The 49,094-nt window shown below is 39.9% G+C and carries 68 protein-coding genes (1 of these 68 only partly in view); 15 read left to right on the forward strand and 53 right to left on the reverse strand.

Features of this window, described 5'->3' with window-relative positions; translation table 11 throughout:
* The 30 genes from ACFSY7_RS03085 to ACFSY7_RS03230 form a co-directional block, all read right to left on the reverse strand.
* Window positions 1-12 carry the start of a hypothetical protein gene (locus ACFSY7_RS03085; RefSeq protein WP_380146775.1) on the reverse strand. It extends 237 nt beyond the left edge of the window, so the window shows 12 of its 249 coding nt (coding positions 1-12); its start codon is at window positions 10-12; the stop codon falls past the left edge of the window.
* Window positions 13-55: 43 nt separating this feature from the next.
* Window positions 56-439 carry a hypothetical protein gene (locus ACFSY7_RS03090; protein WP_380146776.1) on the reverse strand — a complete coding sequence of 128 codons (384 nt, stop codon included), beginning with the start codon at window positions 437-439 and terminating at the stop codon, window positions 56-58.
* A gap of 138 nt (window positions 440-577) precedes the next feature.
* A complete protein-coding gene (locus ACFSY7_RS03095; RefSeq protein ID WP_380146777.1) occupies window positions 578-1,360 on the reverse strand; it encodes a phage minor head protein in 783 nt (260 codons plus the stop codon).
* Window positions 1,361-1,476: 116 nt separating this feature from the next.
* Window positions 1,477-1,644 (reverse strand): hypothetical protein, encoded by a 168-nt coding sequence (locus tag ACFSY7_RS03100; protein ID WP_380146778.1) that lies wholly within the window; start codon window positions 1,642-1,644, stop codon window positions 1,477-1,479.
* Window positions 1,604-3,061 carry a phage portal protein gene (locus ACFSY7_RS03105; RefSeq protein ID WP_380146779.1) on the reverse strand — a complete coding sequence of 486 codons (1,458 nt, stop codon included), beginning with the start codon at window positions 3,059-3,061 and terminating at the stop codon, window positions 1,604-1,606. The genes ACFSY7_RS03100 and ACFSY7_RS03105 overlap by 41 nt, the downstream gene beginning before the upstream one ends.
* Before the next feature lie 11 nt (window positions 3,062-3,072).
* Window positions 3,073-4,341 (reverse strand): PBSX family phage terminase large subunit, encoded by a 1,269-nt coding sequence (locus ACFSY7_RS03110; protein ID WP_380146780.1) that lies wholly within the window; start codon window positions 4,339-4,341, stop codon window positions 3,073-3,075.
* The gene (locus tag ACFSY7_RS03115) at window positions 4,331-5,218 is read right to left on the reverse strand and encodes a terminase small subunit (RefSeq protein WP_380146781.1); all 888 of its coding nucleotides are present in this window, start codon (window positions 5,216-5,218) and stop codon (window positions 4,331-4,333) included. Before ACFSY7_RS03115 ends, ACFSY7_RS03110 begins: the two co-directional genes overlap by 11 nt.
* A gap of 89 nt (window positions 5,219-5,307) precedes the next feature.
* Entirely contained in the window at window positions 5,308-5,721 is a 414-nt protein-coding gene (locus tag ACFSY7_RS03120; RefSeq protein WP_380146782.1) for a RusA family crossover junction endodeoxyribonuclease, read from the reverse strand.
* A complete protein-coding gene (locus ACFSY7_RS03125; protein WP_380146783.1) occupies window positions 5,708-5,872 on the reverse strand; it encodes a hypothetical protein in 165 nt (54 codons plus the stop codon). Before ACFSY7_RS03125 ends, ACFSY7_RS03120 begins: the two co-directional genes overlap by 14 nt.
* A 214-nt stretch (window positions 5,873-6,086) precedes the next feature.
* Window positions 6,087-6,758 carry a sigma factor-like helix-turn-helix DNA-binding protein gene (locus ACFSY7_RS03130; RefSeq protein ID WP_380146784.1) on the reverse strand — a complete coding sequence of 224 codons (672 nt, stop codon included), beginning with the start codon at window positions 6,756-6,758 and terminating at the stop codon, window positions 6,087-6,089.
* A gap of 15 nt (window positions 6,759-6,773) precedes the next feature.
* On the reverse strand, window positions 6,774-6,977 hold the full coding sequence (locus ACFSY7_RS03135) for a hypothetical protein (protein WP_380146785.1): 204 nt from the start codon (window positions 6,975-6,977) through the stop codon (window positions 6,774-6,776).
* 145 nt (window positions 6,978-7,122) lie between these two features.
* Window positions 7,123-7,299 (reverse strand): DUF3954 domain-containing protein, encoded by a 177-nt coding sequence (locus ACFSY7_RS03140; RefSeq protein ID WP_186439534.1) that lies wholly within the window; start codon window positions 7,297-7,299, stop codon window positions 7,123-7,125.
* Between the two features lie 106 nt (window positions 7,300-7,405).
* Window positions 7,406-7,594 carry a DUF6877 family protein gene (locus ACFSY7_RS03145; protein ID WP_380146786.1) on the reverse strand — a complete coding sequence of 63 codons (189 nt, stop codon included), beginning with the start codon at window positions 7,592-7,594 and terminating at the stop codon, window positions 7,406-7,408.
* Window positions 7,563-7,994 carry a hypothetical protein gene (locus ACFSY7_RS03150; RefSeq protein ID WP_380146787.1) on the reverse strand — a complete coding sequence of 144 codons (432 nt, stop codon included), beginning with the start codon at window positions 7,992-7,994 and terminating at the stop codon, window positions 7,563-7,565. The genes ACFSY7_RS03145 and ACFSY7_RS03150 overlap by 32 nt, the downstream gene beginning before the upstream one ends.
* A complete protein-coding gene (locus ACFSY7_RS03155; RefSeq protein WP_380146788.1) occupies window positions 7,991-8,440 on the reverse strand; it encodes a hypothetical protein in 450 nt (149 codons plus the stop codon). Before ACFSY7_RS03155 ends, ACFSY7_RS03150 begins: the two co-directional genes overlap by 4 nt.
* Window positions 8,441-8,459: 19 nt before the next feature.
* Entirely contained in the window at window positions 8,460-8,852 is a 393-nt protein-coding gene (locus ACFSY7_RS03160; RefSeq protein WP_380146789.1) for a hypothetical protein, read from the reverse strand.
* Window positions 8,852-9,238: a YopX family protein gene (locus ACFSY7_RS03165; protein WP_380146790.1), complete on the reverse strand. Its 387-nt coding sequence runs from the start codon at window positions 9,236-9,238 to the stop codon at window positions 8,852-8,854. Before ACFSY7_RS03165 ends, ACFSY7_RS03160 begins: the two co-directional genes overlap by 1 nt.
* Window positions 9,231-9,629 carry a hypothetical protein gene (locus tag ACFSY7_RS03170; protein ID WP_380146791.1) on the reverse strand — a complete coding sequence of 133 codons (399 nt, stop codon included), beginning with the start codon at window positions 9,627-9,629 and terminating at the stop codon, window positions 9,231-9,233. The genes ACFSY7_RS03165 and ACFSY7_RS03170 overlap by 8 nt, the downstream gene beginning before the upstream one ends.
* Window positions 9,630-9,700: 71 nt before the next feature.
* Window positions 9,701-10,036: a hypothetical protein gene (locus tag ACFSY7_RS03175; protein WP_380146792.1), complete on the reverse strand. Its 336-nt coding sequence runs from the start codon at window positions 10,034-10,036 to the stop codon at window positions 9,701-9,703.
* Window positions 10,037-10,312 carry a hypothetical protein gene (locus ACFSY7_RS03180; RefSeq protein WP_380146793.1) on the reverse strand — a complete coding sequence of 92 codons (276 nt, stop codon included), beginning with the start codon at window positions 10,310-10,312 and terminating at the stop codon, window positions 10,037-10,039.
* On the reverse strand, window positions 10,266-10,580 hold the full coding sequence (locus tag ACFSY7_RS03185; RefSeq protein ID WP_139992864.1) for a hypothetical protein: 315 nt from the start codon (window positions 10,578-10,580) through the stop codon (window positions 10,266-10,268). The genes ACFSY7_RS03180 and ACFSY7_RS03185 overlap by 47 nt, the downstream gene beginning before the upstream one ends.
* A 1-nt stretch (window position 10,581) precedes the next feature.
* On the reverse strand, window positions 10,582-11,097 hold the full coding sequence (locus tag ACFSY7_RS03190; protein ID WP_380146794.1) for a hypothetical protein: 516 nt from the start codon (window positions 11,095-11,097) through the stop codon (window positions 10,582-10,584).
* Between the two features lie 13 nt (window positions 11,098-11,110).
* Window positions 11,111-12,151, reverse strand: a complete 1,041-nt coding sequence (locus ACFSY7_RS03195) for an ATP-binding protein (RefSeq protein ID WP_380146795.1) — start codon at window positions 12,149-12,151, stop codon at window positions 11,111-11,113.
* A complete protein-coding gene (locus ACFSY7_RS03200) occupies window positions 12,033-12,935 on the reverse strand; it encodes a DnaD domain-containing protein (RefSeq protein ID WP_380146797.1) in 903 nt (300 codons plus the stop codon). Before ACFSY7_RS03200 ends, ACFSY7_RS03195 begins: the two co-directional genes overlap by 119 nt.
* A gap of 4 nt (window positions 12,936-12,939) precedes the next feature.
* Window positions 12,940-13,152: a hypothetical protein gene (locus tag ACFSY7_RS03205; protein WP_380146798.1), complete on the reverse strand. Its 213-nt coding sequence runs from the start codon at window positions 13,150-13,152 to the stop codon at window positions 12,940-12,942.
* Between the two features lie 128 nt (window positions 13,153-13,280).
* The gene (locus ACFSY7_RS03210) at window positions 13,281-14,081 is read right to left on the reverse strand and encodes an ERF family protein (protein ID WP_380146799.1); all 801 of its coding nucleotides are present in this window, start codon (window positions 14,079-14,081) and stop codon (window positions 13,281-13,283) included.
* Between the two features lie 105 nt (window positions 14,082-14,186).
* Window positions 14,187-14,633 carry a hypothetical protein gene (locus ACFSY7_RS03215; RefSeq protein ID WP_380146800.1) on the reverse strand — a complete coding sequence of 149 codons (447 nt, stop codon included), beginning with the start codon at window positions 14,631-14,633 and terminating at the stop codon, window positions 14,187-14,189.
* Window positions 14,634-14,832: 199 nt separating this feature from the next.
* Window positions 14,833-15,123, reverse strand: a complete 291-nt coding sequence (locus ACFSY7_RS03220; protein ID WP_380146801.1) for a hypothetical protein — start codon at window positions 15,121-15,123, stop codon at window positions 14,833-14,835.
* A complete protein-coding gene (locus ACFSY7_RS03225; RefSeq protein ID WP_380146802.1) occupies window positions 15,123-15,845 on the reverse strand; it encodes a Rha family transcriptional regulator in 723 nt (240 codons plus the stop codon). The genes ACFSY7_RS03220 and ACFSY7_RS03225 overlap by 1 nt, the downstream gene beginning before the upstream one ends.
* A gap of 63 nt (window positions 15,846-15,908) precedes the next feature.
* Window positions 15,909-16,139: a helix-turn-helix transcriptional regulator gene (locus ACFSY7_RS03230; protein WP_380146803.1), complete on the reverse strand. Its 231-nt coding sequence runs from the start codon at window positions 16,137-16,139 to the stop codon at window positions 15,909-15,911.
* A gap of 182 nt (window positions 16,140-16,321) precedes the next feature.
* On the opposite strand from ACFSY7_RS03230, the gene ACFSY7_RS03235 reads away from it, so the two are divergent.
* The 4 genes from ACFSY7_RS03235 (at window position 16,322) to ACFSY7_RS03250 (ending at window position 20,076) form a co-directional block, all read left to right on the forward strand.
* Window positions 16,322-16,744 carry a helix-turn-helix domain-containing protein gene (locus tag ACFSY7_RS03235; RefSeq protein WP_380146804.1) on the forward strand — a complete coding sequence of 141 codons (423 nt, stop codon included), beginning with the start codon at window positions 16,322-16,324 and terminating at the stop codon, window positions 16,742-16,744.
* Window positions 16,745-17,239: 495 nt separating this feature from the next.
* Window positions 17,240-18,397, forward strand: coding sequence for a tyrosine-type recombinase/integrase (locus ACFSY7_RS03240; RefSeq protein ID WP_380146805.1), 1,158 nt, complete (start codon window positions 17,240-17,242; stop codon window positions 18,395-18,397).
* A gap of 305 nt (window positions 18,398-18,702) precedes the next feature.
* Window positions 18,703-19,383 (forward strand): MIP family channel protein, encoded by a 681-nt coding sequence (locus ACFSY7_RS03245; RefSeq protein ID WP_380146806.1) that lies wholly within the window; start codon window positions 18,703-18,705, stop codon window positions 19,381-19,383.
* 288 nt (window positions 19,384-19,671) lie between these two features.
* Window positions 19,672-20,076 (forward strand): hypothetical protein, encoded by a 405-nt coding sequence (locus tag ACFSY7_RS03250; RefSeq protein WP_126991816.1) that lies wholly within the window; start codon window positions 19,672-19,674, stop codon window positions 20,074-20,076.
* A gap of 37 nt (window positions 20,077-20,113) precedes the next feature.
* On the opposite strand, the gene ACFSY7_RS03255 is transcribed toward ACFSY7_RS03250, so the two are convergent.
* A complete protein-coding gene (locus ACFSY7_RS03255) occupies window positions 20,114-20,497 on the reverse strand; it encodes an SET domain-containing protein (RefSeq protein ID WP_126991815.1) in 384 nt (127 codons plus the stop codon).
* A 62-nt stretch (window positions 20,498-20,559) separates the two neighbouring features.
* The gene (locus tag ACFSY7_RS03260) at window positions 20,560-20,871 is read right to left on the reverse strand and encodes a DUF3784 domain-containing protein (protein ID WP_380146807.1); all 312 of its coding nucleotides are present in this window, start codon (window positions 20,869-20,871) and stop codon (window positions 20,560-20,562) included.
* 231 nt (window positions 20,872-21,102) lie between these two features.
* Here ACFSY7_RS03260 and ACFSY7_RS03265 point away from each other — a divergent pair, with 231 nt between their 5' ends.
* A complete protein-coding gene (locus tag ACFSY7_RS03265) occupies window positions 21,103-21,480 on the forward strand; it encodes a nucleotide excision repair endonuclease (protein ID WP_139992892.1) in 378 nt (125 codons plus the stop codon).
* 190 nt (window positions 21,481-21,670) lie between these two features.
* The gene (locus ACFSY7_RS03270) at window positions 21,671-22,585 is read left to right on the forward strand and encodes a tyrosine-type recombinase/integrase (protein WP_380146808.1); all 915 of its coding nucleotides are present in this window, start codon (window positions 21,671-21,673) and stop codon (window positions 22,583-22,585) included.
* 104 nt (window positions 22,586-22,689) lie between these two features.
* On the opposite strand, the gene ACFSY7_RS03275 is transcribed toward ACFSY7_RS03270, so the two are convergent.
* Window positions 22,690-23,058 (reverse strand): OsmC family protein, encoded by a 369-nt coding sequence (locus tag ACFSY7_RS03275; protein WP_380146809.1) that lies wholly within the window; start codon window positions 23,056-23,058, stop codon window positions 22,690-22,692.
* Window positions 23,059-23,186: 128 nt separating this feature from the next.
* Between ACFSY7_RS03275 and ACFSY7_RS03280 the strand changes: the two genes are divergently transcribed.
* The 4 genes from ACFSY7_RS03280 (at window position 23,187) to ACFSY7_RS03295 (ending at window position 26,444) form a co-directional block, all read left to right on the forward strand.
* Window positions 23,187-23,714, forward strand: coding sequence for a DUF308 domain-containing protein (locus tag ACFSY7_RS03280; RefSeq protein WP_380146810.1), 528 nt, complete (start codon window positions 23,187-23,189; stop codon window positions 23,712-23,714).
* A 57-nt stretch (window positions 23,715-23,771) separates the two neighbouring features.
* A complete protein-coding gene (locus ACFSY7_RS03285; protein WP_380146812.1) occupies window positions 23,772-24,434 on the forward strand; it encodes a glyoxalase in 663 nt (220 codons plus the stop codon).
* Window positions 24,435-24,473: 39 nt separating this feature from the next.
* Window positions 24,474-25,310 carry an AraC family transcriptional regulator gene (locus ACFSY7_RS03290; RefSeq protein WP_380146813.1) on the forward strand — a complete coding sequence of 279 codons (837 nt, stop codon included), beginning with the start codon at window positions 24,474-24,476 and terminating at the stop codon, window positions 25,308-25,310.
* A 399-nt stretch (window positions 25,311-25,709) separates the two neighbouring features.
* Window positions 25,710-26,444 (forward strand): hypothetical protein, encoded by a 735-nt coding sequence (locus tag ACFSY7_RS03295; RefSeq protein ID WP_139992900.1) that lies wholly within the window; start codon window positions 25,710-25,712, stop codon window positions 26,442-26,444.
* Window positions 26,445-26,592: 148 nt separating this feature from the next.
* Here ACFSY7_RS03295 and ACFSY7_RS03300 read toward each other — a convergent pair whose 3' ends face one another.
* Window positions 26,593-26,928, reverse strand: coding sequence for an NINE protein (locus ACFSY7_RS03300; RefSeq protein ID WP_126991806.1), 336 nt, complete (start codon window positions 26,926-26,928; stop codon window positions 26,593-26,595).
* Between the two features lie 286 nt (window positions 26,929-27,214).
* On the opposite strand from ACFSY7_RS03300, the gene ACFSY7_RS03305 reads away from it, so the two are divergent.
* The gene (locus ACFSY7_RS03305; protein ID WP_380146814.1) at window positions 27,215-27,640 is read left to right on the forward strand and encodes a hypothetical protein; all 426 of its coding nucleotides are present in this window, start codon (window positions 27,215-27,217) and stop codon (window positions 27,638-27,640) included.
* Window positions 27,641-27,696: 56 nt separating this feature from the next.
* Here ACFSY7_RS03305 and ACFSY7_RS03310 read toward each other — a convergent pair whose 3' ends face one another.
* Window positions 27,697-28,341, reverse strand: coding sequence for a VC0807 family protein (locus ACFSY7_RS03310; protein ID WP_380146815.1), 645 nt, complete (start codon window positions 28,339-28,341; stop codon window positions 27,697-27,699).
* A 351-nt stretch (window positions 28,342-28,692) separates the two neighbouring features.
* Between ACFSY7_RS03310 and ACFSY7_RS03315 the strand changes: the two genes are divergently transcribed.
* Window positions 28,693-29,094, forward strand: coding sequence for a PaaI family thioesterase (locus tag ACFSY7_RS03315; RefSeq protein ID WP_139992906.1), 402 nt, complete (start codon window positions 28,693-28,695; stop codon window positions 29,092-29,094).
* Between the two features lie 69 nt (window positions 29,095-29,163).
* On the opposite strand, the gene ACFSY7_RS03320 is transcribed toward ACFSY7_RS03315, so the two are convergent.
* The 5 genes from ACFSY7_RS03320 to ACFSY7_RS03340 form a co-directional block, all read right to left on the reverse strand.
* On the reverse strand, window positions 29,164-30,990 hold the full coding sequence (locus ACFSY7_RS03320; protein ID WP_380146816.1) for an endonuclease/exonuclease/phosphatase family protein: 1,827 nt from the start codon (window positions 30,988-30,990) through the stop codon (window positions 29,164-29,166).
* A 272-nt stretch (window positions 30,991-31,262) separates the two neighbouring features.
* Window positions 31,263-31,757, reverse strand: coding sequence for a hypothetical protein (locus ACFSY7_RS03325; RefSeq protein ID WP_380146817.1), 495 nt, complete (start codon window positions 31,755-31,757; stop codon window positions 31,263-31,265).
* A gap of 60 nt (window positions 31,758-31,817) precedes the next feature.
* A complete protein-coding gene (locus tag ACFSY7_RS03330) occupies window positions 31,818-32,291 on the reverse strand; it encodes a hypothetical protein (RefSeq protein WP_380146818.1) in 474 nt (157 codons plus the stop codon).
* Window positions 32,284-33,753: an FAD-binding oxidoreductase gene (locus tag ACFSY7_RS03335; protein ID WP_380146819.1), complete on the reverse strand. Its 1,470-nt coding sequence runs from the start codon at window positions 33,751-33,753 to the stop codon at window positions 32,284-32,286. The genes ACFSY7_RS03330 and ACFSY7_RS03335 overlap by 8 nt, the downstream gene beginning before the upstream one ends.
* Window positions 33,754-33,847: 94 nt before the next feature.
* A complete protein-coding gene (locus tag ACFSY7_RS03340; protein WP_380146820.1) occupies window positions 33,848-34,690 on the reverse strand; it encodes a methyl-accepting chemotaxis protein in 843 nt (280 codons plus the stop codon).
* A 164-nt stretch (window positions 34,691-34,854) separates the two neighbouring features.
* Between ACFSY7_RS03340 and ACFSY7_RS03345 the strand changes: the two genes are divergently transcribed.
* Window positions 34,855-35,304 (forward strand): VanZ family protein, encoded by a 450-nt coding sequence (locus ACFSY7_RS03345; protein WP_380146821.1) that lies wholly within the window; start codon window positions 34,855-34,857, stop codon window positions 35,302-35,304.
* A gap of 34 nt (window positions 35,305-35,338) precedes the next feature.
* Here ACFSY7_RS03345 and ACFSY7_RS03350 read toward each other — a convergent pair whose 3' ends face one another.
* From ACFSY7_RS03350 to ACFSY7_RS03385, 8 genes are all read right to left on the reverse strand, one after another.
* Entirely contained in the window at window positions 35,339-35,980 is a 642-nt protein-coding gene (locus tag ACFSY7_RS03350; RefSeq protein ID WP_380146823.1) for a hypothetical protein, read from the reverse strand.
* Window positions 35,977-36,633: a hypothetical protein gene (locus ACFSY7_RS03355; RefSeq protein ID WP_380146824.1), complete on the reverse strand. Its 657-nt coding sequence runs from the start codon at window positions 36,631-36,633 to the stop codon at window positions 35,977-35,979. Before ACFSY7_RS03355 ends, ACFSY7_RS03350 begins: the two co-directional genes overlap by 4 nt.
* Window positions 36,623-37,285, reverse strand: coding sequence for a hypothetical protein (locus tag ACFSY7_RS03360; protein WP_380146825.1), 663 nt, complete (start codon window positions 37,283-37,285; stop codon window positions 36,623-36,625). Before ACFSY7_RS03360 ends, ACFSY7_RS03355 begins: the two co-directional genes overlap by 11 nt.
* Window positions 37,282-37,938, reverse strand: coding sequence for a hypothetical protein (locus ACFSY7_RS03365; protein WP_380146826.1), 657 nt, complete (start codon window positions 37,936-37,938; stop codon window positions 37,282-37,284). Before ACFSY7_RS03365 ends, ACFSY7_RS03360 begins: the two co-directional genes overlap by 4 nt.
* Complete coding sequence (locus tag ACFSY7_RS03370; RefSeq protein ID WP_380146827.1) at window positions 37,913-38,782, reverse strand: ATP-binding cassette domain-containing protein; 870 nt, start codon at window positions 38,780-38,782, stop codon at window positions 37,913-37,915. The genes ACFSY7_RS03365 and ACFSY7_RS03370 overlap by 26 nt, the downstream gene beginning before the upstream one ends.
* On the reverse strand, window positions 38,779-39,156 hold the full coding sequence (locus ACFSY7_RS03375) for a GntR family transcriptional regulator (RefSeq protein WP_380146828.1): 378 nt from the start codon (window positions 39,154-39,156) through the stop codon (window positions 38,779-38,781). The genes ACFSY7_RS03370 and ACFSY7_RS03375 overlap by 4 nt, the downstream gene beginning before the upstream one ends.
* A gap of 129 nt (window positions 39,157-39,285) precedes the next feature.
* A complete protein-coding gene (locus tag ACFSY7_RS03380; protein ID WP_126991789.1) occupies window positions 39,286-40,908 on the reverse strand; it encodes a long-chain fatty acid--CoA ligase in 1,623 nt (540 codons plus the stop codon).
* A gap of 19 nt (window positions 40,909-40,927) precedes the next feature.
* Window positions 40,928-42,049, reverse strand: a complete 1,122-nt coding sequence (locus ACFSY7_RS03385; RefSeq protein ID WP_380146829.1) for a thiolase family protein — start codon at window positions 42,047-42,049, stop codon at window positions 40,928-40,930.
* A 118-nt stretch (window positions 42,050-42,167) separates the two neighbouring features.
* Between ACFSY7_RS03385 and ACFSY7_RS03390 the strand changes: the two genes are divergently transcribed.
* Entirely contained in the window at window positions 42,168-42,944 is a 777-nt protein-coding gene (locus ACFSY7_RS03390; protein WP_380146830.1) for an ABC transporter substrate-binding protein, read from the forward strand.
* A 54-nt stretch (window positions 42,945-42,998) separates the two neighbouring features.
* On the opposite strand, the gene ACFSY7_RS03395 is transcribed toward ACFSY7_RS03390, so the two are convergent.
* The 4 genes from ACFSY7_RS03395 to grpE all read right to left on the reverse strand — a co-directional run bounded on the left by ACFSY7_RS03395 (window position 42,999) and on the right by grpE (window position 47,057).
* Window positions 42,999-43,865, reverse strand: coding sequence for a carbohydrate kinase family protein (locus tag ACFSY7_RS03395; protein ID WP_380146831.1), 867 nt, complete (start codon window positions 43,863-43,865; stop codon window positions 42,999-43,001).
* A gap of 44 nt (window positions 43,866-43,909) precedes the next feature.
* On the reverse strand, window positions 43,910-44,299 hold the full coding sequence (locus tag ACFSY7_RS03400; protein WP_380146832.1) for a DoxX family protein: 390 nt from the start codon (window positions 44,297-44,299) through the stop codon (window positions 43,910-43,912).
* 240 nt (window positions 44,300-44,539) lie between these two features.
* A complete protein-coding gene (locus tag ACFSY7_RS03405) occupies window positions 44,540-46,288 on the reverse strand; it encodes an Hsp70 family protein (RefSeq protein ID WP_380146833.1) in 1,749 nt (582 codons plus the stop codon).
* A 13-nt stretch (window positions 46,289-46,301) separates the two neighbouring features.
* Complete coding sequence (gene grpE, locus ACFSY7_RS03410; protein WP_380146835.1) at window positions 46,302-47,057, reverse strand: nucleotide exchange factor GrpE; 756 nt, start codon at window positions 47,055-47,057, stop codon at window positions 46,302-46,304.
* 194 nt (window positions 47,058-47,251) lie between these two features.
* On the opposite strand from grpE, the gene ACFSY7_RS03415 reads away from it, so the two are divergent.
* Window positions 47,252-47,728, forward strand: coding sequence for a DinB family protein (locus tag ACFSY7_RS03415; RefSeq protein WP_380146836.1), 477 nt, complete (start codon window positions 47,252-47,254; stop codon window positions 47,726-47,728).
* Between the two features lie 43 nt (window positions 47,729-47,771).
* Here ACFSY7_RS03415 and ACFSY7_RS03420 read toward each other — a convergent pair whose 3' ends face one another.
* Window positions 47,772-48,941: a YbfB/YjiJ family MFS transporter gene (locus tag ACFSY7_RS03420; protein WP_380146837.1), complete on the reverse strand. Its 1,170-nt coding sequence runs from the start codon at window positions 48,939-48,941 to the stop codon at window positions 47,772-47,774.
* Window positions 48,942-49,094: the final 153 nt, after the last annotated feature.

Raw genomic sequence — 49,094 nt, forward strand, 5'->3', positions numbered from 1 at the left:
GTAGTTTCTCATTCTCTCACCACCTTTCGAGCAAAATAAAAACCGCTAGAAGCGGTTAACTAAAATTTTTAGCGCACTTTTCGCAAAAAGGACCCTTATTACTAGCTCCACTCTTCTTGCAACTCATACAAATCGGAGCCAATGTGAATACATTATCGCTATGCTCCGATTGAAGATATCCTTCTTCTGTCGTGCGATAAGTTATTTCAGATTCTTCATTATCATCCTTATTGGAGTGGGCTTCTCTACAACGCAGGCATACGATTTCAACGCCATTGCCGGTATTCCATGCAACATGGTCGTATAATCCTGTGTGATTGCACTCCGCTTTTAACATAGCTTTGATTTCTTCTGGTGTGCCCTCGTATTCATTAATCGCATCACCTTTAATTTGTCTGTAAATCATTTTCATCACTCCGAAATCATTATTTTGATACACCTACGTATAAAACACTTCTACAAAACGCCCTTCAATGAACATGGCGTGTAGATTATATTTAGTTGAAACTGTTTCGATGTGTATGTCTATATTTAAGTCACGTAATGCCATATACCCCGCTCCAATCTCACAATCTCATTATTCTGCTTTATGCTCCCGATACTGCTCAAACGTCCGCTTCGCAAGCTCTTCATCTGTCTGAGCGCGTATAGATGCAACCTTATAGCCAATCATGCAACGACAGTTGATGTCCAATGAAGGTACGCCAAAACCACTCGGAGCGGCAGCAGTGTGACCTTGAAACTCGAACAAGCCACCTTTGACCGGCACTTGTTGGCCATCTAGCACAACATGCGAATCACGTACACGCTCGTCATGCATAGACATCCACTCTTTAACCATCACAACGCCACCTTCATCCGCTCGCTCAGCTACATCTAACATGCCTTGCTCACGTACCCTATGCGTCTCATTTCGTGCGGTGCGCACTGCTTTCTGATAATCACCGTCTAGTGTGTCGGTTAATTCATCAGCCATCTGCTCGTATGTGTAGCTTTCTTTGATACCCTTATCAACCGTTTGGTTGACCTTTTGCACGATTGTCTTGCGGTGCCGCTCCAATGTCTCTGGCAACTTCAAGTCAGCGACTTTATTTTCCTGTGCCCGCTTTGAGATTTCTTCTTTACCGATTACATGCGGAAATTCGACCATCGTTTCCTTTTGAATCGCCCATGCCATCCAGTCATAGCTGTACTCGTATGACTCCTCTAATTGCTTGCGTAAGACGTCTTGTTTCGCTTTGGACATTGTATTAATGTGTAGCAGTAAATTACGCTTGAGTGCATCGATACGCTTGTATTTGAGCATGTCAGCACGTTTCAGCTTGCCATTCTTCTCGAATCGCTTATAAATGCCGCCCATTTCCTTGAGAATGCCATTAATCATTGTTTCGTATATCTTTTTAATAGCCGACTCATAGTATTTCGACCGCTTCATCAGAAACTTATCCAACATAGCAGCATATTTCTTTAGGTTAATCATATTTCGATATGACCATGAACTTCTACAAACACTGGTTTAGGGAAAATAAACGTTTCTTCTCCAATTGTCATTTTGACAAGTTTAGCATCGTAAATACGCGGTTTTTTCAAATCTGCTACTTGCTTAGCTAAAGCTTTCTTCATCGCCATTTCCATCGTTTTCATTGCTATTCTTCCTTTCGATGTCAATTTGAAGCGGTTCAATATCATCCCGCTCCTGCTCAATCCGCTTCATTTCCGCTTCAGCATCTTTCACCCACGGATGATTTTCCACAATCGTCTCACGCGAGATAATGCCCTCGGACTGCACAGCCATATCTATGACCTCTTGCTCGGTTGTGAGCAGCACTTTGTTGAACGTCATGGTCACATCACGGTAATCCAGTGTGCCACGTCCTTGTAGTTCGCAGTATTCCTGCACAAACCACAATAACTCACGAATAGATAGCTCAAAGCCTTGCTCAAGCATGGAAGCTTTAAAGTCTAGCAGTGAATATAGAAATTCTAAGGAGCGGCCGCTCGGTGCGTCTCCAATCACGTCTGGCGATGGATCTACACCTTGACCGCTCGTAATAATGTTCTTTCGTAGCATTTCCGCTTGTGCTATATAGGCATCTGTCGGAATAGCAGCAGTTAATGTATCAATACCGCCATCGTCCTCATCCACCTTTACAGCTTTATAGCGGCGTAAATTCTCCTGGAACTCAGATAATGAGGAACCATCGTAACCTTTAAGTACGTATATAAGCTCTTGCACATCAAAGATAGTATTCTGGCCTTTCGATAGCAGTTGCTCGTACTCGTCAATAGCCACCTTGTTAAAGTGCAAGTCAGATAGTTCCCATGAATTGTTTTGGAAGCGGATGAATGGCACTTTGCCCCACGACTTACCAACCGCTCCTTCTGCATCTGTAAAATGCGGCGCTGGATTGACCTCACGTGTCACATCAAGTGTGATATCGCCACCAATGATTTCGTAGTATGTCACGATTTCATCGGTCCACAGCTCCAATTTAATGTGGTCATCAGCATAGTAATAGAAGCGGATGCCAGCAACTAACTTATCCGGATAGCGTGTATCATAAATTGGGATAAACTGCTCACCGCCTACGAGCATGTACTTAAACTCGCCATCCTCGTCAATGTATGGGTGCAACCACTCAACGCCTTTATTGCTTGCATTGATAATCAGCTCGACGAGCGTCTTTTTCCACCGCTCCCCAATGATTTCGGTAAGTAGCGCTGTTTGCTCGTTGTTGCCTGTGTTGGAACCAAATGACATCGGCTCTCCTGCTAGATACCCAACCTTTTGGTCAACGAGTATCTTATGCATACCAGATGGAATACGTCTGTTTGTGGCGTCTGTATCAACTACTTTTACGCCATTTACATATGAGTAAATCTTGTGTTGCAAGATATCGCTCTCATTGCGATAATAGCGCTCACCTTGCAGCATGTTGCTGTTGTCGAAGCTATCATATAGCTTTTTGACATTATCACTTTGAAGCGGCGCATTTTGCTCAATCATACGAACAAGCTCGTCTGTATACGTGCCCGCTCCGAAGTTATACATGTTAAACATCATTACACCTCCTACGTTAAGAAATTAGATTTAAGGTCCGTCACATCATATTTGTCTAGCCCGTACCATGCTGCTGAAAATGTGTGCGGATCTATGTTGAATTCATCGTCGATTTGTTTACCTTGCTTGTCTTTTGCATACGTGAGCGTTTTCCACTCTCGTACTGTGTTTTTGCACGAAGCGGAGCATATGATGCGCTTAAACCGCTTCATTTTCTTCGTATTCGATAACCGCGAACCTTGAAACTTCTTGGCTGGCTTCATGTTGAATCCCATCTTTTTGAAATACCGAATGGTTTTCGGCTCTGCTGAGTCAGCAATAATCCGCTCCCTGGTCTGAATAAACTCTTTTAAGTCCTCTACGGTTTCATCATCTGTCTGCTTATTTTTGTAGTACTCCCAGTAAATGAATAGCCAACGTTTTTCTACATCCACGGCCATTCGTATTACGGCATTGTAGGACTCCTCGAAACCAAAGTCCATTCCCACAAAGTTCTGCTGCACGTTAATCTCGTCCATCATCGCAAGCACCTTGTCGTGCGGTAATACCTCAAATTGCGGCAAAACACGTGTGCCGTTAATACCAAAGCGCCCTCGGCGTGCAATGCGATACAAGTCATAGTCGTACTCTTTCATTTCCTCCAACTGTTCCACATAGGACTCTGGGAGGAATTTGTTATCGTCTGCTGTTGAGTGATGATAGTACGTGTTATTCGTAACGATTGTCCGCTTCTCATACAGTTCTTCATCATCCAAAACAAAGCGCTCTTTTTCTTCGTCCTTGAAGAAATGCGTGTAGGACCAGTTATCTTTGCTCACTGGATTGGTTGATAAAATCATATGAAGCGGCAATGTTGGATGACGTAGACGACCTAACAGCTCCTTGAAGCCCTCATACTTAATTTCTGAGCATTCTTCTAACCAAATAAGCGATACATTGTTAATTGATTTGAGTTTTGCAGGCTTATCCATCCCTTTGAAGATGATTTTGCTCCCATTTGGGAATCGTACTTGCATAGGCGAAGCGGTCACTTGTATAACGTGTGCTAGGCCCATATCTTCAACAAGTTCACTGATTAGAGAGAATGTTGAATCACGATGCGTATCGTAGACCTCACGTACAACAAGCGCAGTACGCCGCTCCTTTGTCAATTTGAGTATGATTTTTAATGCAACATGATACGACTTACTGCTACCGTAGCCGCCCACTAAAAATTGAAACTTTGTTCTCCAAAAGCCCAAAAAGGCTTTGAAATGCGGATTGACGCGTTTAATCGTCATCTTCACCAACTCCTAAAATTTCAATTTGAATTGGTGCGATGTCGTCTTTTGTCATGTCGGAGCGGGTTTTTTCAATATTTACGCGCTCACGTTCCACTTTAAGCTGCTTCAACTCCGCTTCTTCCAGTAGATCCATATACTTTGTAAGGAAATCGAGTGCTTTCATCTTGTCAGCAAGCTTAACGGTCACGCCGTCTTTGCCCTCTTTGATTTCTGTCACGATAGATGTGTCTATATTCGAAGCGGATTTCAAATGAACGTAGTTCACATCAATTTCCTTGTCCTTGAATACTTTTTTATCGTTTGCATCTCGCCCAACATATACGTCTGGAATCAAACGTTTCTCAGTGCCCCATGCCACGTAGTCTGATATATCTGCAAATGCGATATCAATCCACTTCTGCAGCACTGCGCGTGACTCAATCATGATGCCATCTGCAATGTCTTGTTTGATTGCACTAATTTCCGCGCGTATCTTATCATTCCTCAGCAAGCGACTGCCGTTGGACATAGCCTGCATATAGTCGCAGTCATAAACCTTTTGATAGGCTTTTGTGGCATTCCAATACTTTGTGTAGTAACGACAAAAAAGCCACTGTTTATCGGTTAAATCACTGTTTTCATTACTCAGTGATTCTTCTGCGATAGACAGCCGCTCCCTAGTCGATTCTTCTGTATGTGTCTGCTTCTTTTTTGTGTGCACACCTTTTTCTTTTGTGTGCACACTTTTTTTATCCGCTTCCTCATTGGTTTTATTCCATTTGCGTGTTTTCCACGACTTCACTGTATTGATTGTGACATCGTATTTTTTAGCGATATCTTTGTACTTCATGCCATTGTCATAATCGACTTTAGCAAGTTCATATTTTTCAGCCACTCATGTTTCACCACCTCTTTCCTTCCTAGCGCCAGTAGTCAGCTTATCTTTACCAGCGCTCTTTTTAAATCTATATAGACTAACTAGTTCTAATATTTAATCGTAACTACTGCGTATGGCTCGACTGCATAGTATTTATGCATAATTAAATCGACTACTTGCGCATCATCTACCCACATCATGCCTGTCAAAGCGTCCTTAATGCCTTTTGCAAGGTTGTCCAAATCTGGTTTAACCGTCGGGCGTACACGATGCGCTAGCTTATCCGCCTTTAGTTGTTTACTGCCGCTCTGTTGCAACTTGTGAAACACATCGATATGCAACTCAATCGCTGAGTCAATGAGTTGCTCAGGCGCATAACGTGCAGCGCATTTTTGTACGTGCGCTTTATAAGTACGAGACTTTTTATCGTCATATGTGCGTACATGACCGTTTTGACGTGAAAAGCGTGGACGTTGTTGTGCTTGTACTGGTCCGACAATCGCGAATTTAATTTCTTTCATGTGCTTTATCCCTCCAATGCAATACGAAATGCAGAACCATGAGCATCATTGATAATGTGATGAACCAATGTGAAATTTCTCGTTGTTGCATCATCAAAATTAAATTAATCACCGCACTACCGACAAACATCACAAATATGAAATCTTTCATCTGACCCGCTCCTTTCTGTTTTTTAGGCATAATAAAAAGCACCTTTTTTATAGATGCCATTTGAATATCTTTTAAATCATTATGTATACCGCTCCTGGACAAGAAGCGGCTTGAGAGGTGCAGTCATGGGTAACCGCAGTATAGCGCCTGCTTATGCATACTGTTTATTTGATGGCGCTAGTATATGTATGTGCCGCACGTGGCGGCTTGATGATTAGTCGCTTAACATGTTTGCCCTGAACAGCAATTGTGAGTAGTGCACAGGTAACTCTCCTTGTCGAAGCGGCCATAAATGATTGCGTGCTTGCTCACGCATGAGAAAATNGCCCTCTTTGACTTTTGAGCGAGCACGTTGAATATATGATTGAACAGTACCTTTGCTTACTTTTAATTCATCTGCGATTTGTTGAAAACTTTTTTGTTCAACCGTATGAGCAATGTAACAAAGTCTCTCACGATGACTCCACATGCTATAAATTTTCGCCAGCTGTTTCTTTTCAGCGCTCGTCATGTGCAGCTCTTTTGTATTAATATCATACACTTGCTCTGCAATGTCTGGAATCACATCAAGTGACTCAAAAAATTGTCGCTGGTACACAGCATGTTTATCCGCTCCACGTTTTAAATCAGGGTTACGGCCACTCTCCATCCAATCCATCGCGAATACCATTGAGTTCTCCATGCTGTTGAGCACCGTTTTTTTATCAAGGAGCGGCTTATAAAAAACAGGCTCGTCACTATCTTTTAATCGTTTATCTTGTGCGGCAGCTATTTTTTGTTGAGTGCGTAAATCATTTAAACTCTGATCGTACTCCTCTAACAACTTGTCTGCCCAGTTTTCTAATTCTTTACTTGTATATTCACGTTCTTCCATCATCGTCATCATTACCACAGCACCTCTTTATTTTTGTTTGATTACACCTTTTTGTTTTGTATAGCGCGGGCGTCTGATACCCATGAGTTCCTCAATATCACGCTTTGATAAGTTTTCGTTACGCTTTTGCGGATTTTTGTTACAGTTTTCTGATTTTAGATAACGCTTTTCTGTGTTTGTATTACGTCGTAAAAGGTTGTGGCGTTTAATTTCGTCTTGTAGCGTACGCATTCGTTTCACTCCTTTTTCTGGCAAATAAAAAAGGGAGCACCAAACAAACGTATAGCCAAAAGTGACTACTGCTTGTTTGATGCTCCCTGGTTTTTCCTGGTAAGCTTCTTATTCAATTCAATTAAATTACTTATTTCACATCTTACTACAATTTTTGTGTAAAATAAACGTTATTTTGCACTATTTTGCTGTTCTGCCATACAATTTCTTGTTTACCGAACCCTGTCGAAGGGGAATCTAATCTTGTAAGGCGGCCATCGATTACAGCATATACAGCGTTTTCCTCGACTGTTTCAGTAATTGTGTGTTGTTCATTATTCAATATATGTAACTCCCCTTTTTCGTGGTATAATTGATTCGTCTAAAATCGTATATACCTCGTAAGAGGAGTCAGGCGTTTGTAGTTGCTGCTACAGACGCTTTTTTATTTATTTACTAGCATGTTGTGCATGTCGCACATGTTTCATATAACGAAGCTGTTGCTCAACGTATGGATCATCTTCTTTACCGCCACTTGATGCCCAATCTGTTAAACGCTGCTGTACATCTTTTAAGACCGGAAGCGGCATTTCAGAAATTAATTCCTCAATCTGCTGCATAACTGTAGTTGTTGCCATTATCATCACCCCCTAATGCCGTTGTGCCCTCTAACGCATCTTCAACGATTCGGTAAATCTCTTGCGACGTTAAAATGCCTATGTCGTCATAAATCTTTTCTAATGCAAGTTGGAAAGCGTCTGCTTTTTCGCCTTCTGATTCGAGCGCTTTTGACGAAACTTTCAAGTGAAATTTGAGTGCGTTACGTTGTTCTTTCAACTCTTTATTCTTAGCATCTAATTCAGCGTACTCAGCGTATGAAACATCACGTACATTCATGAGTTTTTCGACTGTTTCGATAAGTGCTGGCACATCTTCCGTTGTGATACATTCAGCAAATTCATTTTTGTCCGCTTGGTTTTCAGCTTCTAGCCACCACTGATAACCTTTTTTAATCGTTTCTAGCTGTTCTTTATTCATCTTAAAACCTCCATTTTTTGTAATGCATTAAATGTACCGCTCATATAAATCTCAGCTGCTCCAAGTGCAACAACTACCCAATACGGCCCATCAAGCATTTGTTCATACGCTCGTAAGTTGCTTTGCTCCACTCCCAAACGATACGAGAGCGCTACGCCAAGCAATGCATTAAATGTATCGCTTTGTCCTGCAGCAAACTGCTCGTCCAGTAGCCAACTATCATATGCTGAAAGTGCCCCGGACACTTTTTCGTATACATCCGGTACCGCTGTGATGTATGCAACGATTAAATCTGAGTCTGTTGCAATATCAAACTTGTATTGCTCTATGATAGCCGCAAAGTTTTGTTCATGATCTGCATTTAAAAACATTAGACGCCCGCTTCCTGCATCCACCTCTTCCATTTCTTGTTCCATGTATGCGTCGTACATTTCATCTTCGTTCATCGTTAGCCCTCCATCTTATTTAGCTGTATTGTTTTGCGTCCAAATAGCCAATTTTCACGGCAAAGTCACGTACCTGCTGCATTGAATCGTCATCATATCCCCAATGCGGACAAAATAGACCACCATAACCATTTTTGCCATTTGTGTAATCTCCTGTACGAATCCACTCCGCAAAATCCATTACAAGCGCCTGCAACGTGCCCCCACCGCTGAAACCGTAACTTTTGTACATCGCTTTTGTTCCTTTAAGTTCTTGCTTCGTGTAGTAATCGCGATAGTAAACGTGGTTATTCGCTTTAATAACGAATTTTGATACCTCACCGTCTTTCTGATTGAGTAAGAATTTACGGCCATTCGATGCAATAACAACGAGTAATTCGTTTATTTTTTCTAAACGTTCTTGCTTAGTCATTATTTTTCCTCCAATAAGTTTTTATTTTCGTAAACGTTGTCGATAACTTCGATTCTATCTTGCCAATAACTTAAACCCACATAACTGCTACTACCATTTTGCTTACCGTCAAGTCCTGTATCGTGCCAAACAACGGTATAAGTGATTCGAGGGTCGCCCATATGATAAATATCCCCTTCAAAAATCTCACGACCGTTTTTATCTTTTAACCCTGTGTATTGTCCAACCGATTCTTTATCAACGAATATCGGCCCATTCAGTGTTTCCCAATAAGGTAGAATGTAGGCTTTATCGCAAGTGCGATTAAACTCTCGGGTTTCTGTAATTAAATCACCGTAATACCAATCGCCATCGATTTTCTTACCTCTAAACTTAATCTCACGCATTTTTCACGCCTCCTATTTCATATTCTGGATCATCGATAAAATCGAAAATCGTCATTTGATTTCGTTCCCATTCTTCTTTAAGGAACTTTTTGTAGCAACGGCGACCATAACCAATCGGCGTCCACTTCGTATCTTTTAACTTTCTGCCACATCGCTGGCATACAATCCCTTTAGCGAGCTGTATATCACGAAAGCGCTCATAAAATGTATGTGTGATGAAAATCTTGTACTCAGCATCCTCATATACATCAAATAGCTTCATTTCGCTATCCCATCGCAAATATTTGATTGCACCATTTTTTAACGATTCATCATTTAATAAAAAGTGCGTTAAATCTTGTTGCACTTTTGCGACGTAATGCTCGTGATGTACTAATTCATTTTTACGCATAGTGCCGCTCCTTACTCCATCCCACCCACCCGTTTTAATTCAACAATTCATTTTCGGTCCATGAATGTCGCTCAAAACAAACTTAACTGTTCTGCTTTGACTATATTTTCGTCATTTTTTTCTTTTTCGACTATTGCTGGAAAACGAAAATGATTAAATGGCGCAATAACTATGTCCGTCACGACTTCCCAATTACTACGAACTTCTTTAATAATGGTCTTTTGCCATTTACGGCCATTGAGATGTTCCACTTCGTCACCGACTTTAAATGGATTTTCCAGTTGATTAAACAAAGCGATAACTTCATGTCGAAATTGATTAGATGCTTCGTAGTCTCTCGCTAAAATCATTTGACTGAATTTGCGACTGGCTACTTCATATGCCGCTAATAATTCCGCTTGTTCCATTTACAACCACTCCCGCCACTTATCCATCACACGATATCCGTCTAGTTGGAGGCTCATTACATCTACATCACGCTCAGATACTTCTAGGATTTCACGGCCTTTACGCACCTTGTAAAATACAACCGGCACTTTCGGACGTGCTGCAGGACGTTGTACTTGTTTATCCATATCCTTGCGCTGTTTAGTAGTCGTGCGACAAATATTGCGGCGGTTATAGCGGCGTTTGCAGCTATGCTGTGTAACTGCAATTCCATGCTTGTTTGAATCGTTTCGCATATTCTTTCTCCTTTTCATCTTTTTTATCTTGTGCAATTAAGGCTAATTGTTCTGAAATTTCAGATTTTATTTGTTGCAATTCTTGCTGTACACGCGCAACACTTCTGCAAGTATCTTTAAAAATACCTTCTTGTGCATTGTATTGATCCATCCAGAAATCAATCTCCGATGTGTCGTAGCAAACTTTGCGGAACTGTGAGCCATCAAAGCGAGTAAACTGTAATTCTACGCATGGCGTGTCTGCATTGAAGCCAATGAAATCAACCATGTTAAGCACCTCCTGTTAAAGTCATGAATAACTCTTCATCACGCGCATCAAGTGCTGCATTAATCGCATGTTGTCTTGCGATGTCTTCTGCCGCTTCGAGTGCCGCTGTAAAAGCGAGCGCATTTTCCACTTCAGCGTCCTCCTGAGCGATTGTTTGGCCTTTGATAACCGTTTTACTAGCGCTGTCTAAATAAGCGTTTAAATTAGCCCTTGCGACCTCTGTCATGCTCGCTACAGTACCTCCACATGTTTTAGTGCGTTGTAACGTGCGATAGCGTATAAACTCTCGTAAACAGCCTTTTACAGCAAGCGCAACCTCATGCCCTGGTCCAACGATTATTTTGCCGCTATTGCCCATAAAGCAAATCTCAAACGTGTACGCATTTGCTCGTACTGCAAAACCTTGATACGACATTTCTTTTTTAAGCGTCACAATATACGTGCGGTCTGCTGAGACATGGAAAACAATTTCATTTGCTGCAGCTGTTTCTGAACCGCCATAAATTTTTAAGTTCATCTTCTTTTAGCTCCTATTCGAATCCGAAAATTAGATTTTCAAAATTATTTGATTTAAACTCCGCTTCACGTTCACGCACCGCTTCTTCTGGCGCATGAATCTCATAGCACATCAATTTCAAACGACTACCAATGCGGCTTTCTCCTGCGGCGTCTGTGTAACTCGCCACTTGGCCATCGCGCACATAACTTTGTAGCGCAAATTCCTCGATTGTTAAGTTACTTGTGATGATCGTGAGCAAATTATTTTCTGTTCGAGCATTAAAAATTTTGTATAGCTGTTCTTCGATGAACGCACTCGGTTTCTCCGCTGCTAAATCATCAATGACTAGGAGCGGCACCGTTTTAAACGCATGAAGAACTGCCGCTTCATCAACATCGCTGTTTTGTTTGTACGTTTTACGAATTTCAAGTGAAATATCTGTAGCGTTTATAAAGAGCGCATCGACACCGCGAGCAATAAGCTCATTTGCAATCGTTACAGCTGCCTTTGTTTTGCCGGAGCCTTTTGTATTGCTGTAAATGTATAGCCCTTGCGCATCTTTTTTTCCTTCTGGCGATGTAAAGTACTCGTAGTTATTGACGAAACCTCGCATTACTTGCAAAAGAACCTCTGCGTCTGCATGAGCTGTTTCATCTTTGTATACGCCTAAAGAGTAGTTATTAAGAGCAGCTGTTTTGAAAGACTCTGGAATTTTAGCATTAGCCATGAGCGCATTTCGTTTAGCTTCGCGTTGGCGCTTAATTAAACATGCACATTCTTCCTGCCATTCGATCGGCACTTCGTATTCGCGATGTGTTTTAATGTCGCAAGCGTAGACGGGTTTGTACCCTTCTCGTGCCTGTTCAATCGCTCGGTGCATGTCTTTATACCAAATACGACCACTACCATTGCATGCATTTGCGCCAAGTGTTTCGTATAAACCACAGTTTTCACTAGGCTTGTCCTGTCTGACGCGCCTTTGACCGGCGAAGCTTTTCTCTAAGTCGCGCATCCTTTTCTGCTGTTGCTTGCTTTCCTGCCACTGCTGTAGACTGCTGCTGATGTGTTCCATTTCCAATGCCTCCTTGAACTTGACGCCCACGCATACCCTCGTGCGCCTGTACGTCTGATAATGTTTTTAAGTTGTGTTTTAACCAGCTCATAACGATCGAATCGACATAACCTAACGAGCGCTTATTATAATAAGCAGCACGATTTATCGCTTCGACAACTAATTCTTCGCCAACGTCTTTAATCATTGCGTCAATACGATCAATCACGCTCGGTGAAATAACTCCGATTTCTTGTTCGTATTTTTTAAAAGCATTGATTGTTTCTGTATTTAAAGAATTGTCGTCGTATGGTTCTTGCTCTGGTTCTTGCTGTTCAGTATTACTATTACTATTATTTTTAGTATTACTAGATATATTAGTATTACTAAAAGACTTAGTATTACTAGTGTCGGATTTTCCTACGTAGGGATTTCCTACATAGGGTTTTCCTACATTGGATTTTCCTACGTAGGATTTTCCGTCATAGGAATCATATAAATATGGTTCAATCGTGTATTGATAACCACCAAGATTCCCTTTGTTATTGCGAATCCTTTCTCCGCGAATTAAATAACCAGATTCTAACAGTTCGGCAATAATAGCACGCACACTATCTCTGCCATTCTTTGCACGCTTGATTAAATCAGTTTCATAGAACGTCCAACCATCTGGCTTGCTTAACAAGTAAGCTAACATTCCTTTTGCTTGCCAAGTTAAAGCGCTGTTATTGATGATTTCATTATCAATTTGAGTGAATGGTCGTTGCCTTTTGCTGCGGCGCAATTCATTTTGTTGATCCGTCATGTTGCTAGTCCTCCTCTTGCTGTAAAGAAAAAATGATAGTTGCGACAAAGAGTAGCGATAGCATACTCACGCATGCGATTATAATTTTCGCCGATGCTGTAAGCGAGAGTACATAAAGCCCTACTCCGCTCATAGCAAGTAAATAAACCGTAAAGCTAATGTCCTCTACGACATTCCCTGTCGCGAACATGTTGTGCATTGCTTTTAAGACTTTCATGCTTCAACACCCTTTCAACCTCGATGTTTAATTCCGCTAAACGAGCAATAATTTCGTCGAGATTTTTTTTAGTTTTTTGTGCATTTTTAAGTGATGTTTCCAAATCCTGTGCTATATTTTGAGCCACATTAAGCACCACCTTGTTGCTGGCGTTGCTTAACAAGACCACCAAAGTACATCAAAATACCACTAGCTTGCGTAAAAATAAGCGAATTAGTCGCGGTGCCCTCCGGAATGTTACATGCGTAGCAAGCTGACTCATACGCAACTTGTTGGTCCTCTGCTTTCGGTCCAGCAACGATTTTTAATGCATTTTTAAGTTTTTGTTTTTGCTCCGCCGTAATCATTTTTTCGCCATCTGCATTCGCTATCTGCTTTTGCGTTTGCTGTTGATACTGCGGCTGTTGCTGTTGCTGCGGCTGTTGTTGATTTCTATATTGTCGTTGCGGCTGTTGTTGATAATTTTGCTGATTATAGTCTGGATCTTCGTTGTCAGTTGGTAAGTTAAATGACTTTATCAAAAAGTAACGCTCCGCATACGTCAATGCGCTCCCTATTGCTTTTGCGACATCTTCATTTATAGCGCCGTACATAAACGGAACTTCCAATGTTTCCGTTGGATTGTCTGCGTTAATCCACGTATAAGTCATCTTTCCGTACACTCTAAATTGTGTCGACGTCTTTCCTTTACCAGTAGTAACTTCTTCTTTTTCTACATTCTGCGTGTCAACTCGAGGGAAAAGAAGTATGCCTAAATTGTTCATAGAATCTTGAATTCCTGCTAAAATCTGCGAACCAGTTACATATGAGTACTTGTAGCCGTTGCCATCCTTTCGTAACGTCGGGATATGTTTACGCACCTCTACAAGCTTTTGAAAAAGATTAAGCGGACCAGCTGTTTGAACTTGCTCCACATTGTTAACATCCATCATGTTTGCCCCCATTCATTCTGTGGTATAATTTAGTAGTTGTATTACATAAGCAGGCGATTTATTCGCCAGTTGCTTAGACCGCTCTCGTAAAGCGGTCTTTTTTTATTCGTTACAACCGAGAAACATGTCGACTGAAACGATGAAGTGACCGTTGATAACCGTTAAAAACCCTTCTAGTTGAAAGATTTCGATGATATCCGTTGCAGGCCAGCGATCTAGCATGGCGCGAAGTTCTTTGTCGCCGAGTTCTTCCATAATTGCATCTTTTAACACGTGCTCTGGAACATCTGATGTAAAATGCTTGTAATACATGTTGTAATGTTCGAGTATCTGTTCCTCACTCCAGTTGAGCCGCATATCTTGCTCTGTTTGCCACCCTTCACGCTCTTTGACAGCAGCTAAGCGTAAGTCCATGTACGTTTTGATTTGAGTCATCGCATGTGCTGATGTATCGTTTGAAACGTGATTCACGATGCGCTCTGGCACAAGCGGTGTGTAATTTGCGAATGATACTTCGCGTTCGACTTGTAGACATTTGATGTTTTCCATTTTTTAAAACCACCTTTGCTTTATTTGATGCTTTTAATGCATCGCCCAAAATCCGATATTCAGACTCTCAGCGATGGATTAAACCATCTATTCAGTTATCAAGGAACACTTTGTAGCGAATTTGTTATAGCGGTCCGGATAAGTCGGGCAGCTAATGACAAGCGCGCTACGCCTGTCTGTCACTTTGCCGGTGAGTTTTTTAGTACATTACTTTAAAATCATTCATTACTTCTTCGTAAGCTTCTTCGAAACCGCGCGCATTCCAGTGTCGCGGCCCACCTTCACCGAGCCGAAATTGATGTTGTAAAATCCGCGGATCTGAAAGGATTTTCTGCAGCGTGATATTTGAATTAATTCCTGTGATACGCTTGATATCTTTAATGTCGAGTGATAGCACGCGTGGCACCGCAAGCTCTTGCAACTTATCATGCACAAGCTGAGTAACTAAGCTGTTTATATGATGTTCATCTAGTTGTATTTGAACGTTCATTAATTTCGAACCTCCCAACCACTATCTGTTGCACCTGCGGGCTGTGTATTATATGCTGCTATTTCGAATTTCATTGAAGCGCTTGGCTCCCAAAATCCTAGCAGTTGAATACCTTCATCAAATTTTGTTGCTGGCAACTCTTTATAAGTTGAAATGCCAAAGTGGTTTTTAAAGTCACGCCATGCTGATTTAAAAGCTTTATTAGCAAGCATTTCGTAAGCTGTACTTTTGTATCCACCTAATGAAGCCATTACCTTTCGCTTAACGATATCTTGTAGTTGTTTTTCTTGATATGTGTTGATACGCATGTTGTCTTTTAAGAAATCAACATCTTCTTTGATTTCAGCAACCTCTTTGCGTGTTTCAAGTGCGGCTGTTAATGCTAACTCCAGCGGATCAGTGGGTAGATTCTGTTGGATGACTTGTTCCATTTGATTGAAGCGTTCGATGTATGCTACCGCGAATATTGTGCCTTTTGTGCCAGTCATGCGAGTAGAGTAAAGTTCACAGCCTTTTTTAGTAAGCAGAAACATCGGATATAGTTGACCATTTTGTTCATGCTCATACTTTGTTTCTAGGAAATAAGGGGTATGCGCAATTTTGCGCTCACCTAGTTGTGATACTATATTGCGAATATCTCGCATTACATCTCTGTGATTGCGCTCCACCATTTCCGCAACCTCTAGCGAATTAATTGTGTGAGTGTTTAATTGAATGTTCATAAAATCATTCCTCCTATTATTAAATCATTTTAAATGATTTTAAGTTTAAAAAAATAAATCATTTTAAATGATTTTAATTTCATTAAAAAAAATATCTTCAATACTTTTTCCGAAAATGCTGGCAATTTTGTAAGCAAGTTCTAGGCTCGGCGTATTTTCTCCTGACTCGATCATCGAAAGAGTTGAAGGTGAAACACCTAACTTTCTAGCTAAATCCTTTTGTGTAACGTTATGTTTAGCTCTAAGAACCTTTAAATTTGTTCTTTTAGTTTTGTTTGGCTCTAACGTTATCATCTAAACACCACCTTTTAAAAATCATTTCAAATGACTTGCTATGTCTATACTATAAATCATTTCAAATGACTTTGCAACATTTTAAATGAATTTTATTCGTTTTTTTAAAAATTTGTACTATAATTTAGGTTGCCTGATAATCCATAAAGGGTACAACCTATAATAAGAAGGAAGTGTATAAAATGAAGAAAACATTGCCAGAAGATGAGAGAAAAAGAATTTTCGGAAAGAACTTAGAATACTTAAGAAATAAACGCGGAATCATGCAGAAAGACTTAGCTGCGGAGCTAGATTTGAAACCTAATTCGATTTCGAATTACGAAAACGGAAAATCATTCCCTAGTGTACCTGCTCTATTGAAAATCTCCGATTATTTTAACGTCAGTACAGAAGAACTTTTATACGATTTAAATAAAGATGAATCTATGGAAGTAGTTAAACAACATGAGTTATTTTTAAAAGATGTCCTTGATAACATGAGCGAAGATGAGCTGCTGGATAAGTATGATTTTGGTGATTTATTTAATGAATTACCTCTTGAGCAAAAGAAAAAAGTACTCAACTCTATAGAGGTTGAATACTTTAAGATGAATAGAAATAGATAATTATTGTTTAAAGGAAGCTGCATTGATTTTTTTTAAAGCGTTTAATAACTGTAAGACATCTACCTTCTTTTTGACTTTCGGTATTTTTTCGGTGTTTGTATGTTTTTTGCTTGTCAAATCTTTACATCTCCCTTTTTGTGTGTAAAAACTAATCGATTTATTCCAATTTTCATACTTTTTAATATAATAATAAAGTTTGCTGCCTGTTTTATCAATGAAATATCTTGTTTTTATAGTAGGACTTTAGTCTAATTATAAGTATTATATACTTATAATTTTTGCTGTGTATTTGTAAATTTTGTTTTTCAAAAATAGGAACATAAGTTCTATGCAAGTTAATTATACTACTATTTTAAGTATGTTGGAACCATTTTTATTACATTATTGTGTAAATTTATCCACAACTTTGCTTCTATTACATAGAAATCAATATAAGGAGGTGGTAAGTACCCGCTTCGCCTTGTCACTTGCCGGTGAATGAGAGGATTGGACAGAATGGGTAAACCAAATTTAACGAAAACTAGAGAAAAAAATGTATATAGTTATCTAGATACGAATGTAAATAAAAAACGATTTGCATATCGCTATCGATATACTCGTACAGATGGCAAGAAAACTGATTTATATAAACAAGGGTTCGATACCTTAAAGGAAGCCTCATTAGCTTTAATAAATGTGAAAGCTGACCTGCTAAAAGGCAATTATAATAAGCAAGAACATGGCACTATGACAATGAACGAATTATTTGAGATGTACATTAAACATCAAAAAAATAGTTTGAAAGTGACAACAATACGACTTTTCCATTTCACCAGAAAAAAAATGGAACCGCTTATAGGGAATGTACGAATATGTGATTTAGATAAATATATTTATACAACACGTTTTATCGAAGTTGCAAAACATAGTGTTGCAGATATTACTTTAGCGAAGTATCACGATAAAATTTGCGCAGTACTAAATTTTGCTGTAGAAAATGAATTCATTGAAAAAAATAAAATTTCTAGAATTAAAATTGAATATACTTTAAATCATAAAATAATCGAGCAAGCAGCGATGAAACAAATTTTCACTTACACAGCAAGCCGTGCGAACTACATGATGGAAATGATTGAATTCCTTTCAGCTACAGGTGTACGTTGTGGCGAAGCGTTGGGGTTGAAGTGGAGTGAAGTGGATCTGGAAGAAAGTACAGTCACAATCAATTGTACTCGTGACGCTTATGGTGAGCGTTCTCCTAAGACGAAAAGAAGTTATAGAGTAATACCGTTGACTTCTCATGTCTGCGAAGTACTGAAAAAGTATCAATCAAGGCAAAAAGAAGAATTGCTCAAAAAAGGCATTCGCATAGCAGAAGATAAATTTCAAAAACGCTATGTATTCCGGAACTTCAAAGGCGACACGTTATCATACAGTTCGATTGATTTGTACTTTCGGAAAATGAGTATACGTCTAGGAGTTGAGAAAATCTCTCCACATATGTTTAGACACACTTATGCGAGTTTGCTTATTGCAGAAGGTGTAGATATTGCAACTGTCGCAAGTTTGCTCGGGGATACTATTGGCACTGTACAAAAAACATATGTACATTCAATAGAAGAAAAACGAAAAACAGCAGTAAACGTGATAGGCAAAATCATGAAAAGTATGTAGGTGTTTTATTATTTTATCTAAAAGTGGGAACTAATACGGGAACCACCTTGCAAGAATGCTTTTATAGCAAGCTTTAAAGGGCTATATTGAATTTCAGTAAAAGAAATTCAATCTCAATTAAACAAATAAATTCCCCTGCTATTAAAAACTATTTAACGTATCACCTCATGTAAATGATATAAGAGGCCCTACTAAATTTTCGCCGATTTAGTAGGGTCTCTATTTTGTATGTAAAAAATAAGTTTACACTAATAAAGTAAAAGTATCGTATAACGTTATCTAAAATTTATATGGAGGTGTTTATTATGAACAAATTAGTTGCAGAAGCAATCGGCACATTTGTACTTGTTCTATTCGGTACAGGGACAGCTGTTCTTGGCGGCGGTATTGAAGGCATTGCCATGGCATTTGGTCTATCCATTATCGCAATGGCTTATTCAATTGGTACAATCTCAGGTTGTCACGTCAATCCAGCTGTTTCAATTGCGATGTTCGTAAATAAACGTATTAACGCAACAGAGTTAGTTTATTATCTTGTAGGGCAAGTTATTGGTGGTATCTTAGGCTCACTGGTCTTATTTACATTCTTAAATTTATCAAATTTATCTACTACCAACATGGGGCAAAATGGTTTTGGCGATCTAGGCGCAGGTGGTGCACTATTAGTTGAGTTTATCTTAACATTTGTCTTTGTACTTGTTATCATGGTTGTTACAGGTCGTAAAGGCAATGCGAACTTAGCGGGCCTAGTTATTGGTTTTACATTAGTATTAATTCACTTACTAGGTATTCCATTAACAGGTACATCTGTAAACCCTGCTCGTAGCTTAGGGCCAGCTGTTTTTGCTGGCGGTGAAGCATTATCACAATTATGGGTGTTTATCGTTGCGCCAATTCTTGGTGGTATTGTAGCAGCTATAGTTGGAAAAATGTTCTTCCAAACAGAGCAAGGTAATGAATCAATTGCTAATAAAAAAATCGATTAATTCATATAGCTTTTAATCTAACAAGTGGCTTTAACATACGTGTAAAAGCAACTGCCCCTATAAGCATAGAAAACCGGAATCGCGCTGTAGTGCGGTTCCGGTTTTTCGTTGCGAACGCTAAAAAAAGGAAATGACATATTTTGTTCCATTCACGTTTTTACGAGCATTTAAAGCTATTAAAAGAGAAGATTTTACATAAATTTGCAATAAATTTTATAAAAAACATAAAAAGTTAAAAGATTTATGTATCTTATTCTCTGTATAATAAATAAGAAGCGAGGTGGGTAAATGAATTTTGAAGTATTTGATTTAGCTTTTGAACAATTATTTCATGCAACACAGCAAGCAGGAGAAGATTTTAAACGCATAATGGAATATGAAAGCTTTTGCATTTTAGAGAAGTATAAACAAATGATTTGGCAATGCCGTGAAGTTTTCTCTTTTAATTATGACCTATACTTAATGCATTGTACCTTACACGATGAACACACGCAGAAAATGTTAACGGTTGCAATGGACGTGCGACTAGCGCAGTTTATTCAATTAGCGAACGATATGCATGATGCTGTCGCACAATGGGGCCAATATGTTCGTTTCAATAATATTACATTGTTGATGAATGAAATGCTTGATACCATCGATCATTCCATTGTTTTTTTAAGTGATTGTTTCCAAGAAAAAGGAACGATATAAAAAGAAGGTCCTCCAAATTGGAAGACCTTCTTTGTCTTTATTTCACTTCTTGTTCTTGCTCTTCATTGAACCATAATGGATCCATATCATCGATATCGCCATTATAATTAATAAATACTTCTTCGCCCGCTTTAATATCTTTAAAAGCAGAGAAATCAAATGTTTCATTATCAAAATTAATATCATACGTTGCATTTGGTTCATATGAATGGTTGAATAGCATACCATAACCTAATAAGATTGCTGAGCGTCCAATACCATATTCAAATGCGTAATCCGCAAATACTGTTTTTTCAATATATTGATGTTCTTCATTTGGATAAGCCAGAACAGGTGCTTGGTGGAAAAGTGTGCCTGCTTTAATATCTACGGTCGCAAATACGCCACGACCACTTACTTCTGAGTTTTTAATTTCAATCATTGTTATGTTGGTTCTCCTAGTCAGGTAAATTATGTTTCGCTATTAACTGTAACATGAATTGCCTATGAACGCTTGATTTTTTTACTCGTATTCATATAAATCAGTCCTGCTATTATAATAACAATCATTAAAATTGTCGCAACAATACCAAAACTTTGATTGTTTGTTTTAATACTAGGTATAATTAATAGAAGACACCCTGTAATACCTAGCATCATTACACCCATCGTACGACAAAGAGCTACTTCATCATACTTCTCCTTTTCTAATGCTGCCATCGTATTATACCCGGCAATTAAAATTGCACCTTTCCCCATAAGTAGGATAATACTTAAAATTAAAAATAAAATAATAACTACCCCTAATATAATCATACGCCACCTCCTGAATCTATTTTACAATATTTAACACTTCTAAATCTATTATTGATACAAAATTCTTACTTGTGGTGCTACCTACTATATGTGCTGAAGCAGCAAAAATTGAAAATTTTTTCTCAAAAGTGGGAACCAAAGTGGGAACCGTTTAAAAACGTTGCACTATATCTTTTCTGTAAAGCGTGATATAATAGGCTTTCAAGACATTTAAAAAGGACTGAAATTCACTTGATTAATATTGAAATGCCAAAACCAACCGTTGTTATTCAACAACGTGAACAACAACTAAAAGAAGGCGAAGCGCCAATTACGCCATTCCATGGTTTTATTGATTTACACAAAATCACTCGTGAAAAAGGCGGTATCTTCTTATTTTATAATGAAGCAAACGAAGTACTATTCGTTGGTAAAGCACGTAAAATCCGTCAACGTGTGAAAAAACACTTTGAAGATAACGTATCTCCAGTAAAAGATCACCGTAACGAAATTTTCAAAATTGAAGTATATGAAATTGAAGATCCAATGGAACGTGAAATTTATGAAACATACGCTATCAATGCTTTCGAAGCAAAATACAATGTAGATAAAGTATTCTTCGACAAATAAAATAACGTAAAAAACAGGAGGCGATTTTTTTAATCTACCTCTTGTTTTTTTATGTTTTAAAATAAAAAATTTCACAAAGAAAACTATATCTATCTATGTTTGTACTCTTTTTCTAGTGCTTGAATGACCGATTCTAAAGCGACTTTCACCCCAAATTATGCTACAATTTACTAGATGAATGTACGAAAGGATGAGCAACGTGAGCGAACAAAAAATCGTCGGCATTGAGGAATTTGAAACACGTCGTCGGCATGCACTACGCGACGCGGAGCGTAATGCCTTCGAGAGTCATATACCTGTATCCTACAAACATGACATTAAAAATTACCGCGCTTATGTAGATCATACCCGTCAAGCACCTACTGCAGAGAGTATGTATGATTATTTGTACTATTCGATTACAGAGGAAAAAGTGAAAAAGACGACATTTGAAAAACGATTAGCAGCCATTAAAAAGTTATTAAAAGTAGAGTATGGCATTACATTTTTAAATAATGAAACGTATTTAAAAGAGACGGCCTACTTGCGAAGTTTATTTAATAAGGAAGAGTTTGCACGCCAAAAGCAAATTAAAGGGAAAAAACCTGTAGATTCTGCGCAATTGAAAGAGGCCTTATCGTTACTAGATGTTCGTGGACGTGCGATTTGTCTCGTTAATTTAATTACTGGCAATCGTCCAAATGAAATGGTCGCCTTACAAATGCGCGACTTTGATTTAACAAGCCATACCGTTGATGTGTATTTGAAAAAGCAAAAGACATTTAAAACGAAGCGTTTAACGGATGAAGCAATTCAGGCCATAAAGCTCTACATTCAGGAATATGACTTAAAAACGGATGATTACTTTGTTGGGCAAATCATTGCCAATCAATACGGCAAAAAGTACCGTAGTAAGCATGTTACTGAACGTAGTTATTTAAATGATTTGAATAAGTGGACAGGCTTATCCGGCTATAATTTCCGAAAAACTCTCGTAACAGATATGCATGAAAAAGGAGCAGACCTTGCGACAATCGCTGAACAAACTGGTCACCGCTCACTTGATACGATATCTAAGCATTACTTATCTGTATCAGATAAAACAATTGATAAATTTTTACCTTAAAAAAAGAGGCTGGGACAAAATATGTCATTTTCCCTTTTTTAGCGTTTGCAACGAAAAACCGGAACCGCACTACAGCGCGATTCCGGTTTTTCTTTTTCATTTATTTAGTGTTTTGTAAATTCAACTGTTGCTTCATTTTTCAATGTATTACCGATAATACAACCACGTTCAACCGTGATTAAGAATTTATCCTCATCATATTCAGATGGGAATGGTGGATAAATAAGTTTTAGATGGAAATGGGTAAAGCGTTTTACACCTGATTCAGAAAGTGTACCCTCTACCTCTGCTGCTAAATCCGCTTCATTATAGTCAATGCCATCGCGCTCTAGTACTTCACGCATTGTTTTTACAGCACATGAGGCAAGCGTTGCTTCCACTAAAATTTTAGGATCTGCACCTGGCAAATCGTATGTTTTATCACCTGAATTAATTGTAATAACGTCGTTTATCTTTTGAATTTTTGTAGCCATTCTATCGCCTCCTACTGTCATTTTTCCCTGCATCTTTTAAACTAAACGTAAAATCATTTAAGTTTTTCTACAAAGTAGTAAATTTTCCATAAAATTTATGATACGCTTTAATAAAGGGAGGCGCTTTTATGAAAAAATTAAATCGATTCACGCTCGTATTTGCATTATTGAGCTTTGTGCTATCATTATTTTTATTTATTAAGCCCATCAGTACATTAAAAGTAATTGTTATTACATGTGCTGTTATTGCCATCATAAAAGGGGTATTTGATTTATGGAGATACTTCCAAATCAAAAAGAAAACGGGTAGTGGCCCAACATTTCGCTTAATTACAGGCATCACGATTGGGGCATTAGGTCTGTATTTATGTATTTATCCAACAAGTGGCGTAACGATTATTGGCATTATTTTTGCGATTTGGTTCTTAATTGAAATCATTGGCAATTTAATCGAAATACAAGTAATGCGCGCGCAAAAATCATGGTATCTCGTTGCGATGATTTTTAATCTATTATGCTTAGTCGTAGCCGTGCTATTACTTATTCGTCCTAGTTATGCGGCGGTTAGTTTAACATTAATGTTTGCATTTTATTTCTTATTCCAAAGTATTGCCCTATTTGTCGGCTATTTTGGTCTAAAGAAATTAACACATTAAAAAAATAGGGCATCCACTTCAGTGGGGCCCTCTTTTCATATCGTTAGGAGGAAAAACATGGACATTCAAGAAGTGATTTGTCAGATTGCTAATATCGATGACACAGTGGCATTTTATGAAGCAATGGGCTTTAAGGTGAGCAAGCAGGCTGCAAGTGCTAGCGTGGAAATTGGCACGAGTAAGCTAACATTTATTAATGGCCCGGATGCTTATACGTATCATATCGCCTTTAATATCCCGCGAAATGCTTTTCCCGATGCGAAGGAATGGCTGCAGCAATTTGTAGAATTAATTGCTGAAGATGGCGAAGATGAAGTGTATTTTGAACGAATTGATGCCTACTCTGTCTATTTTTATGATCCAGCCGGTAATATTATGGAGCTTATCGCGCGCCGCCAAGAGGTTGAGGACGCGGAATATGAGACCTTTTCATCTGACACTATTTTAGCGATTGGTGAGGTGGGCTTTGTGATGCCACATATTGAGCAGGCACTGCATGTCATGGAAGATTTTCATATTCCTGTACGCGCCGGAAGCACCCCTTCTACGACAATGATTACATTTTACGGAGAAAATGGCTGCTACATTATTACCGCTCCTGCAGGGCGGAAATGGCTCTTTTCGTCACTTGTCGCCACGCCTTCTCCGATTACGATTCACACGTCGTATGGCACGATTATGTATCCGACAAATCTTGCCAAAAATCATCGAGAGACGTAATGCACTTTCTCCTATACTAATTGTAACGAGGTGAACGAAATGAATTTACAAAGGTTTAATGACGTTTTGCATTATATTGAGGCGCATATTACAGAAACGATTGCAATAGATGACCTTGCGCGCTGTGCGATGCTCTCACCGTACAATTTGCAAAAGCTTTTTACGGTGCTAACAGGTATCCCACTTGGTGAATATATTCGCCGCCGCAAGCTTTCTCGCTCATTATTTGAGCTACTTGAGACTAAGCAATCCATCCTTGATATTGCCCTACAATACGGCTATGCTGGACCAGATAATTATACGAAGGCCTGCAAAAAGTACTTTGGCTGTACCCCATCTGATATTCGCGCTAAACGTCAAACCGTTTCCGCATTTTCGAAGCTCTCGATTCATGTTCAAATTAAAGGAGGAAGTTCAATGAATTATCGTGTCGAACAATTAGATGCCTTTCAAGTAGTCGGTGTAAAGGAAAGCTATGCGTCGATGGATGAAGGAGTAAAAAAAATCCCAGCCTTTTGGCAGCAGTTCTCTGGTACAGATAAAGAGCAACAGTTATTAAAGGAAGCCTCAGATGACGCGATGCTAGGGCTGTGTATCCCCACAGAGGATACTGCCTATGATTATGTCATTGGCGTAAAAACCGATAATATCCGATTATCATTTGAATCCTGGACAATTCCCGCTTCTAAATGGCTTGTCTTCGAAGCGGTTGGACCGGTCCCAACCGCCATCCAGCAAACCACACGTGAAATTTTTGAAAGCTTTTTGCCAAGCTCTCAATATGAATTTACACAAGCACCTGACTTTGAACGCTATCCTAACGGGGATGTGACCGCACAGGATTATGTGACAGAGATTTGGATTCCTGTAAAATAAAACATTTTAGCTATTAAAAACTGCCCCCATATGATTAAGGAGGGCAGTTTTTAATAGAACGTAAACCAAATTCCGATAACTAAAGAAACGAGCACAAATACCACATATAATGATGGGATATCAAACAATAATCCCACTAAGAATCTGAAAAGAGATTTGACCATTTCTCCTTTCCCTTCCGTTTTAGCTTCTTTTATGTATTCATTTATTAAAAAAATAATGTTAATTAAGAAAAAGAGAATTAACATCAACCCGATTATTTTCACAGTCTCAAACGCTCCTAGCATTTATTGCTTATACTAATATAACATTTAATATAGAAACATTGAAATTATCGCCTAACACCTTCTTAACTTCCGGTGAATTTAGCCGTTATAGTAATTAGAAGGACGTGAAGCTATGAACCGACGATTTCAGATAATGATGACCCTTGCGTTAGCAAGTGCTCTTACTTTTTCAACACTTACAGTAGATGCCGCAAGCTATAAGCTTAGCAGCAATAAACTCGTAAATGCACAAACCGGGAAAACAGCAAAAGGCTATATTACGTATAATAAAAAGCTCTATAAAAATGGAAAGATTTTTAGTGGTATTTATAGCGATAAGCTATACAAAAACGGCAAAGTCGATAAGAAAAATTATTATGTCACCGGTAGCACACTCTATAAAAATGGGCGCATTGTGTATTCACTCGTTTTATACAATGGTGTGCTCTATAACAGCTCGATGCGTGCTGTCGGTAAAATCGTTTATGATAATAAACTGTATGTAAATGGAAAAATAAAAGAAGGCATTGTATTATCCTCTAATAAACAATTATATGAAAATGGTGTATTGAAAAAAGGTTTTGCGATTTATAAGGACCGTATTTATTTTGATGGTTTACTTTATGGAGATACGGTTGTCTTTAATAGCCAGCTTTTTATCGAGGGTGATTTAGCAGAAGGTTTGAAGGTATACGATGACCATTTATTTTTAGATGGCAAGCTCGCACCTGGTTATATGTTGTATAACCCAACAGGTGATCCTGAAAATTTTGAAGCAGAGGTGTTGTATTATAAAGGCTTTATTGTGAAGGGTGAATTCGTTTACGAGGGCATGACGTATATCGATGGAAAAATTGTATTACCGTAATTAAAAAGAGGCTTGGACATACGTATAAAAACACCCGTTCATATGAGCATAAGAAAAACCGGAATCGCACTGTAGCGCGGTTCCGGTTTTTCGTTGCGAACGCTAAAAAAGGAAAATGACGTGTTTTGTCCCAGCCTCTTTTATATGTTTAGTTATGAATGCGACGTTCTGCTTCTTCTTCATAATATTCGCGTTGGACAACATTTGCTTGCTCAACTAATGTTGGTAGACGGAAAAAGTCAACAATCCACCAAATAATTGCAATTCCTAATGCGACAACGCCGATATCAATTAAGAATGCAAAAAAGAATACCAGTGTTAGCGTTAAAATCGCTAAGCCGCTTCCCATATGGTTTAAATAAAATTTATGAACGCCAAAAAGGCCAAAAATCCAACGTTTACGCGCTGTTTTTAAATCACGATAGCCGTCTTCTTTTAATTTTTCTTCAACGTATGCCGCACGTTTTTCTTCTACTGTGCTCATGTAAAATCCTCCTACATAGTGCTCGTTTTATGTCACTTTCTATTATAGAAGAAAATACGTTTAAAAATCGTTAAATTTGAAAGTTTCTTTTACATTTTTATGTACTAGACAAAAAAACATCGCTCTAAGCACATAAATTATCCATAATTACAGATTTTTTCTTTTTATATAGACTAGCGAGTAATAATTTTATATAATTTAAATGCTTTATAAATCTTTTTATTGCGTATTTTGTCGAATGATGTCATAATATGAACGCGTGAATCATTTAAAGGAGGTCGATTTCATGCGCATTACCATCTTTGAACAAGATTATAGCGATATTAATACGATCCATAACTCAATTGAACGATTAGCAAAATTTAAAGAATATACAATTTATCAAGTGTTAACAACACGTAAAGTACAATCCATTTTAGATTACCTAGAAAGCTACGTGGCAGACAGTTACTTTATTTCTATTCGCCCCGATCAGCCCGAAACATTTGATCTAGCAAAACACGTTCGTCAACAGAATCCATCAACCCAAATTGTTTTGATTATAGAAGAGCAAACTGCTGAAATACAAGCACTTGCGACGCAAATCGACGCATCCCATGTTATTGAGAAAAATACAAAAGCGACACTACAACGTTATGTTGAGGAAGCTTTTGAGACAAATTACCAACAATACATGATTGATTCAGCTATTCTTAAAAAATCAATTTCTTAAATAAATCAAAAACAGGAGCCGCGTCGATGCAGCTCCTGTTTTTTCAATTAATCATTCTAGCTTCCAAAGAACTTCTCGCGTTCTTCTTCTGACATATGCTTGCCTGCCTCTTTCATAATAAGCATAACTAAGATAAAGGTAATGACCATAAAAGCGATATTCATACCCTGCTTCAGTAAAATCCCCTTGTCATAGGCATTCACACCGTATTGTGTAATTAAATAGCCTTGTAATAACGCAGATAAAATTTCTTTCATAACAATGGATAGCGTGAAAACAACAAATAGTAATTTTACTTTCTTCGTATGGAAAATGGGTAGTATGCGTGCGCGGCGTTCTGGGTCAATCGCAAATAAATCAAGTGCCATATAAAGCATTAATGGCTTTTTAATTAAAATGGAAACAAAGTATACGCCTGCTAGTACATATGTATAGTAAACATTATTCCATAATAGATTCATTGCCGAGCCAGAGAACACCGTAATGAGCATCGTAATAATTAAATCGGCTAAAATAAAGGTCCCGAACACATTCAACTTCTTCTGCTTGCTGAACATATATAGGCCATAAACAATACCGATGCCGGCAGAGATGACCATGGCCATATAATCCGTTAAGCCAATTTTGTCGCGCATATGCCAGATAACTAGTGGGATGGCTACATAAAACACCAAATCCCATAGTGTGGAATTTTTTTTCATATGTATATCGCCCTTCTATTCTATTTTATGTACATACAATACCATACTCATTACAAAAAGAGACAAAAAACCTCTAGAATAATCGAGATTACTGCATTTTAAAGAGGATAATGCCATGTTCAATGAATGAACTGACTAGGATTTAAAACTTATAAGCTAACTAAAAATAAATGCCATTCGAACTAATGGTACGTTGCCATTTTATACAACAGCCTAAGTTTACTATACATAATCCTCGCCTATTCTAATGAGTTTTGCGTAAATTCATGCAGTTTCTCGAAAACAATCGCATTTTTTTACAAGGTTCATTATCCTTATAATTAGGATAATTAATTAAAGGGAGTTTTATTTTTGACAACTCAGATGACGGTTCAACAAGCGTTTGAACATACCGAACTTTGGAATACAATTGGTTTTGAATTTATAAAAGGGGAAAACGGCGAAGCAGAGACAGCTCTTGATTTCCGCCCGGACCTTACAAATGTTGCCGGCACACTACATGGCGGCATGATGATGACAATGCTTGATAATACAATGGGCATTGCCGCATACACATTAGGATTTGATGTCGTGATGACGATTCAAATGGAGACACGATTTATTCGTCCTGTACAAGCTGGTCGCCTACGTGCAACAGCCGTAACGATTGACCGCACGCGTACAACTGCGATTTTAGAAGGTCGTATTTACAATGAAGATAATGAATTAATCGCCCTTTGTACGTCTACGTTCAAAGGCGTCAATCATAAATAGGATAGAACCTATCTCGAAATAAGAAGAAGGAATCGCGCCAAAGCGGATTCCTTCTTTTTTTAAGCCTCTTTATTTTAATTTCACTTGTGCAACTAATGGATCGTGGTCAGATGCACGTCCTGCTTGCTCTGTGAAGTCTGCATTGACGTGAACAATGTCAATTTTCGCGCCATTCTTTAAGCTTTTTGAAACGAAAATATGATCAAGCACTTGTGAGTTTCCTTGGTACACATATGTGTAGCGCTCATTCGTCGGTACTTTATGAATTAAATTTGCCATGCCAGCCTTTTCAAATGTTTGAAGCGGCTTGCTGAACTGGAAGTCATTATAATCGCCGACAGACACGATATTCGCTTTTGGATTTTTCGCTAATACATCGCTCACAAAGCCACTGACGACGTTTGCGATTTTTTGGCGTTGTACTTCACTCGCTAAGTTAACGGGCTGTACCTGGCCAAATAACGGTGTATCGCCCCCTTTTGAGTTCCAGTGATTGGCAATAACGATTAAATCTTTGCCATCTGCTGTAAATTCCGCAGCTAACGGCTTACGGCTATCCTCGAATGCTTCATGTGTCGGGTCAATTCGCCCTGGATTTACTGTTAAGCCTGTTTTTTTGTTGTAGCCAACTGCTGTTGTCGCATCCCCTGCTGGTGCACCTGATTTTAATGATACACGCTCTGGGTTGTATAAGAAGCCGACACGAATATTCGCATTCGGTGCGCCACCGTCCTGATTGTTTTCAGGGTCGATATTGACGTATTGATACGTTGGACCGCCCGCTTCCTCGATTGCTTTAATTAAGCGCTCATATGATTCATTTGCCTTGCTGTCGCCTGCTTTTGCGCCGTTATTGTCCTGCACTTCTGTGACACCAACAATATCTGGGCTGCCAAGGCTATTGGCAATTGAATGAGCTAATTTTTCAGCCTTCGCATTCGATGTTTCGGCTGTGTTATTTGAGAAGTTTTCTAAGTTAAATGAGCCGACTGTCACTTTTTTCTTAGATGCTTTTAGTTTCGTTGTTTCCTGTGTTGCCTTGCCTTGTTTATAGGTTTTTTGCATATTCTCTATGTTCGTGAAAATTTTATAGTTGGAATAACCGTAGCCAACAACGCCTTCGATTGTACCATTAAATTCATCGCCCGTATTGACGTTGTAGTCACGTACATTGTCACCAAAGAGCTTGAATTGTACGCGGTCTGCATTAGCATCGTTCGCTTCAAATAGTACGCCGCCATTTTTCGTATCTGTATGGCGTGATTTTAACACCGTAATGACATCGCCATATTCCTGCGGTGCTACAGCCTTAACATCCTTCACAGCTACGCGCATGCTTTCTAGGCTTTCCCAGTAATCAATCGCATCCTCATTTGGATCAAATTTCGTAAATTGATCATTGTCGATAACTGATTTCGGTAAATTTTGCTTTGTAATTTGTACTGCTTTTGGTAACGTCACATTTTCCGCTTTAATCGCTACTTGCCCGCCCTGATCGTCACGCGCATTAATTTGCGTCACCGGTAAATCCATCGTGCGCTTGTCGCTATAGCCCTCGATATAATACTCATCCACCTTACCTGTTACAGAAACAAGGTCGCCTACTTTGACATCTTGGCTATATTTCCCTGTATAAACGGTAATGGCTTCCGATGTACGGCTATCCTTATCTGCTTTTGCATCGGGTGTTTGCATATGGAAGTAATACGCGCCATTTAATTTATACGTAAATGTTACGACGCCTTCTACTTGCTGCACAGTTTTCCCCACATAGCTGGATTGATGTGTAGCACCTTGAATATCATGAATTTCGGTTGTATCTGCTGATGCCTGCCCGCTTACTGCCGTTAAAATACCTACTGATAAAAGTGATGCTGTTAACCATTTTGCTTTCACTAGAAAGTCCTCCTCATAAAAAAAGATACAAAGCTTGTTAGTATTTTACAAAAATTTATACATAAATGTAAGTAGCTATAGACCGTATTATTTGTAAAGCTTTGTAGGCAGAATAGTCTAACTATTCTTTACAAAAGTTAAAAATAGATCCCTTACTACTGTGACCTTCTTAAAGGAGCAGCCCGTTATTATTAAAAAAAGGATTAAAAAAAGCACATACCACGCTTTTTTCGCGGAATGTGCTTTACGTTACTCTCGACCATCCATTATATTTACAGCTCTATCTCCATTTGGTCTTCCCATTCGCCTGTTACTAGGTTTAGTGCATCTTCTTCGTCTAATATTCTAAAATAAATAGGTACATTCAAAGTGATTTTAGCTTCATCAAAACATTTTTTGACCCAATGCCCATATTCTTTTATAGTAATTCCTTCTAAACCATTGTCACTATAAAATTCACTAAACATTTCTTCTTCTTTTTCATTAAAGTTTTTTGAATCTTCATCATAGAGAGCAAAATTAGTAAGTAATTTTACACTAGAGGTATCATCACTATCATCTTCGACCGGATCAACCGAATTAAACATATCTTCATTAACTGCTAAATAAAAACCAGTATTATAGGAAAAAGATGTATCGATAACCAAGACACACGCATCTTCTGGGAATTTCAGATTTTCTACGTTTTTAAATGCATTTATTAATAGTTCTGCTTGTTTCTCTAAATTCCCCCGAACTTCTTCTACATAGCTTTCTACACTAAACACTTTAAAACCCTCCTATTGTAAAAAACACATCCAACATTTTCTTGCTGGATGTGCTTGTTTTTATTTTTTCTTACACTTTTTAAGCGCCATTACTATGGCACAAATGACGAGCATAAAACCATAGATGGCGACAAAAATCTGTGGCACTACAATGGTCACAGTTGATAACGCCACCATCGCTAAGCCGACAATGACATAGTGCCATACAACTTGTAGCTTATAGGTTTCCTGTCCGACATGCCATGCACGAAAATAGCCTTGTAAAAAGCCGAGTATTACTTGCATCACACTAATGATATAGAGGCTCTCTACATCTAATGTCAGTATATAAATCATACCGAGTAGCGCAATCGGCAACGCAATTGGCATCGTCCATTTTTGCTGGAGATGATAGCCAAGTGCTGCACCAAAGGAAAACAGCGCAAAAATAAGCGCAAATAATGAAAAGGTTAATGTACTATTTTTTAGCCAAAATAAATAATACGGAAAAATAATTACTTGTCCGACTGTGATGAATAGCGGCCACTTAGTCATTGGCATGCTTCACATAATTATCATAGAAATAATTGCGGAAAATAATATCTGGGTCCTGCTGCTGTTTTTCGTCATACACACTAGCGGCATTTGGATACGCCTTTTTAAACTGGTCGGTCGTCTGGTATGGATAATACGGTAAATAATACGTTCCTTGATGCTTTAATGTCACATCTGTCCATTGACGAATCAAGGTCTTGGCCTCCTCAATCGACTGCTCGGATGTACCATGTTGCAGCAGTACAACGAAACCCATCATGTCATCCGTCGCATAGTTCAGCGCCGTTGCGTCATCTTTTGCAACATAGCGCAGTGTAATATTATGTACTTTCACATCATTCTTTTTATCATCATGCGGCAGCACTTGCTGAAGCTCGTTCACATAGGCCTCAAACTCATCTAGTGGTACGAAAAATTCCTGAAGTACCTCTACACGCCCCGGTTTTGTATATTCCATAAAGGTAGACTCAGAGCGCATCGCATCATTACGATTAATTTCTTTATCATCAATTAACTTCATATAGCCGCGCTGCAATTGCCAGAAACCATTTTCAAGCGCACCGCCTTGACGTCCTAAATCAAGCCCGAGTTTACTCAACCGCTCAGAGCTTTCACCTTTCAACGGTGAGGTGTGATCAATCGCATCCATTTTTTCATAATCAATCGTATACACATCCTCTAAAAAGCTATTCGGTGCCACACTAATACGCGCATAATGCATGGCAATGCGGTCATCTTTTAAAATACTACGCATATGCGGTGCATAATCCGCCATCTTCATTTCAGTCGTATGCATCGTATACACCGTATTGTCTGTCACATCGAGCGTCACATCAACAATAACGCCAAATAAACCATAGCCACCTAAAATATACTGTAGGCGCTCGTCATCTCGACCTCGTTTTAACGTTTCAAATTCGCCCTGTGCATTCACAATTGTCAGCTCACGTACCGTACTGGCCATCGAGCCATAGCGAATATCTCGTCCGTGCGCATTGACGCTGAGCGAGCCACCTATTGTAAAAATCGATTGCGACTGTGTCACTCGTAATGCCAAGCCTTTTTTCGCTAGTGCCTCTTGCACATCCATCCAGCTAGCACCCGCTTCGACCTTCACGGTTTTTTGCTGTTCATTCACCGATAGCACACGATTAAATGCGCGCATATCGATAACAATTCCGTCTTTATAGTATGTATGTCCACCTTGTGAGTGTTGAAGCCCCGCGATGCTAATGGTGCGCTTCGCCTTTTGCGCCTCTTTTACGATTGCAACAAGCTCTTCTCGCTTCTTCACCTCATTAATTTGTGCGACCTTTTCCGGCATTAGACCGGTATAGTCTGTCGTCATTGCCGTTTGTGATAAGCCATATGTTCTTTTTTCAATTGGAATTTGCCACCACACAACGCCTGTCATGACGCCGACAAGCCCTACTAACAGGCCTGTCTTTGTAGAACGTTTCATACAATCACCTCTTCTCTATCATAACAAAAAACTAGATAGGGAAACGCAAAAAAAGGCACAACCCGTCTAAGAGCCGTCCCTTTTTATGTTTGAACTATACTTTTTTCGCTAATTCATTTACTTCTTCTGAGACATTCGTTAATTGCTCTAATGAATCGGCAATCGCTGTAATTGCAATGCCCTGCTGTGTTGAAATTTCGACAGTATCTTTTAGTGTTTTTGAAATATCAATTACTTGCTGACGTAGATTTTCCATCACATCGTTAATTTCTGTCACCGAATCTGCTGATTGATTGGCTAGCTTCGTAATTTCACTTGCAACAACTGCAAAGCCTTTACCTGCTTCGCCAGAGCGAGCCGCTTCAATCCCCGCATTCAGCCCTAAAATACGTGTGCTTTTTGCGATATTATTAATCATTTGTAGCATTTTTTTCGTATTTTCTGTGTACGCTAGCATCTCTTTTTGTGCTTGTTCAAGCCCAGCCATATGATGCTGGAACTCAGATGAAGAGGCCTGTACTTCCTCTGCGGCCGCCGCAATACTCGTTGTCGAATTCGCAACCATATCTGCCGCCTTTGTCAGCTTCGCTTGTACTTCAATCGGCTTCGAAATCCCTAAGCTTCCAATCACCTGATTACGCTCATCAAAAATAGGAATACCAATAAATCGAAAAGCCGTACCATATTTTTCAACAGGTACATCAACGATTACTTTCTTGCGTGTACGAAAAATATCAAAAACAATATCATCTGATTTTAGTGGACGTTGTTTGCTCATACGCACTTTATTTTGATCAAATGTTCCTCCATTATGCTCCCAAACGGTATGTGTCAAATCGGTCATCGCAAAAAACGAGCCCTCATCAAATACATCGACAATTAACGGTAATGTGCGTTCTAGCTCTTCTAAACGATTCACTACAATTGTTTCCATCATCTACAAAACCTCCGTTCTTTAGTCCTAGTAACATTGTATCATTTAATTTCTTTTTATTGTAGTTTTTTTATTCACTGTTCAATCTTCATTGTTTTACAGAACTTTCTTAAGAATTTCTTCATTTTTATACGCTAGTATAATAAGCATAGAAACGAGGTTTTTTTATGTACCGATTTTTTTATTATGCGATGATGCTGTGCTATGGCGGCTTAGTTATCGAAACGGTTTTCTTATCACGCGACCATTACCGTAATGTAAACTTGCAGCCTTTTGATATGATTCACGCACAAGGGACACTAGACATCAATGTATGGGGTAATGTGCTATTATTTATTCCACTTGGCATCTACCTCATGATTCACTATAAACAAGTGGCTCTTTGGGGTGTCATGCTAGCTAGCCTCTGTATTGAAATTTTTCAATACATCTTCGCGCGCGGTGCGTCCGACATCGATGATTTCCTATTAAATACAATGGGTGGTCTAATCGGTATGGGACTGGCCTGGATACTCGGCAAATGCTTCGATGATGTACAAAAAGCCGTTGCGATGGTCTCGATGATTATCGGTCTACCCTTTATTGGACTTACGCTATTATTATTTATCGCAAATTAAAAAAGGCATGATGCAAGCGCATCATGCCTTTTCATTATTCTTTTACAACGTTTAAGTTCTTCGGTACTTCAAGCAGCACGAGCACATCTTGAAAAACGTCACCCTCTACGTCATCTACCTGAAATCCTTCGTCCTTAATAAAATCTAAGCGATCTGTTAATACTTTTACGGTCGGCATATCTTTTCGTCTAATGTCCACTTCATTTTCGCCTTCATCAATGATCAAACTCGGAAGCTCACCCGTTAGATTCATTTGCTTCGTTGCATACTTCAAATAATACACTTTTCCTTCTACGGTATTTGTCAGTTTATTGCTGCGCACGATTTTATAGCGAACTTCCTCGTTTTCATGAATATAATATTCTTCAGCAGTATCGACGTCTTGTACCCACATATTATCTTCAGGAATCGTTATTTTTTTATTATTAAATTGCTGTAATAATTGTTTGTTGTAGGCATCCATTTGCTGTCTCTGCTCCGCTGATACCTGCTTAGCTGTCGGCTCTGATATCGAAGTAAGGATGGCACCTAGCAGTAAAACGGCCACATAGCCCAAAGCAATCCATTTAATCGACTTGCCTAAGCGAATTTTAATGAATAATTTACGCGAAACAAGGGCCACAACCAACACAAGAACGATTAAGAAAATAAAACCAAAAACACTTATATGACTCATTTTGCCATTGCCCCCTTAAAGCGCCATTGTAAAAAGCCAAATTCTACGACGAGTAGCATCGCGCTAAAGCCAAGCCACTGCCATGATGTGAATAAATGCCCAATACTGTATATGTAAGCAACCACACAAAGAATAATCGTCACCATATAAATACTTACCCACATCCATTGTTTCGATTGTTTCAATAATCTAACGGTATAGCTCCACATGCTCGCCGCTAAAATAAGCAGGAAGCAAATAAGCATATTTTTATAAAAATAACCAGATGTTAATAATGTCGTATCATAATAGGTTGCGGCATCCGAATACTTCCCGCCGTAAGCTACGTATGGAATAAGTAATGCTGTCACACTGCCATATAGTGCTAGTAGCATAAGCATTAAGCTATCTACACGGATTTTCACAGATAAAGGAAGACGAAAGACGTCTGTTGGCTCTATTTGCGCGACCTTGATTGCGCCAAAGCAAATCGCTATTAATGTTACTAAGAAGGTCGTATTGGCATTGAAGATGGCATACACCACCGTATTGCCGAATTGTCCAGCGATTGAATTTAAGCTAAAAAATAATTGCACGATTATTAAAATAATAAAGAAGCCACGCATTTTCTCGGTTGTTTGCTTCCACTGGATACGATAATAATTAGTTGTCATACGTTTCTCCTCCTTCAAAAATTTGTTTATCATGACGATCTAGTACGCGTGTATGCATCGGCACACGTACATACGCCACATATGGATTATTATTGCCATCATAGTATGATTCATCCCATGCTACGGGCAATAAGGTCACGCCCTTTGCGGTAAGGTCGAGTGTTTCTTGCTGCCCTCTTACAATCAACTTATCTTTTTTAAATTGAATGGTCGGCTCCGGGTATAAAGCGCTGACATCTACATCGCCGATTAAAAATGGACGCTTGTACATGCTTACTTCTACCTCACCCTCTAAATCAGGTGTCTCCTCTACTACATAAAGAACTTGATGCTCCTCGATTTCGCTATTCATATAAAATAAATCCTCTTTATAAGCGAGTGTTTTCGTATACAGTAGAAAATCAGCATATGCATCGCGCTTGCCACTCGCTAAATCTGTTAAAAATTGTTGCTGCTCCTGTTGATAATTTTTCACCTGTGCCACTGTATAGGACATTGGCGTTTCTTTCGTTAACAGCTGATAAACAATTGGGCTCGCTAGTAGGACCACTGCGTATAGTACAACAACTAGTCCGACAAATCGTTTGCCGGGGCGCCATTTTAAGATGGCACCGAGTAGGAAAAGTAATAGTAAAATGATTAAAAATGTCATACCGCTTCCTCCTGACGCACCATCCACATAAATGCGATTACTATAATAACAGCGATACTTGCCGTTCCAATATAAAGTACATGCTCAAACCATTTCGCAACGATAATGAGCGCCACTAAGCTAACAACGCCCACCAAAAATGCATACACTTTATTTATCGCGTATAAAAAGCCCAGTATACAAGCCATCATCAACCATACAAATAGCAGCATCGCCTGCAACCATACCTGTTCATTCGCTCGTAAAATCGTTTGTTCCGGCTCAATTAATAGGAAGTAAATGCCGATGACATAACGTGTTAAAATAATCGCAACTGTGAGGCTTGCACTATAAAGTATGGCCATAACGAGACTCCCTTTTTGCTTCACATGCTTTGGAAGCTGAAAAGGCTCTAGGCGCTGCTGCTTCAGCGTCGCGCCTAGCATCATCGTGCTCAAGCAACCGGCTACGATAAGTGGAACTAGATTGTAATAACTTGAGGTGAATTGAAAATCAGCAAAGCCTTGCATGCGTTGGTCTTCTGTTAGTATGACGAGGGCAAGTGCTATGAGCTGTGAAACAATTGTAAATAACACAATTTGTCGATTATTTCGCCACGTCCATTTCATAAAAAATCGGCTTAATTGATTAGTCGTCATTGTTTGAAAAGACATCGTCAATCGTCCCCTTTTTTTCTGCCGTCAAATATAAATACAAGTCCTTGGCGCTAATCGCCTGCTGTTGAAAATCACCTGCTATATGGCTCGGCACAAGCACGCGGTCTCCGCCAAATGGTGAGCGCTCGAGAATTAAAGCATCCGGATAAGCGGCAAGCATACGAGACAATTCACCTTCCCAAATCATATGTGACGACGCAAAGTCATCAATATTATCATGCACGAGCACCTTGCCATCATGTAAAATGACAATTTCTTCAAGTAAATGCGCTAGCTCATCTAGTAAATGACTAGAGATAATCATTAACCGCGGGTAGGCAATATACTCTTTTAAAATCGCGCGATACATATCTTTACGCAGGCCTTCATCAATCCCATTTACTGGCTCATCTAATAATGTCACCGCCGCACGTGTAGCGAGACCAAAAATAGTCGCAAACATCGACTTCATTCCTGTTGATAGCTGCTGGAATGTTTGATGAAGTGGAATATCAAAATAAGTGAAGAGTTTTTCACTTAATGCCTGGTCCCAGTGCATATAAAACTGCGCTCCCATTTGGCATAGCTCACGTAGTGATAAATTCGCTGGAAATGTCATATTCGGATGAATATAAATACTATTGACGGACACATATAAATTATCAAAGGCAGATTGCTCTAAAACCTCTACCTTGCCCTTCGTTGGTTTTTCCAAGCCAGCAAGTAACGACATCAATGTCGATTTCCCTACGCCATTACGACCAACCAAACCTACTAGCTTTGGCTCATCAATTTGTAGATTTAACTCATCTAACACTATTTTTCTACCAAATTTTTTTCGTACATTCACACAGTTAATCATCCTAAGTCCCCCTTACGGAAAATGCGTTTAATCAAAGCGATAAGTTGTCCTTCTGATATGTTTAAACGCTGTGCCTCTTCGACTAATTCTGCTACCTTGCCATGTAAGCCATGCTGTACGCGCTCATCCATTAGTTTTTCGCGTGCCCCTTCCATTACAAACATTCCTAATCCCCTTTTCTTATACAGTAATTCTTTTTCAAGTAAAATCGTTAACCCCTTGCCAGCAGTGGCTGGATTGACATTAAATTTTTCTGCCAATTGATATTGTGAAAACACTTTCGCATCCGCTTCAAGACGCTGTTCAATAATTTCATTTTCAAGCCATTGTGCAATTTGCACATAAATCGGCACTTGCCCATCTTGTAGCTGCATAACGTCCTTCCCTTCAATTTCATTAGTGCATTACTGTTGTAATGTACTATACATCTTTTTCAAATTTTTAGCAATATGAAATTTTATTTTTCCATAAAAAAAGAGGAATCCGAAGACTCCTCGCGCTTGTTATTCAGGTAATTGATAGTCCTTTAAATCCTCACGCAATTGCTGCTTTAAGAACTTGCCGACCGATGTTTTTGGAATTTCTTCTAAAAAGACGACATCATCTGGTATCCACAGACGTGCAAAATCTTGTCGTAAATGATCAAGCAGCTCTTCTTTTGTAACGGTGTCTTTAAATTCTTCTTTCACCACCACACAGGCAACCGGACGCTCAAGCCATTTCGGATGCGGTACCGCAATGACCGCCGCTTCTGCGACCTTTTCATAAGACATGAGCGCATTTTCTAACTCAATCGAGGAAATCCATTCACCGCCTGATTTAATTAAATCTTTCGTACGGTCGGTAATACGAATATTGCCATCTTTCGTATAAACCGCAATATCTCCCGTATAAAGCCAGCCATCTTTAAAGGCGTCATTTGTACGCTCATCGCGGTAATACTCTGCTGCAATCCATGGTCCTTTGACAATTAGCTCGCCCATCGTCTCATCGTCCCATGGTACATCACCGTTTTCATTCACAATACGCGCTTCTACGAGTGGCACTGTAAGCCCTTGCGTTGTACGAATATCCATGCGCTCCTCATAATCATACTGCTCTGTTTGTGACGTATAAATCGATACACTCACAAGTGGAGATGTCTCCGTCATACCATAGCCCGTATAGAAGGTAATACCCATTTCCTCAAAGGCTTTTGCCATACTAATTGGCGAAGCTGAGCCGCCACTGACAATAAGACGGAGACTTGATAAATCACGCGGCTTTTTCTTTTGCTCTTGTAAAAAACCGAGCCAAATCGTTGGCACACCGGCTGAGATCGTCACACCGTATTGCTCACATAAATCAAGTAATAATTCCGGTGTAAAGAGTGGTCCAGGTAATACTTGTGTTGCGCCCAAATTCACGCATACAAACGGCATGCCCCATGCATTTACGTGGAACATTGGCACAATCGGCAGCATAATATCATGCTCGCTTAACGCCACACTGTCTTTAAACATCATTGCAAAGCTATGCAGTACGATACTGCGATGTGTGTAAACAACGCCTTTTGGCATACCCGTTGTGGCAGATGTATAACACATACCAGCCGGTGTATTTTCGTCAAAATCTTCGGCAAAGACATGTGTTGGATCGCCCGACTGAATGAGGTCCTCATAGGAATAAACATTCGGTAACGTTGTCGCTGACACATCTACCGCATCCCCACACACAATAAAAGTTTTCACCGTTTTTAGTAGTGGTGCTACCGCCTCGATTAATTTTAAGAGCGTATGGTCAACAATTAATACGTCATCCTCAGCATGATTAATCACATATACAATATGCTCCGGTGACAGGCGAATATTTACCGTATGCAAAATCGCCTCACTGCATGGCACCGCAAAATACATTTCTAGATGGCGATGGTCATTCCAACAAAATGTCGCAATTTTTGTACCGCGTGTCATACCTAATTTCGTTAGCGAAGAAGCTAGACGTCGCGTACGCTCTGCGTATTCCTTATACGTAAATTCATGCATTGTTTCTGGCCCTGTACGTGAGTAAATTTTTTTATGTCCAAAATACCGTTCGGCTCGTTTAAAAAAACCCGTTAACAATAAAGGTGTATCCATCATATGCATATGCTTCCTCCTTTGTCGTTTACATTTTTTCTAAAATCGTTGCATTCGCCATCCCCATACCTTCACAAATCGCCACTAGACCATACTGTAAATTTTCACGTTGCATGCGGTACAGCATCGATGTCACAAGCTTCGTGCCGGTCGCACCTAATGGGTGGCCGAGCGCAATAGCACCGCCGTCGGGATTCACTTTTGCTAAATCCGCCCCAAGCTCCTTTGCCCAGACGAGTGGCACCGGCGCAAATGCTTCATTGACCTCAAACGTATCGATGTCCGCTAGTGTTAAATTTGCACGCTGTAGCACACGCTTTGTCGCCTCAATCGGTCCGGTTAGCATGAGCGTTGGGTCAGAACCTACGACACTACGCGCAATAATTTTAGCAAGCGGCTTTAGCCCAAGCTCCTGTGCCTTTTCAAGCGACATAACAACAACCGCCGAAGCACCATCACTCATCTGTGAGGCATTGCCGGCTGTAATAACGCCATCTTCTTTAAAAACCGTTTTAAGTGCCGCAAGCGACTCGCTATTCGTATCTGGGCGCGGCCCCTCATCACGCGTCACATGCCCAATCGCTGTGATTTCTTCGTCAAAATGACCCGCTTCGATGGCTTGTAACGCGCGCTTATGGCTCGTTGCCGCAAAGTCATTGATGTCCTCTTTCGTTAAGGCCCATTTCTCCGCCATGCGCTCTGCCGATAACCCTTGATGAATAATGTCATATTGCTCTCGTAAGCGCTTACTTTGTTGCGCACCATCTGTATGAATAAACATTGGGACACGTGTCATACTCTCGACACCCCCGGCAATCACAATGTCCATATCACCCGCAAGAATAGCCTGTGCCGCAAAATGCATGGCCTGTAGACTAGAGCCACACTGACGGTCAATCGTTACACCTGGCACTTCAATTGGGAAGCCCGCCATTAGCGTTGCCGTACGCGCAATATTCATGGACTGCTCCTGTGATTGTGTCACACAGCCAATAATGACATCCTCAACTGCCGCCTTTTCAATACCGGCTCGTTTAACAACACTTTCTAAAATATCTGCTAATAAATCATCTGGGCGTACATCAGCGAAGCCACCTTTTCGACGGCCAACCGCGGTTCTTGTTGCTGCTACAATTACTGCTTCACGCATTTAAAATCCCCCTTAAACTAGCATATTCTGTCTTTTTATATGTATTATTTTACATGATACAGAAAATTTTCACAATTTTCTGATGAATATTTTATAATAGAAGATGAGGTGAGAACTATTGACAACCATTCATGATCATTTAGGTCGACAACTTGTAGTACAGCTGGGGCCCCAGCGTATTATTTCACTATGCCCCGCTATTACGGAAACATTGCTTGAATTAGGCAGTAAATCTGTCGTTGGGCGCACAAAATATTGCATTTTCCCACAAGAAATCGTCGAAGATATCGCAGTCGTTGGTGGCACAAAAACGATAGATGAAGCAGCCATTCACGCGCTCAATCCGACATTAATCATTGCGGAAAAGGAAGAAAACACAAAGGAAATAGTCGAGACATTAGCCGCGCACTACCCTGTATTCGTATGCCAGGTTGAGACCGTAGATGATGCCTATCGTTTGATTGAAACACTCGGTACATTAGCGAGCGTGCAGCAAGCGGCAGCTGCTTTAATAGACGAGATTCAAAAAACCTTTGCACAACTTCCGGCACTATCTGGTAATGTTGCCTATATAATGTGGCGAAAGCCGTATATGGCGGTCGGTAAGACGACCTATATTACGAGTCTGCTCGAAATGCTTGGCTTCACCAATCCTATAACGAAGCTTGACGGTCGCTATCCTGCGGTAACGATCGAAGTGTTGCAGCAGGCAAAGCTTGACTATGTCTTGCTGTCCTCTGAGCCATTCCCGTTCTCTGAAAAGCATCGCGCAGAATTTGAACCATTTTTAGCAAACGCAAAAATCATTTTTGTAGACGGTGAAATGTTTTGGTACGGCGCACGTATGCTCAAGGCGGCGCATTATTTTAATACGATTCAACAAGCGTTTAACTAAGCAAAAAAGGCACTGTGTCATATTGACATAGGGCCTTTTTATCGAATTATACAATTATAGTTCTTCTGCCATTGGTAGACCGGTCATGGCTCCTTTTCGCGTAACAGCCATAGCACCTGCTTTATTCGCACGTGCAAAAATTTCCTCTAGTGAGCGCTGCTCGACAATGCTTTGAAGCATCGCCGCCACAAAGGCATCCCCGGCACCCGTTGTATCAACAACAGATGCGGCATGACCTGGCACATGAAAAGAACGCGCGGCGGTTTGTACAATACAACCCTTTTCGCCCTGTGTTATGACGAGTAGCTTACAGCTCGGTAGTTCCCCTAAAAAGGTGTGCTCTTCCTCCGAGATTTTGACGATATCGGCGTACTGCCACATATCAAGAATCGTTTCGCGTGCAAGAGCTTCATTTTGCCATAAATTCAAGCGTAGATTCGGATCATATGAAATCAATGCGCCTTGTGCCTTCGCTTGTTTAATCGCGGCAATGGTTGCCTGCTTCGTTGATTCCTGAGTGCATGAAAGCGAGCCGTAATGGAAAATCGTTACGCCATCAAAGGCCGCCTTCGCTTCTCTAACCGTCGCAACGGATAAAAATTGGTCCGCACTTGGCTGCACGATAAAATCAAATGAACGTTCCCCGTTTTCAAGCGTCACAAACGCCATACCTGTATGTGCCTTATCTGTTGTATGCATAGACGTCGTATCCACACCGTAAGACGCGCAAGTATCCGTTAAAAAGCGGCCATTTGCGTCATTGCCGACCGTTGTCATAAACGCCGCATTACCGCCTAATTTGGCAATTCCTACTGCGACGTTTGCCGGTGCTCCGCCTGCGCATTTTTCATACACTGTATTTGTATCATCTAATGGCAGCATATCAATTAATGCTTCGCCAAATGTTAAAATCTTTGTCATGTCCATTCACCCTATTTTATCGTACGCTATGAAGTGGATTTTCGCTATGCTTTTTTGCGTGTGAATGAATAGACATTAAATGGTGCTAACACAAAATAAACCGCCATTACTGCTAATACAAGCTCTAACTCATAGCCAGCCCCTTGGTCATTACCCAAAAAGCCATTTGCTGCTTTCACGCTGAAAATAGCACCGAGCATAATCGCAACGAATGCAATCGCGACATAGCGCGTGGCAATACCTAAAATCATTAAAATACCACCTAGCACTTCGATGATGGCAACCACATACGCTAAGCCACCTGGCAAGCCGATAGAATCAAACCATGCGGCCGTATTGCCAACGCCTCCTTGAAATTTAGATAGTCCATGTATTAAAAATGATGCGCCAAGCATAATACGTAATAGCAATGTAGCAAGTTGTTGTTTTTCCATAATAAGCTCCTTTTTTGTATTTGCAAACGATGATGGCCATCTATCACTTACGAATTGTAAGTAACTTTAAAATGAATACTTGATAAAGTCAACCATTTTACTAAGAATTACGTGATATGCCTTATAGTCTGTGAAGTTTCGTTTCACAAATTAACGACAATATTCCTTAGTTTTCATTATGAAAAAATAAAAAAGCACATTTAAAGTATTCACTTTAAACGTGCTCTAGACACAAGATGCCTATTCAATAATCTCCATTAATAAATCAAGTAACGCTTCCTCGCGCGCCTTCACAAGCTCAACATCCGTTTCTTGAATCGCATATTCAAGCTGTTGAATAGCCTCTTCGATTTGTACAGCTTGCTGGGGCTCGGCATTACGGCGCACTTTTTTTGCACGACGAATGACACCCTTCATCTCACTCGCAAGCTTTGATTTTTCCCAGTCATCAAATAATTCGAGCTTCGCCTCTTTCACTTGACGCGCCGACATAATACCGCGCTGTGCATCAAGCACCTGTGAAATCGTACGTCCTGTACTGAGCACTGTCGCTTCAATTTGAATCAGTCCGTTGACATCATAGTGGAACATAATCTCTACTTTTTCCTTGCCAGCCGCATTTTCTGGAATTTCGTCAACAATAAGCGGCGTTTCAGTAATGCGTAAGTCATCATTGACACGCGCATCCTCATCATCCCCTTGATAAACGCCAATATCAATCGTCGTTTGATTATCATTGACCGTATTGTAGATTTTTTTTGCTGTCACTGGAAGCGGCTCATTGCGGCGAATTAAAATATCAAAGTAACCGGATTGACGCTTGCCATCAACAATGCGTAAAACATCGGTCCCAAGTGTATACGGACACACATCAATGACCATTAGACTTGATTCCTCCGGCAGGCTATCTTCCTTCATCGCTCCTTGAATCGCAGCACCTAATGCGACCGCTTCATCTGGGTTAATATCCTTTTTCGCCATGCGCTCAAATTTTGCTTCAACAAGTTGCTGAACGAGCGGAATACGCGTCGCGCCACCAATTAAAATAATGTCATCAATGGCATCTGGTGCAAGTTTTGCATCGTGAATGGCCTTATCAACATGCACGAGGGTCTCTTTTAATAGCGGACGCACAATGTCCTCAAATTCCGCACGTGTAATCGTATAATCAAGTGAAATCGGCTTTCCTTCGTACACTGCTAAAAAAGGTAAATTAAATGTCGCCGATAGTTCACTAGATAATGACTTTTTAACATTTTCCGCTTCGAGCTTCACACGGGCATGACGCTGTGTAATCTCGGACGCTTCACCAAAACTAAATAGTGGCACATCATATTGCTCCGCAAACTGCTCCGCTACCCAGTCCACTAATAAGCGGTCTAAATCCATACCACCTAAATGATTGTCCCCTGCGCTTGCCTTGACTTCGATTAGATTTTTATCCAAACGTACGACGGAAATATCAAAGGTTCCACCGCCTAGATCATAGACAATAATATTTTTCTCACTATCAGGGTGATCTAGTCCATAAGCAATCGCTGCTGCGGTTGGTTCATTCAAAATACGCTCGACCTTTAACCCCGCGATTTCACCAGCAATTTTAGTTGCTTTACGCTGTGCATCTGAAAAATACGCCGGTACTGTAATGACCGCTTCGGTAATTTTTTCACCTAAAAAATCTTCTGCGGCCTGCTTTAAATACTTTAAAAAATGTGCTGAAATTTGTTCTGGTGTAAAGCTTGTTTCGCCGACCGTTATTTTTTCATCCGTCCCCATCTTCCGCTTAATTTCGAGTACGGTTTGCTCTGGGAGGGATGAATATTGATTTTTCGCCACACTGCCCACAACTAGCTCGCCATTAATATTTTTTTGAAACACAGATGGGGTCGTGCGCTCACCTCGTGAATTGACAATCATTTCGGGCTGACCGTTTTTAACATACGCCATCGCTGAATTTGTTGTGCCTAAATCGATTCCTAAAATTGTCATATGCTCTCCTCCGTTACATGACGGTCATCACTTTTGCTTCGCGCAACACGTCATTCGTCTCTTTTATATAAAATCCTCGCTCGAATACTTTGCATACATGATGGCGTGCTACATCAGGCGCGAGACTGCACGGCATCGCGCCGATACTCACCATATATTCACCATCTAATTCCTTATGTAACACATCTAGCTCATAAACATTAAAATGCGCGAGCTGCTCAATTAACTGTGCAATTAATAATGTTAACTGCGCAAGTGTTGCTGCTTTAATGCTCGTCCCGCTCAGACTTTCTGAAAAATAATCGAATTGGTCAATAATTTCAATCGGTTTATAACTAAAGCGGCGAATGACCTCGCTGGCTTGCAGCTCTTCAAAATCAAAATCAGCTAAACTAGCTAATCGTTCAAGCGGCTCATATAACGGCGCGAGTAACTCCTTTGTCATAACATCTAAAAAGCGCTGATGCTCGCGCTGTATATGATTTAATATGCGTAATGAGGCTCCTTCTTGTCGCAGTTGTTTAATTAAATGAACGTATTTTTCATCATCATAATCTGCGACATGGTCCAGTTTGGCGACATTTGTTCGCAGTGTCTGAAAGGCATCCAACCACGTTTGGCGTTCCTGCTCACGAAAGCTATACGTTAAAAGCTGCTCAATCGGCTCAAGCATGTCCTTTGCGTAGCCACAAAATACCATCGTAGCATGACGTAGGCGGTCTTCAAGCATCCATTCACTATATTGTTGTAATAACCCGTTGATAGTCATGTCCCTATACCTCCTCACCCTTATTTTAACCATTTCTTTCGATTTACAAACACCATAAATATTATCGTCTTATTTTCCTATTTTTTTATAAATTATCGCATTCTCTCTCTATTAAAGGGTTGTGATTACAGACATTCCAATTGAATACGCCTGATAAATTATGGCATAATAATAACGAAAAGGAGCGTGTTACAATGTATCGCAAAATGGAAGATTTCAAGCAAGACTGGGCACATGCCGCCGGTGGCACAAAAATGGTATTAGGTGCTTTAACTGATGACACATTAAACCAAGCAATTGTTGAAGGTCATAGCACATTAGGTTGGTTAGGCTGGCATTTAGCTACTGCCCCTATGTTCTTCGTCGGACAAGTTGTTGGACTACAATTAACATCTGTAGGCAACCCACAAGAAGTTCCTACAGAAGCCGCAAAAATCGTAGCCGCTTACGAGCAAATTGCAGCAGAGATTACTGAAAAAGCAGACACACTTACAGATGAAGCATTACTTGAGGAAGTACCATTTATTCAAGGAAATGCTCCTCGTGGCGCGGTACTGCGCATGTTCATCGACCACCAAACACATCACCGTGGTCAAATGACGGTTTTATTACGCCAAGCAGGGCTTACAGTTCCTCCAGTAATGGGCCCTACACAAGAAATGCAGCGCTAATTAAAAAAGGTATCGCGTTTGGCGATACCTTTTTTAATACCGATTATTCGGTGAGTACTTCTTGTCGTACGGTGAGCATGCGCCCAACACATAAAATAATAAGTGCAACTGTCACCATTACGCCCGCAAATGCAAGCGCTGCTAATTGATCATGATAAATTGATACAATTTCCCCCGCAAAAAGTGGCCCAATAATTTGACCAAATGCATAGACGCTCGTCAATAACGAGACAACGACCCCACTTTGCTGTGGATAACGTTTTCGCGCATACGCAGTCGTTAGCGTGACGATGCCAACAAACGTTAAGCCATATAAAAAAGAAGAGAGTAGTACACTTGAAACGGTTTGTGAAAACACTGGTAAAAGGATGCCGATAATTTGTAAACTATACGCGCTAACTAGTAACGTAATGGCCGATGTTTTTTCAAGTAATACGGTCCAAATTGGCGCAGATGGTACTGCCGCTAAGCCAACAACAACCCAGCTATAGCCAGCATAGTCCATTAGCGCTGGAATATGATGAATAATATCCACTAGAAAAGTGCCGGTAATAATATAGCCAAGCCCCTCAAAGCCATATGCTACAATAAGCCACAGCATAAAGCCCTTCACAACGCGTGTGTCGGCTGTTTTTTCAATCTTTTTCAGCTCGGGCACTTCAACTGGACGCCATAATATATGAATACATACTACGAAGATGGCTGATAGGATGCCGAGACCAATCCATGCCCCCGTCCATAGTACACGCTCTGCTAAAAATGGCACAATTAAGCCGGATAATGCAATGCCGAGACCAATACCACTAAATAAGTAGCCTGACCATTTTGCGAGTGCATGATGTGCTAAATAATCCATGATGACGCTTGATGTTAAGACAAAAATTAAGCCCCCAGTAATGCCTGCAATTAAGCGTAATACTAACCACACCGTAAAGAAATCTACAATTCCCATCAATAAGACAGACAGCACGTTGATAACGACGCTCCAAATTAAAATGTCCTTACGTCGTTTGTATAAAAAGCCTGCCCAAATGGCTCCGATAAAATAACCAATATAATTGCTAGAAGCTAAATAACTCGCTTCCTGAAATGAAAAGCCGACATCTTGTCGCATATACGGTAAAATCGGCGTAAACGCGAAGCGGCTAATGCCCATCGCAATGACAAGTAACAAAATTCCCCCTACGACTACACCAAAATGACGCCATGTCATACCCATCCCCCCTTAGTTCCTAAGTATACCAATTATCCATACATGAAAGCGTATAAATGCTAATTTAAACGTGTACATATAAAATCACTTAAAGATGTACAAATTTACCATTAAATGTAACATACTAGAACTTGAGGTGAATAGTATGTACAT

It is taken from the genome of Kurthia populi, from assembly GCF_042686175.1.
GTDB classification, from domain to species: domain Bacteria; phylum Bacillota; class Bacilli; order Bacillales_A; family Planococcaceae; genus Kurthia; species Kurthia populi.

Excerpts from the sequence above, each read along its gene's own strand:
- ACFSY7_RS03170 (WP_380146791.1), bottom strand. The coding sequence starts at position 9,629 with ATGCGTAAAAATGAATTAGTACATCACGAGCATTACGTCGCAAAAGTG.
- ACFSY7_RS03220 (WP_380146801.1), bottom strand. The coding sequence starts at position 15,123 with ATGAACGTTCAAATACAACTAGATGAACATCATATAAACAGCTTAGTT.
- ACFSY7_RS03300 (WP_126991806.1), bottom strand. The coding sequence starts at position 26,928 with ATGAGCACAGTAGAAGAAAAACGTGCGGCATACGTTGAAGAAAAATTA.
- ACFSY7_RS03260 (WP_380146807.1), bottom strand. The coding sequence starts at position 20,871 with ATGATTATATTAGGGGTAGTTATTATTTTATTTTTAATTTTAAGTATT.
- ACFSY7_RS03355 (WP_380146824.1), bottom strand. The coding sequence starts at position 36,633 with ATGACAACTAATTATTATCGTATCCAGTGGAAGCAAACAACCGAGAAA.
- ACFSY7_RS03275 (WP_380146809.1), bottom strand. The coding sequence starts at position 23,058 with ATGGCTACAAAAATTCAAAAGATAAACGACGTTATTACAATTAATTCA.
- ACFSY7_RS03340 (WP_380146820.1), bottom strand. The coding sequence starts at position 34,690 with ATGATGGAAACAATTGTAGTGAATCGTTTAGAAGAGCTAGAACGCACA.
- ACFSY7_RS03415 (WP_380146836.1), top strand. The coding sequence starts at position 47,252 with ATGTATCGCAAAATGGAAGATTTCAAGCAAGACTGGGCACATGCCGCC.
- ACFSY7_RS03285 (WP_380146812.1), top strand. The coding sequence starts at position 23,772 with ATGGACATTCAAGAAGTGATTTGTCAGATTGCTAATATCGATGACACA.
- ACFSY7_RS03185 (WP_139992864.1), bottom strand. The coding sequence starts at position 10,580 with ATGGTTGATTTCATTGGCTTCAATGCAGACACGCCATGCGTAGAATTA.
- ACFSY7_RS03135 (WP_380146785.1), bottom strand. The coding sequence starts at position 6,977 with ATGCGTACGCTACAAGACGAAATTAAACGCCACAACCTTTTACGACGT.
- ACFSY7_RS03095 (WP_380146777.1), bottom strand. The coding sequence starts at position 1,360 with ATGGGCGGCATTTATAAGCGATTCGAGAAGAATGGCAAGCTGAAACGT.
- ACFSY7_RS03400 (WP_380146832.1), bottom strand. The coding sequence starts at position 44,299 with ATGGAAAAACAACAACTTGCTACATTGCTATTACGTATTATGCTTGGC.
- ACFSY7_RS03310 (WP_380146815.1), bottom strand. The coding sequence starts at position 28,341 with ATGAAAAAAAATTCCACACTATGGGATTTGGTGTTTTATGTAGCCATC.
- ACFSY7_RS03125 (WP_380146783.1), bottom strand. The coding sequence starts at position 5,872 with ATGAAAGATTTCATATTTGTGATGTTTGTCGGTAGTGCGGTGATTAAT.
- ACFSY7_RS03250 (WP_126991816.1), top strand. The coding sequence starts at position 19,672 with ATGAATTTTGAAGTATTTGATTTAGCTTTTGAACAATTATTTCATGCA.
- ACFSY7_RS03270 (WP_380146808.1), top strand. The coding sequence starts at position 21,671 with ATGAGCAACGTGAGCGAACAAAAAATCGTCGGCATTGAGGAATTTGAA.
- ACFSY7_RS03290 (WP_380146813.1), top strand. The coding sequence starts at position 24,474 with ATGAATTTACAAAGGTTTAATGACGTTTTGCATTATATTGAGGCGCAT.
- ACFSY7_RS03380 (WP_126991789.1), bottom strand. The coding sequence starts at position 40,908 with ATGCATATGATGGATACACCTTTATTGTTAACGGGTTTTTTTAAACGA.
- ACFSY7_RS03345 (WP_380146821.1), top strand. The coding sequence starts at position 34,855 with ATGTACCGATTTTTTTATTATGCGATGATGCTGTGCTATGGCGGCTTA.
- ACFSY7_RS03420 (WP_380146837.1), bottom strand. The coding sequence starts at position 48,941 with ATGACATGGCGTCATTTTGGTGTAGTCGTAGGGGGAATTTTGTTACTT.
- ACFSY7_RS03230 (WP_380146803.1), bottom strand. The coding sequence starts at position 16,139 with ATGATAACGTTAGAGCCAAACAAAACTAAAAGAACAAATTTAAAGGTT.
- ACFSY7_RS03370 (WP_380146827.1), bottom strand. The coding sequence starts at position 38,782 with ATGATTAACTGTGTGAATGTACGAAAAAAATTTGGTAGAAAAATAGTG.
- ACFSY7_RS03145 (WP_380146786.1), bottom strand. The coding sequence starts at position 7,594 with ATGGCAACAACTACAGTTATGCAGCAGATTGAGGAATTAATTTCTGAA.
- ACFSY7_RS03240 (WP_380146805.1), top strand. The coding sequence starts at position 17,240 with ATGGGTAAACCAAATTTAACGAAAACTAGAGAAAAAAATGTATATAGT.
- ACFSY7_RS03350 (WP_380146823.1), bottom strand. The coding sequence starts at position 35,980 with ATGAGTCATATAAGTGTTTTTGGTTTTATTTTCTTAATCGTTCTTGTG.
- ACFSY7_RS03295 (WP_139992900.1), top strand. The coding sequence starts at position 25,710 with ATGAACCGACGATTTCAGATAATGATGACCCTTGCGTTAGCAAGTGCT.
- ACFSY7_RS03385 (WP_380146829.1), bottom strand. The coding sequence starts at position 42,049 with ATGCGTGAAGCAGTAATTGTAGCAGCAACAAGAACCGCGGTTGGCCGT.
- ACFSY7_RS03160 (WP_380146789.1), bottom strand. The coding sequence starts at position 8,852 with ATGACTAAGCAAGAACGTTTAGAAAAAATAAACGAATTACTCGTTGTT.
- ACFSY7_RS03335 (WP_380146819.1), bottom strand. The coding sequence starts at position 33,753 with ATGAAACGTTCTACAAAGACAGGCCTGTTAGTAGGGCTTGTCGGCGTC.
- ACFSY7_RS03330 (WP_380146818.1), bottom strand. The coding sequence starts at position 32,291 with ATGACTAAGTGGCCGCTATTCATCACAGTCGGACAAGTAATTATTTTT.
- ACFSY7_RS03280 (WP_380146810.1), top strand. The coding sequence starts at position 23,187 with ATGAAAAAATTAAATCGATTCACGCTCGTATTTGCATTATTGAGCTTT.
- ACFSY7_RS03235 (WP_380146804.1), top strand. The coding sequence starts at position 16,322 with ATGAAGAAAACATTGCCAGAAGATGAGAGAAAAAGAATTTTCGGAAAG.
- ACFSY7_RS03405 (WP_380146833.1), bottom strand. The coding sequence starts at position 46,288 with ATGACAATTTTAGGAATCGATTTAGGCACAACAAATTCAGCGATGGCG.
- ACFSY7_RS03150 (WP_380146787.1), bottom strand. The coding sequence starts at position 7,994 with ATGAATAAAGAACAGCTAGAAACGATTAAAAAAGGTTATCAGTGGTGG.
- ACFSY7_RS03255 (WP_126991815.1), bottom strand. The coding sequence starts at position 20,497 with ATGATTGAAATTAAAAACTCAGAAGTAAGTGGTCGTGGCGTATTTGCG.
- ACFSY7_RS03105 (WP_380146779.1), bottom strand. The coding sequence starts at position 3,061 with ATGTTTAACATGTATAACTTCGGAGCGGGCACGTATACAGACGAGCTT.
- ACFSY7_RS03155 (WP_380146788.1), bottom strand. The coding sequence starts at position 8,440 with ATGAACGAAGATGAAATGTACGACGCATACATGGAACAAGAAATGGAA.
- ACFSY7_RS03190 (WP_380146794.1), bottom strand. The coding sequence starts at position 11,097 with ATGAACTTAAAAATTTATGGCGGTTCAGAAACAGCTGCAGCAAATGAA.
- ACFSY7_RS03305 (WP_380146814.1), top strand. The coding sequence starts at position 27,215 with ATGCGCATTACCATCTTTGAACAAGATTATAGCGATATTAATACGATC.
- ACFSY7_RS03360 (WP_380146825.1), bottom strand. The coding sequence starts at position 37,285 with ATGACATTTTTAATCATTTTACTATTACTTTTCCTACTCGGTGCCATC.
- ACFSY7_RS03215 (WP_380146800.1), bottom strand. The coding sequence starts at position 14,633 with ATGGAAAACATCAAATGTCTACAAGTCGAACGCGAAGTATCATTCGCA.
- ACFSY7_RS03365 (WP_380146826.1), bottom strand. The coding sequence starts at position 37,938 with ATGTCTTTTCAAACAATGACGACTAATCAATTAAGCCGATTTTTTATG.
- grpE (WP_380146835.1), bottom strand. The coding sequence starts at position 47,057 with ATGACTATCAACGGGTTATTACAACAATATAGTGAATGGATGCTTGAA.
- ACFSY7_RS03205 (WP_380146798.1), bottom strand. The coding sequence starts at position 13,152 with ATGAAAGTCTTAAAAGCAATGCACAACATGTTCGCGACAGGGAATGTC.
- ACFSY7_RS03120 (WP_380146782.1), bottom strand. The coding sequence starts at position 5,721 with ATGAAAGAAATTAAATTCGCGATTGTCGGACCAGTACAAGCACAACAA.
- ACFSY7_RS03100 (WP_380146778.1), bottom strand. The coding sequence starts at position 1,644 with ATGAAAACGATGGAAATGGCGATGAAGAAAGCTTTAGCTAAGCAAGTA.
- ACFSY7_RS03175 (WP_380146792.1), bottom strand. The coding sequence starts at position 10,036 with ATGGAACAAGCGGAATTATTAGCGGCATATGAAGTAGCCAGTCGCAAA.
- ACFSY7_RS03245 (WP_380146806.1), top strand. The coding sequence starts at position 18,703 with ATGAACAAATTAGTTGCAGAAGCAATCGGCACATTTGTACTTGTTCTA.
- ACFSY7_RS03165 (WP_380146790.1), bottom strand. The coding sequence starts at position 9,238 with ATGCGTGAGATTAAGTTTAGAGGTAAGAAAATCGATGGCGATTGGTAT.
- ACFSY7_RS03195 (WP_380146795.1), bottom strand. The coding sequence starts at position 12,151 with ATGGAACACATCAGCAGCAGTCTACAGCAGTGGCAGGAAAGCAAGCAA.
- ACFSY7_RS03210 (WP_380146799.1), bottom strand. The coding sequence starts at position 14,081 with ATGGATGTTAACAATGTGGAGCAAGTTCAAACAGCTGGTCCGCTTAAT.
- ACFSY7_RS03200 (WP_380146797.1), bottom strand. The coding sequence starts at position 12,935 with ATGACGGATCAACAAAATGAATTGCGCCGCAGCAAAAGGCAACGACCA.
- ACFSY7_RS03110 (WP_380146780.1), bottom strand. The coding sequence starts at position 4,341 with ATGACGATTAAACGCGTCAATCCGCATTTCAAAGCCTTTTTGGGCTTT.
- ACFSY7_RS03180 (WP_380146793.1), bottom strand. The coding sequence starts at position 10,312 with ATGCGAAACGATTCAAACAAGCATGGAATTGCAGTTACACAGCATAGC.
- ACFSY7_RS03225 (WP_380146802.1), bottom strand. The coding sequence starts at position 15,845 with ATGAACATTCAATTAAACACTCACACAATTAATTCGCTAGAGGTTGCG.
- ACFSY7_RS03375 (WP_380146828.1), bottom strand. The coding sequence starts at position 39,156 with ATGCAGCTACAAGATGGGCAAGTGCCGATTTATGTGCAAATTGCACAA.
- ACFSY7_RS03395 (WP_380146831.1), bottom strand. The coding sequence starts at position 43,865 with ATGACAAAGATTTTAACATTTGGCGAAGCATTAATTGATATGCTGCCA.